General features: G+C 74.4%; 31 protein-coding genes (2 of these 31 running past the window's edge). 21 read left to right on the forward strand and 10 right to left on the reverse strand.

Annotation, left to right across the window (positions count from 1 at the left end; genetic code table 11):
* A protein-coding gene (locus ACIQCJ_RS13880) for a hypothetical protein (RefSeq protein WP_188281614.1) crosses the window boundary here: on the reverse strand, nucleotides 1-58 show its beginning. It extends 137 nt beyond the left edge of the window; only the first 58 of its 195 coding nucleotides appear in the window; the start codon lies at nucleotides 56-58; its stop codon lies beyond the left edge, outside the window.
* A 52-nt stretch (nucleotides 59-110) separates the two neighbouring features.
* On the opposite strand from ACIQCJ_RS13880, the gene ACIQCJ_RS13885 reads away from it, so the two are divergent.
* A complete protein-coding gene (locus ACIQCJ_RS13885) occupies nucleotides 111-719 on the forward strand; it encodes a hydroxyisourate hydrolase (RefSeq protein WP_391045985.1) in 609 nt (202 codons plus the stop codon).
* 10 nt (nucleotides 720-729) lie between these two features.
* Here ACIQCJ_RS13885 and ACIQCJ_RS13890 read toward each other — a convergent pair whose 3' ends face one another.
* Nucleotides 730-2,148, reverse strand: coding sequence for a condensation domain-containing protein (locus ACIQCJ_RS13890; RefSeq protein WP_402711480.1), 1,419 nt, complete (start codon nucleotides 2,146-2,148; stop codon nucleotides 730-732).
* Nucleotides 2,149-2,919: 771 nt separating this feature from the next.
* Between ACIQCJ_RS13890 and ACIQCJ_RS13895 the strand changes: the two genes are divergently transcribed.
* From ACIQCJ_RS13895 to ACIQCJ_RS13940, 10 genes are all read left to right on the forward strand, one after another.
* A complete protein-coding gene (locus ACIQCJ_RS13895) occupies nucleotides 2,920-11,781 on the forward strand; it encodes an SDR family NAD(P)-dependent oxidoreductase (protein WP_402711481.1) in 8,862 nt (2,953 codons plus the stop codon).
* Nucleotides 11,782-11,820: 39 nt separating this feature from the next.
* On the forward strand, nucleotides 11,821-17,370 hold the full coding sequence (locus tag ACIQCJ_RS13900; RefSeq protein ID WP_402711483.1) for a beta-ketoacyl synthase N-terminal-like domain-containing protein: 5,550 nt from the start codon (nucleotides 11,821-11,823) through the stop codon (nucleotides 17,368-17,370).
* A 159-nt stretch (nucleotides 17,371-17,529) separates the two neighbouring features.
* A complete protein-coding gene (locus ACIQCJ_RS13905) occupies nucleotides 17,530-22,416 on the forward strand; it encodes an SDR family NAD(P)-dependent oxidoreductase (RefSeq protein ID WP_402711484.1) in 4,887 nt (1,628 codons plus the stop codon).
* A gap of 12 nt (nucleotides 22,417-22,428) precedes the next feature.
* Nucleotides 22,429-31,530 carry a beta-ketoacyl synthase N-terminal-like domain-containing protein gene (locus ACIQCJ_RS13910; RefSeq protein WP_402711485.1) on the forward strand — a complete coding sequence of 3,034 codons (9,102 nt, stop codon included), beginning with the start codon at nucleotides 22,429-22,431 and terminating at the stop codon, nucleotides 31,528-31,530.
* A gap of 103 nt (nucleotides 31,531-31,633) precedes the next feature.
* Complete coding sequence (locus ACIQCJ_RS13915; RefSeq protein ID WP_355341416.1) at nucleotides 31,634-32,485, forward strand: 3-hydroxyacyl-CoA dehydrogenase NAD-binding domain-containing protein; 852 nt, start codon at nucleotides 31,634-31,636, stop codon at nucleotides 32,483-32,485.
* 5 nt (nucleotides 32,486-32,490) lie between these two features.
* Complete coding sequence (locus ACIQCJ_RS13920; protein WP_188282225.1) at nucleotides 32,491-32,751, forward strand: acyl carrier protein; 261 nt, start codon at nucleotides 32,491-32,493, stop codon at nucleotides 32,749-32,751.
* An 11-nt stretch (nucleotides 32,752-32,762) separates the two neighbouring features.
* The gene (locus tag ACIQCJ_RS13925; RefSeq protein WP_355341413.1) at nucleotides 32,763-33,929 is read left to right on the forward strand and encodes an acyl-CoA dehydrogenase family protein; all 1,167 of its coding nucleotides are present in this window, start codon (nucleotides 32,763-32,765) and stop codon (nucleotides 33,927-33,929) included.
* Nucleotides 33,926-35,035 carry an HAD-IIIC family phosphatase gene (locus ACIQCJ_RS13930; protein WP_355341410.1) on the forward strand — a complete coding sequence of 370 codons (1,110 nt, stop codon included), beginning with the start codon at nucleotides 33,926-33,928 and terminating at the stop codon, nucleotides 35,033-35,035. The genes ACIQCJ_RS13925 and ACIQCJ_RS13930 overlap by 4 nt, the downstream gene beginning before the upstream one ends.
* Entirely contained in the window at nucleotides 35,032-35,874 is an 843-nt protein-coding gene (locus ACIQCJ_RS13935; protein WP_355341408.1) for a thioesterase domain-containing protein, read from the forward strand. Before ACIQCJ_RS13930 ends, ACIQCJ_RS13935 begins: the two co-directional genes overlap by 4 nt.
* On the forward strand, nucleotides 35,861-37,438 hold the full coding sequence (locus ACIQCJ_RS13940; RefSeq protein WP_402711486.1) for an AMP-binding protein: 1,578 nt from the start codon (nucleotides 35,861-35,863) through the stop codon (nucleotides 37,436-37,438). Before ACIQCJ_RS13935 ends, ACIQCJ_RS13940 begins: the two co-directional genes overlap by 14 nt.
* A gap of 134 nt (nucleotides 37,439-37,572) precedes the next feature.
* On the opposite strand, the gene ACIQCJ_RS13945 is transcribed toward ACIQCJ_RS13940, so the two are convergent.
* The 7 genes from ACIQCJ_RS13945 to ACIQCJ_RS13975 form a co-directional block, all read right to left on the reverse strand.
* Nucleotides 37,573-41,400: an SDR family NAD(P)-dependent oxidoreductase gene (locus tag ACIQCJ_RS13945; protein WP_402711487.1), complete on the reverse strand. Its 3,828-nt coding sequence runs from the start codon at nucleotides 41,398-41,400 to the stop codon at nucleotides 37,573-37,575.
* Nucleotides 41,401-41,409: 9 nt separating this feature from the next.
* Nucleotides 41,410-42,165 carry an ABC transporter permease gene (locus ACIQCJ_RS13950; protein WP_355341399.1) on the reverse strand — a complete coding sequence of 252 codons (756 nt, stop codon included), beginning with the start codon at nucleotides 42,163-42,165 and terminating at the stop codon, nucleotides 41,410-41,412.
* A complete protein-coding gene (locus ACIQCJ_RS13955; RefSeq protein WP_355341396.1) occupies nucleotides 42,155-43,093 on the reverse strand; it encodes an ABC transporter ATP-binding protein in 939 nt (312 codons plus the stop codon). Before ACIQCJ_RS13955 ends, ACIQCJ_RS13950 begins: the two co-directional genes overlap by 11 nt.
* A gap of 103 nt (nucleotides 43,094-43,196) precedes the next feature.
* Nucleotides 43,197-45,917: a BTAD domain-containing putative transcriptional regulator gene (locus tag ACIQCJ_RS13960; RefSeq protein WP_402711488.1), complete on the reverse strand. Its 2,721-nt coding sequence runs from the start codon at nucleotides 45,915-45,917 to the stop codon at nucleotides 43,197-43,199.
* Between the two features lie 62 nt (nucleotides 45,918-45,979).
* Complete coding sequence (locus ACIQCJ_RS13965) at nucleotides 45,980-47,251, reverse strand: pyridoxal-dependent decarboxylase, exosortase A system-associated (RefSeq protein WP_355341390.1); 1,272 nt, start codon at nucleotides 47,249-47,251, stop codon at nucleotides 45,980-45,982.
* Nucleotides 47,248-48,978, reverse strand: coding sequence for an acyl-CoA ligase (AMP-forming), exosortase A system-associated (locus ACIQCJ_RS13970; RefSeq protein ID WP_402711489.1), 1,731 nt, complete (start codon nucleotides 48,976-48,978; stop codon nucleotides 47,248-47,250). The genes ACIQCJ_RS13965 and ACIQCJ_RS13970 overlap by 4 nt, the downstream gene beginning before the upstream one ends.
* Entirely contained in the window at nucleotides 48,971-49,249 is a 279-nt protein-coding gene (locus ACIQCJ_RS13975) for a phosphopantetheine-binding protein (protein ID WP_355341384.1), read from the reverse strand. The genes ACIQCJ_RS13970 and ACIQCJ_RS13975 overlap by 8 nt, the downstream gene beginning before the upstream one ends.
* A gap of 350 nt (nucleotides 49,250-49,599) precedes the next feature.
* On the opposite strand from ACIQCJ_RS13975, the gene ACIQCJ_RS13980 reads away from it, so the two are divergent.
* On the forward strand, nucleotides 49,600-50,679 hold the full coding sequence (locus tag ACIQCJ_RS13980; protein ID WP_355341381.1) for a hypothetical protein: 1,080 nt from the start codon (nucleotides 49,600-49,602) through the stop codon (nucleotides 50,677-50,679).
* A 273-nt stretch (nucleotides 50,680-50,952) separates the two neighbouring features.
* On the opposite strand, the gene ACIQCJ_RS13985 is transcribed toward ACIQCJ_RS13980, so the two are convergent.
* A complete protein-coding gene (locus ACIQCJ_RS13985; RefSeq protein ID WP_402711490.1) occupies nucleotides 50,953-52,809 on the reverse strand; it encodes a condensation domain-containing protein in 1,857 nt (618 codons plus the stop codon).
* Between the two features lie 280 nt (nucleotides 52,810-53,089).
* Between ACIQCJ_RS13985 and ACIQCJ_RS13990 the strand changes: the two genes are divergently transcribed.
* The 9 genes from ACIQCJ_RS13990 to ACIQCJ_RS14030 all read left to right on the forward strand — a co-directional run.
* On the forward strand, nucleotides 53,090-53,275 hold the full coding sequence (locus ACIQCJ_RS13990) for a hypothetical protein (RefSeq protein ID WP_355342376.1): 186 nt from the start codon (nucleotides 53,090-53,092) through the stop codon (nucleotides 53,273-53,275).
* Between the two features lie 165 nt (nucleotides 53,276-53,440).
* Nucleotides 53,441-53,707, forward strand: a complete 267-nt coding sequence (locus ACIQCJ_RS13995; RefSeq protein WP_188284224.1) for a phosphopantetheine-binding protein — start codon at nucleotides 53,441-53,443, stop codon at nucleotides 53,705-53,707.
* Nucleotides 53,708-53,738: 31 nt separating this feature from the next.
* A complete protein-coding gene (locus ACIQCJ_RS14000; RefSeq protein WP_355342379.1) occupies nucleotides 53,739-54,362 on the forward strand; it encodes an acyl-CoA dehydrogenase family protein in 624 nt (207 codons plus the stop codon).
* Nucleotides 54,359-55,495, forward strand: coding sequence for an acyl-CoA dehydrogenase family protein (locus ACIQCJ_RS14005; protein ID WP_355342382.1), 1,137 nt, complete (start codon nucleotides 54,359-54,361; stop codon nucleotides 55,493-55,495). The genes ACIQCJ_RS14000 and ACIQCJ_RS14005 overlap by 4 nt, the downstream gene beginning before the upstream one ends.
* Nucleotides 55,492-56,049 carry a hypothetical protein gene (locus tag ACIQCJ_RS14010; protein ID WP_391163053.1) on the forward strand — a complete coding sequence of 186 codons (558 nt, stop codon included), beginning with the start codon at nucleotides 55,492-55,494 and terminating at the stop codon, nucleotides 56,047-56,049. Before ACIQCJ_RS14005 ends, ACIQCJ_RS14010 begins: the two co-directional genes overlap by 4 nt.
* Nucleotides 56,046-56,546, forward strand: a complete 501-nt coding sequence (locus tag ACIQCJ_RS14015; protein WP_355342388.1) for a hypothetical protein — start codon at nucleotides 56,046-56,048, stop codon at nucleotides 56,544-56,546. The genes ACIQCJ_RS14010 and ACIQCJ_RS14015 overlap by 4 nt, the downstream gene beginning before the upstream one ends.
* A complete protein-coding gene (locus ACIQCJ_RS14020; protein WP_355342391.1) occupies nucleotides 56,539-56,976 on the forward strand; it encodes a GNAT family protein in 438 nt (145 codons plus the stop codon). Before ACIQCJ_RS14015 ends, ACIQCJ_RS14020 begins: the two co-directional genes overlap by 8 nt.
* A gap of 3 nt (nucleotides 56,977-56,979) precedes the next feature.
* Nucleotides 56,980-57,564, forward strand: coding sequence for a GNAT family N-acetyltransferase (locus ACIQCJ_RS14025; RefSeq protein ID WP_355342394.1), 585 nt, complete (start codon nucleotides 56,980-56,982; stop codon nucleotides 57,562-57,564).
* On the forward strand, nucleotides 57,561-57,671 hold the start of the coding sequence (locus ACIQCJ_RS14030) for a S41 family peptidase (RefSeq protein ID WP_401718981.1). It continues 3,162 nt past the right edge of the window; only the first 111 of its 3,273 coding nucleotides appear in the window; its start codon is at nucleotides 57,561-57,563; the stop codon falls past the right edge of the window. Before ACIQCJ_RS14025 ends, ACIQCJ_RS14030 begins: the two co-directional genes overlap by 4 nt.

A 57,671-nucleotide genomic window follows, 5' to 3' on the forward strand; every position in this document is an offset into this window, starting at 1 on the left:
TGAGGGTGACGAGCAGGGCGGCGGCGGTGATGCTGCGGCGGAAGGCGCGAACCGTCATGATGCCATCTCCAAGTCTGTGGGGCCGCCGGTTCAGGTGTCCCGGTGGCTCGATGACTTCATGGTTCGGTGGACCGCTTTCGGTCCGTCCTCGCCCGGCTATCACGGTCGCTATCACGGCGCTCTCACCCGACCGCCGCAGGTCGGCGCGGGGCTCGGCGCGGCGGTCCGGCTCTCGCCCCGCCCTCGTTTCGCTATCGTCGGGGGCCGCCGGTCCTATCGTCCCGGGCCGCCGGAGCGATGGCGGAACGATAGGGGCATCCCCCAACGTCGTGGCCACCCAGGCGCGACACCGCAAAAGGCGCGCCCGAACCCGGAGGCGGGACCCCGTGAGTCTTTGCGTGCACATCGTGGACAGTGCGTTCGGCGTACCGGCAGCGGACGTCGACGTCCTGCTGCGCCAGCCCGCCGGAGACGACTGGCGTGAGCTGGTGCGCGGGCGCACCGGTCAGGACGGCCGGCTGGCGATGCTCGGTGACCGGAACATCCAGCCGGGCATCTACCAGGTGGTCTGCGACCTGGACGCGTACTACGCCGTCCTCGGCTCGCTGCCCCTGCATCCCCGGGCCATCGTCGAGTTCCGGGTGACCGAGTCCGACGCGGACATCCACCTGCCGATCGTGGTCTCCACGCACTCCTTCCTGAGCTACCGCGGCGCCTGAGGCACCACGACTACCCCTTGGCGAGGGCCGGTTGACGCGGGAACAGATCGGCTCCCAGCTCCCCCCTCGCCCGTCCGTCGTCCAACAGGGCGCCGACCGTGGCCTCCGGCTCGGTGGCCGCGCGCAGCGCCCCGAGCGCGATGGTCCGCAGGACGGCGGTGACATCCTCCTCACCGAGCACGTCGGGGTCGGACCGCAGCGTCAGCTCCACCTGGTGAGCCCCTTCGGCGTTGACCCGGAGATAGAACGGGTGACCCGCCTCGCGGGCCGGGGGCGTCCAGGTCAGGGACGCGCCGGACGGGACATCGGCCCGGTCCCGCGCCGGTACGGGCGGCGGTGACGATGCCGACGGTACGTCGGCGGACGGCTCCGATTCCGCCACGTAGTTGAACCAGCAGTCGTGGACGAAGAGCGAGCCGTCCGGCCCCGGTGCCTCGGCGGCCAGCCGCGCCGCCGCGTCGACGTCGTAACTGCCGTGGCGGTAGGCCAGCAGCGAGCTGAGATGCGCGCGCTTGAGGAAGCCGGACAGCGGCGCGTCCGGGTCCACCGCGCAGAGCAGCGGCACCAGTTGGTTCATGGTGCTGACGACGGGCTGCCACAGCGGGTCGAAGCGGTTGGCGCACATCAGGCTCAGCATGATCCGGTTCCGGGACAGCACTCCGGAAAGGGCCGCGCCGGTCAGCGCGGTCAGAACGCTCTGCGGCGACACCCGGTGTGCGGAGGCGGCGTCCGCGACCAGCGCGGCGAGCCGCGGGGAGCGCAACGTCGCCTGGATGCGGCGCTCGTCGGAACCGGGCGTCCGGGCGGGCAGATTGCTCAGCGGGCCGCCCGCCAGGATCTTCTTCCAGTACTTCTCGGCGCCGCGGCGGTGGCCCGCCCAGGCGTCGCCGTGCTGGAGGACGGCCAGCTCGCGCGGCGCGGGCCCCGGCCGGCCGTCGGCCGCCGGGTCCCCTCCGCCCCTGGCCGCCAACTCCTTGAGCTGCCTTTCCAGTTCGCGGATCGCCCAGACGTCCACCACCATGTGCGACATCGACACGGCCAGATAGCGGGGGCGGCCCGCGGCGCATATCAGCGTGCCGTGCCAGCCGGGGTCGCCGACGACGGGGAAGGGCCGCGCGTACAGCTCGCGCAGCACCCGCGCGCCGTCCTGCGGGGTCACCGACGGCAGGTCCAACCGGTCCATCCGGAGCGGGACTTCGGGGTGGACGCGCTGGAAGGGCCGGCCGTCGGCATCGGTGTGGAACGTCGTCCGCAGGCTGTCGTGACGGTACGTCAGGACGCGCAGGGCACGGTCGATCGCGGGCGCCTGAAGTCCCTCGACGTCCCACAGGGCGGGGACGTTCACCTCCATCAGCCGGTCGGTGGCGAAGGTTTCTATCGATCGCCAGGTCGACAACTGGCCGAAGGTGAGCGGGGCGTCGACGGGCATGGTCCCTCCGTGGCATGAGGTGGGGCACGAGGCGTGGCGTGAGGCGGTGGCGCGGCGCGAGGTGAGGCGCCGACGGGGTTTCGGGGTGGCGGTCGGACGGCGGTCACGCGGCAGGCGTGCGGCGGTCGTGCGGCGGTCGTGCGCCGAAAAGCGATCGGTGATCGGTGGTCGGCGGGCTGCTGGCTCCGGGCCGCGCTACGGGTTCGCGTACGGCCGTACGGCCCCTCCCCCCGCGCCCGTCGGCGCGGGGAGGAAGGTGACGAGCCGCGCGGCGCGTGGAACGCGACGGCTCAGCGACAGACGGTGCCGCGCGCGTGGCTCACGGCCGTGCAGACGACCCGGGTGCAGACCACCCGCGTACAGACCACCTTGCGCATTTGCTTCACCTCCTCCCGCACCTCGCTCCTGACGGTTTTCCGGCGGCCCTTTCGCCGCATCACACACTTATTCATGGGTCGCTTCTCCTTGTCCATACGCGCGCGTTGGCATCAAGTTCGCGGTATTCCCTGCCACCGCGTTCGGGGCGAAATTCCTTGACCCGCCAGGGCCGTGGAGTCCACGCTTCTGCCATGCCCGGAACAGCCGGGGCCACCGGTGAAGACCACGCCGGCCGCCCCGGTCGTATTTCCCGGTCCTGAGCAGCGGAATGCGTTTACCGAACCGTCAGGGCCCGCGAAGAGAAACACGAAGAAGAAATTCACGGCAATGCGCCGCAGTGCGTGCGATGCCGGGCGATGCGTTCTGGAACAGCCAATCCTCGAAAGGTGGGTCATGTCCGCTCTGACTGAACGGTCCACGGCCGCGGAGCCGGTCGCCGTCATCGGCATGTCCTGCCGGCTGCCCGGCGCGAAGAGCCCCGAGGAGTTCTGGCGGCTGCTGAGCGAAGGCCGCGAAGCGGTCGGCGAGGCCCCGGCGGACCGGCGCCAGACGGACGGTACGGCGGGATCGACGGCGGACGGCGCCGGCCGGGCCAGGCGCGGCGGATACATCGCCGACGTGGACCGTTTCGACGCCGCCTTCTTCGGCCTCTCCCCGGCCGAGGCCGCGGCGATGGACCCGCAGCAGCGGCTCGTCCTGGAGCTGGCGTGGGAGGCGATCGAGCACGCCCGGATCGTCCCCTCGACCCTGCACGGCACGGCGGCCGGAGTCTTCATCGGCGCCATCACCGGCGACTACGCGCTGGTCCACGACCGGCTCGGCGGCCAGGGGATCAGCAGGCACAGCGTCACCGGCACCCACCGCAGCATCATCGCCAACCGGGTCTCGCACCTGCTCGGCCTGCGCGGCCCCAGCCTCACCGTCGACTCCGGCCAGTCCTCCGCCCTGGTCGCCGTGCGGCTGGCCTGCGAGGAGCTGCGTCGCGGCACCGCGCGGACGGCGCTGGCGGGCGGGGTGAACCTGAATCTGCTCGGCGAGAGCGACCGGGCCCTGGAGCGCTTCGGCGCCCTGTCCCCCGACGGCCGCTGCCACACCTTCGACGGCCGGGCCAACGGTTACGTACGCGGCGAGGGCGGCGGTGTGGTGCTCCTCAAGCCGCTGTCGGCCGCGCTCGCCGACGGCGACACCGTGCACTGCGTCATCCTCGGCGGCGCCGTCAACAGCGGCACAGGAGAGCACCTGACCGTTCCCGACCCCGAGGCGCAGCGCGAGGTCGTCCGGCTGGCCTGCCGCGACGCGGGAGTCGCGCCCGCCGAGATCGCCTACGTGGAGCTGCACGGCACCGGTACGGCGGTCGGCGACCCGATCGAGGCGGCCGGTCTCGGGGCCTCGCTGGAGACCGAGTCCCGGGTGGCGCACGGCGCCCCGCCGCTGCTGGTCGGCTCGGCCAAGACCAACGTCGGCCACCTGGAGGGCGCGGCCGGCATCGTCGGTCTGCTGAAGGTGGCGCTCAGCATCGGCCACCGCACGCTCCCGCCCAGCCTGAACTTCACCTCGCTCCACCCGGCCATCGCGGCCGAGCAGCAGGGCATCGAGGTGGTCACCGCCGCCCGTCCGTGGCCCGGCTCCCCCGACAGCCGCCCGACCGCGGGCGTCAGCGCCTTCGGTATGGGCGGCACCAACTGCCACCTGATCCTGGCGGCGGCGCCCGAGACCGCGCCGAACGGGACTGCGGCGCCCCGGACCGTGCCGAACGAGACCACGCCGAACGAGACCGTCGCGGACGACAGCCCCGAGGTCCGCCGCGACTGCGACGCCGACGCGGCCCCGGCCACCCCCTGGCTCCTGTCGGCCCGCTCCCCGCGCGGCCTGACCGCCCAGGCGGACCGGCTCGCCGCCCACCTCGCCACGCGCCCCGACGTACCGGCGCGGGACGTCGCGCTGTCCCTGCTGCGCACCCGCTCGGCCTTCGACCACCGCGCCGTCGTCCTCGGCGCGGGACGCCCCGAACTGGACACACTGCTCGGCGAGTTGGCGGCGGGCCGACCCCACAGCGAGGTCATCACCGGGCACACCGCGACCGGCGGCGTGGGATTCGTCTTCCCGGGCCAGGGCTCCCAGTGGTGGGGCATGGCGCGCGAACTGCTGGAGATCGACGGCCCGTTCGCCGACCGGATCACCGAGTGCGCCCGCGCGCTGGCCCCGTACACCGACTACGACTTGCTGGACGTGGTGCGCGGTGCGCCCGGCGCGCCCGGCTTCGAGCGGCTCGACGTGGTGCAGCCCGCGCTGTGGGCCGTGATGGTCTCGCTCGCCGAGGTGTGGCGCGCGGCCGGGGTCGAACCGGACTTCGTCATCGGCCACTCGCAGGGCGAGATCGCCGCCGCGACCGTCATCGGCGCGCTCTCCCTGGACGACGGGGCCCGTGTGGTGGCCCTGCGCAGCCAGGTGCTGCTCCAGGTCACCGGCGGCCGGATGCTGTCGGTGTCCGCGCCGCTCGCCATGGTCGAGGAACGGCTGGCGGCCTACGGAGCGGCGACCCTCAGCGTGCTCAACAGCCCCACCTCCGCGGTCGTCTCCGGCCCCCTGGACACGCTCACCGAGCTGGCCGCGAGCTTCGACGCCGACGGCTTCCGCACCAAGGTCCTCAAGATCGACTACGCCTCGCACTCCCCCGCCGTGGAAGTCATCCGCGAGCAGGTGCTCGACGTGCTCGCACCGGTCCGGCCGGTCGCCGTCGACACCCCCTTCTACTCCTCGCTGACCGGCGGCCGGGTCGAGGACACCTCGGAGCTCGACGGCGACTTCTGGTACCGCAATCTGCGCCACGCCGTCCGCTTCACCGACGCCACCCGCTCCGCGCTCGCCGACGGCAACGGCCTGTTCGTCGAGTGCAGCCCGCACCCGGTGCTGCGGCACGCGATCGAGGAGACCGCGGAGGAGGCGGGCCACGAGGCCGCCTCCGTGCCCACCCTGCGCCGCGAGGAGGGCGGCCCCGCGCAGGTGCTGCGCGCCCTCGCCGGTGCCTACGTACACGGCGCCGACGTCGACTGGGCGCCCGTCGCGGCCGTACCGGGAGCCCGTACGACGGACCTGCCCACGTACGCCTTCCAGCGCGAGCGGCACTGGCTGGGCGGGGCGCCGATCCTCGGCGCGGCGGCCGGTCCCGGTGCCGCCGGCACCGCGGGACCCTCGGACCAGGCCCCGGCACCCGTGGCGGTCCGCACTCCCGAGGCCGTACGCGATCTGGTCACCGCGAGCACCGCCGCGGTCCTCGGGCACGCGGACGGCAGCGCGATCGACCCGCGCCGCAGCTTCAAGGACCTCGGCCTGGACTCGCAGGGCACCGTCGAGCTGCGCAACCGGCTCAAGGACGCCACCGGTCTGAAGCTGCCGACGACGCTGCTCTTCGAGTTCCCGACGCCGAAGCGGCTGGCCGAGCGACTGGCGGAGCTGACAGCGCAGTTGACGCCGCAGACGCCCGAGGCGGACGGCGCGGGCGTGCGGCCCGCCCCCAACAGCGTGACCAGCGACGGCACTTCCGCCGACACCGCCGCCGACACCGGTACGTCCGCCGGTTCCAGCGTCGACCCCGACGCGCCCGAGCCGATCGCCGTCGTCGCCATGAGCTGCCGCTACCCCGGCGGGGTCAGTACCCCGGAGGAGCTGTGGCAGCTCGTCGCGGACGGCACCGACGCGGTCACCGGGCTGCCCGCCGACCGCGGCTGGGACCTGGACGCACTGCTCGGCGCGGGCCCCGACCGGCCCGGCGCCCTGACCACCGTCGGCGGCGGATTCCTGCACGAGGCACCGGAGTTCGACGCCGCCTTCTTCGGCATCAGCCCCCGCGAGGCGCTCGCGATGGACCCGCAGCAGCGGCTGCTGCTGGAGACGTCGTGGGAGGCCGTCGAGCGGGCGGGCATCGACCCGGCCACGCTCGCCGGGCAGCCGGTCGGCGTCTTCTTCGGCTCGATGGCCTCCGACTACGGCCCCCCGCTGCACCGGCCGAACGGCGGCGGTGACGGCCACCTGCTCACCGGTACGGCGCTCAGCGTCATCTCCGGCCGGGTCGCGTACACCCTCGGCCTGCGCGGCCCCGCGCTGACCGTCGACACGGCCTGCTCGTCCTCCCTGGTCGCCCTGCACCTGGCGGTCCGCGCCCTGCGCGGCGGCGAGTGCCCGATGGCGCTGGCGGGCGGCGTGACGGTGATGTCGACGCCCGGCAATCTGGTGGAGTTCAGCAGGCAGCACGGACTCGCCGCGGACGGCCGGGCCAAGGCGTTCTCGGCCGACGCGGACGGCACGTCCTTCTCCGAGGGCGCGGGGGTGCTGCTGCTGGAGAAGCTCTCCGACGCCCGCCGCAACGGCCACCCGGTGCTCGCCGTCATCCGCGGCACCGCCGTCAATCAGGACGGTGCGAGCAACGGCCTCACCGCACCCGACGGACAGGCCCAACGCGTCCTCGTACGGCAGGCGTTGGCCGACGCGCGCCTCACGGCCGACGACGTCGACGCCATCGAGGCGCACGGCACCGGCACCTCCCTCGGCGACCCCGTCGAGGCCAACGCGCTGATCGACACCTACGGCAGCGCGCCGGGCGGCGGCGACCCCGCCGCCGCGCGACCGGTCTGGCTCGGCTCGGTGAAGGCCAACATCGGTCACACGCAGGCCGCCGCGGGTGTGGCGGGCGTCATCAAGATGGTGCAGGCGCTGCGCCACGAGACGCTGCCGCGCACGCTCCACGCCGACGAGCCCACGCCGCGCGCCGACTGGGACGCCGGACGGATCAGGCTGCTCACCGAGCAGCGGGCCTGGCCGCGCGGGGAGCGGGTCCGCAGGGCCGCCGTCTCCTCCTTCGGCATCAGCGGCACCAACGCCCACGTGGTCGTGGAGGAACCGGCCGCGGCCGACCTTCCCGCCGAACGGACGGACCGTCAGGGAGGTTCCGCACACGGCCTGTTGGCCTGGCCGGTCACCGCCCGCACCCCCGATGCGCTGCGGCACCAGGCCCAGCGGCTGACCGGCGCCGTCGCCGACAGGCGTCCCGAGGACGTCGCCCGCACGCTGGCCGCCCGTACCGTCTTCGAGCAGCGCGCCGTCGTCCTCGGCGCCGGAACCGACGAGCTGATCGCGGGGCTGCGCGCCCTCGCCGACGGCGACCCGGCCGGGCCCGGCACCGTCTCCGGTGCGGCCAGGGGCCGCGCCCGGACGGCGCTGCTCTTCACCGGGCAGGGCGGTCAGCGGCTCGGCATGGGACGCGAACTGCACGCCGCCTTCCCGGTTTTCGCGGCGGCGTACGACGAGATCTGCGCGGCCTTCGACCCCTACCTCGACCGCCCGCTGCGCGAGGTGCTGTGGGCCGAGCCCGACGGACCCGACGCGGTCCTGCTGGACGAGACCCGCTACACCCAGCCCGCGCTCTTCGCCTTCGAGACGGCCGCGTGGCGGCTGCTGCGCTCCCTCGGCGTCGAGGCCGACGTCGTGGCGGGGCACTCGGTCGGCGAGTACGCGGCGGCCTGCGCGGCCGGGGTGTGGCAACCGGCCGACGCCGTACGGCTGGTGGCCGCGCGCGGCCGGCTGATGCAGGAACTCCCGCGCGGCGGAGCGATGTTCGCCGTCGCAGCGAGCGAGGAGGAGATCCGCGGCACGCTGGCGGAGCCGCGGTACGCGGCGCGGGCCGTGGGCCTGGCCGCCGTCAACGGCCCGCTGAGCTGCGTGATCTCCGGCGAGGAGCAGACCTGCGAGGCCATCGCGCGGCAGTGGGCCGACGCGGGCCGCCGTACCAAGCGGCTCACCGTCAGCCACGCCTTCCACTCGCCGCTGATGGACCCGATGCTCGACGCCTTCCGGCGGGAGATCGCCGCGTCCACCCTCGCCGAACCCCAACTCCCCTACGAGGCCGCCCTGGGCGCGGACCGCTCCTGGACCGACCCCGCCTACTGGGTGGACCAGATCCGGGAGACGGTGCTCTTCGCGCCGGTCGTGGACCGGCTGGCCGCCGCCGGTACCGGCGTGCTGTTCGAGGTCGGACCGCAGGCGGTGCTCACCCCGATGGCCCGCGAGAGCGTGGCCGGGCGGCCCGGCAGCGTCGTACCGCTGGTCCGGCGCGGCCGGGACGAACAGGACGCGCTCCTGCGGGGCCTGGCCGAGGCGTTCGCCGCCGGAGCCACCGTCGACTGGGCCGCCACCGCGGCGGACGGCGCCCGTACCGAGCTGCCCACCTACGCCTTCGACCGGCGCCGGTTCTGGCTCACCGACGCGGGGCCCGACGCGGGCTCGACCGCCCGCACCTCGCTGCTGCGCCGCGCGACCACCGTCGCGGCCGACGGCGGCCACCTGCTCGGCGGACGGCTCTCGCTGCGCTCCACGCCGTGGCTGGCCGACCACGCCATCGGCGGCACCGCCGTCGTTCCCGGTACGGCGCTGGTCGAATGCGCCCTCCAGGCGGCGGAGTTGGCCGGGGCCGAGGCGGTCGGCGGACTCACCCTGCTCACCCCGCTGGTCCTGCCGCCACTGGGCGCGGTCGAGGTCCAGGTCGCCGTCGGCGGCGAGGACGCGGACGGGCGGCGCGCGCTGACCGTCCACGCCAGGCCCGCCGACGACACCGACGCGCCGTGGACGGCGCACGCCACCGGCCACCTGACGGCCTCGGCGGACGCCGCCCCCGACGACGGCTGGGCCGCGGTCTGGCCGCCGGCCGGAGCCGAGGCGGTCGACCTCACCGACGTGTACGGGCGGCTCGCCGCCGCGGGTTACGGCTACGGCCCCGCCTTCCAGGGCCTCACCGGCGCCTGGCGTGCGGGTGACGACCTCTACGCGGAGGTCCGGCTGCCCGAGGGCGTACGGTCCGCCGCGGCCGACTTCGCCGTGCACCCGGCCCTGCTCGACGCCGCCCTGCACATCCTCGTCCTGGAGGCCAGGAACGCCTCGTCGGCGGGCCGCCCTGTCCCCTTCTCCTTCACGTCCGTCACCGTCCCCGCGCCCGGAACCGACGCCCTGCGCGTACGGCTCACCGCGAGCGACGCCTCCGGCGACGGCACCCGGATGTCCCTGTGCGACACGGCGGGACGCCCGGTGGGCGAGGTGACGGTGAGCATGCGCAACGCCCCTGAGGGCTTCGGCCTCACGGCGACCTCGGCCCCCAAGGACATCGGCCTGTACGACATCGCCTGGGTCCCGGCCGCCGCGTCCCCGGCCCCGTCCTCCGAGGACTCAGCGCCCTGGGCGGTGCTCGGCTCCGCCGCCGCCGAACCCGTGGCCGCGGCCCTGCGCTCCTCCGGCCGTCCCGCCTCGGTACTCGCCGACCTCGACACCCCCCGTACGGGCGCGGCCCCGGCCGTCCTGGTCATCCCGGCACCCGAGGACCCGACGCCCGAGGACCCGACGCCCGAGGGCCCGACATCCGACGGCCCGACGTCCGAGGAACCGGCAGCGTCCGGCGGCCTCCCCTCGACCGTGCGCCGCGTCCTCGCGGACACCCTCGACCTCGTACGGCGACGCGTCGCCGACCCCGAACTGGCCGGTACCCGGCTGCTCTTCCTCGCCGACCCCGACTCGCTGACCGGCGGCCCGCTCTGGGGCCTGATCAGGTCGGCGCAGACCGAGCACCCTGACGCCTTCGCCCTGGCCGACGCGAGCGGTACGGCGCCGGACGAATGGCCGCTGCTGGCAGCCGCGTTGCACCAGGCGGAGCCGCAGACGGCCGTCCGCGACGGCGCTCTGCTGGTCCCCCGGCTCACCCTCCGCGAGACCGAGACCCACACCCACACCCACACCAGCACCAGCACCAGCACCGGCACCGAGCCGGTCGACGGCGCGCGGACCGTGGACACCCCGGACGCCGGAAGCGCCCTCGGCACCGGCACGGTCCTGGTCACCGGCGGTACCGGCGGACTCGGCGCGCGCCTCGCCGCGCACCTCGTGGCACGGCACGGCGTGCGGGACCTGCTCCTGGTCTCGCGGCGCGGCCCGGCGGCCGAAGGGGCCGACGAGCTGGTCGCCGCGCTCGAAGCGCGCGGCGCGGCCGTACGGGTCGCGGCCTGCGACGTCGCGGACCGGGCGGCGCTGACCGCGGTGCTGGACTCGATCGCGGACGACAAGCCGCTGACCGCGGTGGTGCACACCGCGGGCGTGCTCGACGACGGCGTGGTCGCGCGGCTCGACGGTGAGCGGCTGGGGAACGTGCTGCGGCCCAAGGCGGACGCGGCGTGGCTGTTGCACGAGGCGACGGCGGACCTGCCGCTGGCGGCGTTCGTCCTGTACTCGTCCGTGGCGGGCGTGCTCGGGACGGCGGGGCAGGCGGGTTACGCCGCCGCCAACGGCTTCCTGGACGCGCTGGCCGTCCACCGCAGGGCGGCGGGGCTGCCCGCGACCTCGGTCGCGTGGGGCCTGTGGTCCGCGGAGGCCGGGATGGCCACGGCACTGAGCGCGGTGGACCAGGCGCGGCTGGCACGGATCGGCACGCTGCCGCTCGGCCAGGAGGAGGGTCTGGCGCTCTTCGACGCGGCGCTGGCCGCCGACCTGGCGGGCGGCCGTACGGTGGCGGCCCGTTGGGACCTGACCGGGCTGCGGGCCCGCGCGGCCTCCAGCGGGTCACCCGTACCGCCGCTGCTGCGCGGCCTGGTGCCGGCGCCGCGCCCGGCCCGCCGGACGGCCTCCGTCCGGCCCGCCGCGTCCGGTGCGACGGCACCCGCGCCCGCCGCGGGTCAGGGCGGACTCGCCGGGAAGCTGGCGGGGCTCGACCGGGAGGCGGCGCACGCGGTGCTGCTCGACCTGGTCAGGGAGCGCGCCGCGCTCGTCCTCGGGCACGACAGGGCCGACCGGATCGAGGTCGACCGGCCCTTCACGGAGCTGGGCTTCGACTCGCTGGCCGCGGTGGAACTCCAGGAGGGCCTCGGCCGGATGACCGGCGTGCCGCTCCCGGCGACGCTGACCTTCGACCACCCGACCGTCGCGGACGTGGCGGCCCGGCTCGCCGCGGACTTCGCGCCGGTCGAGCCCGTACCGGTGGGCGACCGGCTGTGGGGCACCCTCGGCGACGCGCTGTCCGCGCTGCTCGACGGCGGCGCCGCGGCCGAGGGCCCGGCCGACCCCGACGAGCGCGACCGCACCGAGGCGCTGCTCCAGGCGGCGCTGAGCCGGCTGCGCGACGGCGGCGAGGGACCGGGGCGGCTCCTGAGCCCGGCACTGCCCGGCGGCGGCCTCGAAACCGTCTCGGACGAGGACCTCTTCGACTTCATCGACAACCAACTCTGACATTCGCGACAACCCGACTTCGTACTGGAGGACACGGCTATGACGAGCGAAGAGCGGCTTCGCGAATATCTGAAGAGGGTGGTCGGCGACCTGACCGACGCCCGGCGCAAGCTGAGCGAGGCCGATGACCGCGAGCACGAGGCGGTGGCCGTGGTCGGCATCGGCTGCCGCTACCCCGGCGGGGTCGAGGCACCTGACGACCTGTGGGAGCTGGTGGACTCCGGCACCGACGCGACCAGCCCGTTCCCGACCGACCGCGGCTGGGACCTGGAGAAGCTGTACGACCCGGACCCCGACACCCCCGGCACCAGCTACACCCGGCGCGGCGCCTTCGTGCACGACGCGGGCGACTTCGACGCCCCCTTCTTCCGGATCAGCCCCCGGCACGCGGTGAGCACCGACCCGCACCACCGGCTCTTCCTCGAAGCGGCCTGGGAGTCCTTCGAGCGGGCCGGCATCGACCCGGCGACGCTGCGCGGCAGCAGCACGGGCGTGTGGGCCGGGATGATGTACGAGTTCTACTCGGCGCGTTTCCTCGGCGCCGTTCCCGAGGACGTCGACGGCACCCTCCTGGTCGCCAGCACCCCGAGCATGCTGTCCGGCCGGGTCTCCTACAGCTTCGGTCTCGAAGGTCCCTCGGTGACCCTCGACACCGCCTGCTCGTCCTCGCTGGTCGCGGTCCACCAGGCCGTACGCTCCCTGCGCAGCGGCGAGTGCACGCTCGCGGTGGCGGGCGGGGTGACCGTCATGGCGGAGCCCGACATGTTCGCGGAGTTCTCGCGGCAGCGCGGTCTGGCCCCCGACGGGCGCTGCAAGCCGTTCTCCGCCGACGCCGACGGCACGGTGTGGGGCGAGGGCTGCGGTGTCCTGCTGCTGGAACGCCTCTCGGACGCTCAGCGCAACGGCCGGCCGATCTACGGCGTGATCCGCGGCACGGCTGTCAACCAGGACGGCGCGAGCAACGGGCAGACCGCGCCCAACGGCAAGGCGCAGGAGCGGGTGATCGCCCAGGCGCTGGCCGACGCCCGCCTGACGCCCCGTGACATCGACGCGGTCGAGGCGCACGGCACGGCCACGCCGCTCGGCGACCCGATCGAGGCCAACGCGATCCTGTCCGCCTACGGCAAGGACCACACGCCGGAGCGGCCGTTGCTGCTCGGCACGATCAAGTCCAACATCGGGCACACGCAGGCCGCCGCGGGCATCGCCGGAATGATCAAGATGATGCAGGCGATGCGGCACGGCAAGCTGCCGCGCACCCTGCACATCGGCACCCCGACCTCGCGGGTCGACTGGTCGGCGGGCACCGTACGGCTGTTGACCGAAGAGGAGCCCTGGGAGTCGCGCGAGGACGCGCCGCGCCGGGCCGCCGTCTCGTCCTTCGGGATCAGCGGCACCAACGCGCACGTGATCCTGGAGGAGCCGCGACCGGCCCCCGCCGCAACGGAGTTGGAGACCGGGACGGGTTCCGAGACCGGGACCGACACCGGCTCCGACACCGGGACCGGCGCCGCGTCCGACATCGCGTCCGACACCGGCAAGGCCCCGCTCGCCTGGGTGCTCAGCGCCCGCAGCGCCGACGCCCTGCGCGGCCAGGCCGACCGGCTCGGCCGCCGCGTCGCCGCTCAACCGGCGCTGCGCCCGGTGGACATCGCCTGGTCGCTGGCCGCCACCCGCGCCCGCTTCGACCACCGCGCGGTCGTCGTCGGCCGCGACCGCGCCGAACTCCTCGACCGGCTCGACGGTTTCGCGCAGGGCAGGGACGGCTCCCCGGTGACCACCGGCGTGGCGTCCGGTACGGCCAGGACCGTCTTCCTGTTCACCGGACAGGGCGGGCAGCAGCCCGGCATGGGGCGTCAACTGCACGCCGCCTTCCCCGTCTTCGCCGCCGCCCTGGACGAGGTGTGCGACGCGCTCGACCCGCATCTCGACCGGCCGCTGCGCGAGGTGATGTGGGCGGAGCCCGGCACGCCCGAGGCCGCGGAGCTGGACCGCACCTACTACACGCAGCCCGCGCTCTTCGCCTACCAGGTCGCCGCCTTCCGGCTGCTCGGCTCGCTCGGTCTGGTCCCCGACAAGGTCGCCGGGCACAGCGTCGGCGAGATCGCCGCCGCCCATGTGGCCGGTGTCTGGGACCTGGCCGACGCGGCCCGGATGATCACCGCCCGCGCCCGGCTGATGCAGCGACTCCCCTCCGGCGGCGCGATGTTCGCGATCTCCGCCACGGCGCGGGAAGTCGCCGTCACGCTGGCGGGCAAGGAGAGCCTGGCGCAGGTCGCCGCCGTCAACAGCCCCGCGGACGTGGTGGTCTCCGGTGACGAGGAGACCTGCGCCGCCGTCGCCGCCCACTGGGCGGAGCAGGGCCGCCGCACCAAGCGCCTCACCGTCAGCCACGCCTTCCACTCGCCGCTGATGGAACCGATGCTCGACGCCTTCGGCGCCGAACTGGCCGCGCTGACCTTCCGTCAGCCGACGCTGGACAGCGCCGTCAACCTCGGCGCCGACCGGAGCTGGACCGACCCCGGCTACTGGGCCGACCAGGTCCGCCAGGCCGTGGGCTTCGCCGACATGACCGCGCGGCTGGACGCGGCGGGCACGGACGTCTATCTGGAGATCGGGCCGCGCCCGGTGCTCTCCGGGATGGTCCGCGCCTGCCTGCCGGACGCCAAGGCCGTCGTGACCGCCGTGTCCCGGCGCACGCTGGCCGAGCCCGAGGGGCTGCTGACCGCGCTCGCCGAGGCGTACGCGGCCGGCGCGTCCGCCGACTGGAGCGCCGCGGCGCCCGGCGGACAGCCCGTCGAACTGCCCACGTACGCCTTCGACCACACGCGCTACTGGCTGCTGCGGACCCCGCCGCGCGGCGACGCCGACGCGCTCGGCCTGACCGAGCTGCGGCACCCGCTGCTGGGCGCGGCGGTCGCCGTCGCCGACGGCGGACTGGTCGCCACCGGCAGGCTGACCGCGGACGACCTGCCCTGGCTGGCCGACCACTCCGTGGGCGGCGCGGCGATCGTGCCCGGCACCGCCCTGCTCGACATGGTCGTCGAGGCGGCGGCGCAGGCCGGTTACGACCGGGTCGAGGAGCTGACGTTCGAGGCGCCGATGCCGCTGCCGGTGACCGGGTCGCTCGACCTCCAGGTCGCCATCGGCGGCGACGGCTCCGTCGGGGTGCACGCCCGGCGCGGCGGCGAGGAGAGCTGGACCCGGCACGCGTCGGGCAGCCTGGCCGCGGGCCCCGCGGAGCCCGACGGCTGCGCGTGGGCCGCCACGTGGCCGCCGCAGGGGGCCGCACCGGTCGACCTGGACGCGGTCTACGAGCGGCTGACGGAGCGCGGCTACGGCTACGGCCCGGCCTTCCGCGGGCTGCGCGGCGCCTGGCGCACCGACGGTGAGCTGTTCGCCGAGGTCGAGGTGCCCGAGGGCGCGGAGAACGACGGCTTCGGGCTCCACCCGGTGCTGCTCGACTCGGCCTTCCACCCGTACGCCGCCGAGGGCGAAGGGGACGAGCTGCGGCTGCCGTTCGTCTTCCGCGGGGTGCGGCTGACCGCGGTCGGCGCGTCCGCCCTGCGGGTCAGGATCGTGACCGAGGGCGCCGACCAGTTGTCGCTGACCGCGGCGGACGAAAACGGCGGACTGGTCCTGGACGCCCGCGACATGCGGGTCAGGGCGGTGCCGGCCGCGGCCATGCGGGCGCTCGCCGGAAGCGCGGCCTCACCCGAGGGCTACTACGGCCTGGAGTGGACCGAGACGACGCTTCCCGCGGTGAGCCCCGGCAGTTGGGCCGCGCTCGGCACCCCGGTCGCCGCGCTCCCCTTCCACACCGGCCCCGACGCGCTCGCCGCGTCCGGCGTCCGGCCCGACTACGTCCTGCTCGACACCGAGGCACTGGACACCGCCGAGGGCGCCGAACTCCCGCAGAGCGTCAGCGAGTTGACCGGCCAGGTGCTCGGCCTGCTCCAGCGGTGGGCCGACGACGCGGCCTTCGCCGCCTCCCGGCTCGTGATCGCCACCGACCCCGACTCGCTCCGCACGGCAGGGGTTTGGGGCCTGGTGCGGGCGGCGCAGGCCGAACACCCCGGCCGGTTCCTGCTGGTGGGCGCCCGCGGCGGCATCAGCGCGGCCCTCGCGGGTCCCGGCAGGGCGGTGGCGCTGCTCGCCGCCGCGGCCGAGGCGGACGAGCCGCAGGTGCTGCTGGAGGACGGCCGTACGCTGCTGCCGCGGGTCGCCCGCCGGGTGCCCGCACCCGCCGTCGAGCCGGCCTTCGGCGACGGCACGGTCCTGGTCACCGGCGGCACCGGGGCGCTCGGCGCGCTGGTCGCCCGGCGGCTGGTCGAACGCTTCGGCGTACGGCACCTGTTGCTGACCTCGCGGCGCGGTCTCGCGGCCCCCGGGGCGCGGGAGCTGGCCGACGAGCTGACCGAGGCCGCCGGACCCGGCGCCACCGTACGGATCGAGGCGTGCGACGCCGCCGACCGCGGCGAGCTGTCGGCGCTGCTGGCCTCGGTGCCGCCGGAGCACCCGCTGACCGGTGTGCTGCACGCCGCCGGTGTCCTGGATGACGGGCTGCTCGCGGGCCAGTCGCCGCAGCGCCTGGCGGACGTGCTGCGGCCGAAGGCGGACGCGGCCTGGCTGCTGCACGAGCTGACCGCGGACCTGCCGCTGGCCGCCTTCGTCCTGTTCTCCTCCGTCGCGGGCGTGCTCGGCAACGCCGGGCAGACCACGTACGGAGCCGCCAACACCTTCCTGGACGCGCTGGCCGTCCACCGCAGGGCGGCGGGTCTGCCCGCGGTCTCGGTGGCCTGGGGCCTGTGGTCGACGGCGGGCATGGGCTCGACGCTGACCGCGGCCGACGAGGCGCGGCTGGCCAGGATCGGGGTCGCGCCGCTCGACGAGCGGCAGGGCCTCGGGCTGCTGGACACGGTGCTGACCGACCCCGACGTCGAGGCCGCGGTCGTGGCCTCCCGCTGGAGCCTGAGCGGCCTGCGCGGCGCGCAGGACAGCGGCGAGCGGATTCCGCAGATCCTGCGCGGCCTGGTCCGCGCGGGGCGGCGGACCGCGGAAGGCGGCGGCGCCCGGCAGTCCGGCGCCAACGCCGCGGGCGGCCTGGCCAAGAAGCTCGAAGGACTCACCGGTGACGCCGCGAAGTCCGCGGTCGACACCGCCGTACGCCACCACGTGGCCGCGGTACTGGCCCATGGAGCGCCCGAAGCGCTCGACCCCGACCTGCCCTTCATCGACCTCGGATTCGACTCGCTGACGGCGGTCGAACTGCGCAATCGGCTCCAGACGGACTCCGGTCTCGACCTGGCCCCGACGCTCGTCTTCGATCACCCGACCATCGGCGCCCTGGCGGAGCACCTGGCCATCGCGCTGGTCCCGGCCCCGAAGGATGACGTGACCACCATGGAAGAAGCCCTCGCCCGGATCACCGGCGAACTCAGCTCGTCCGCACCCGCGCTGCGGGACCGCATGGTCGTGGCCCTGCAGGACGCCCTCAACCGACTCGGAGTCCCGATGGACTCCCCCACCGCGGTGCTCGACGAGGCCTCCGACGAGGAGATCTTCGCCTTCATCGACGCCCAGGCGTAATCCCGCGCCGGGCGCACGGCCCGGCCACCGAGGTACAGCGACTCCCCGGCACTCCCACCGGCACTCCCCCGGCACATCGCCGGCGCACATCACCGGCACCACCGGCTCCCGGCACCGGGCAGTCCGTCACCACACCACGAATCGGCAGAGGGCAGGAAGATGGCAGGCGAGGACAGACTCCGCGAATACCTGAAGAAGGCCACGGTCGACCTGGGTGACGCCAGGCGCAAGCTGGCCGAGGCCCAGGCACAGACGCACGAGCCGATCGCAGTCGTCGGCATGTCGTGCCGCTTCCCCGGCGCCGGTTCCGTCGACGCCTACTGGGACCTGCTCGACCAGGGCAGGTCCGCGGTCCTCGACGAGGTGCCGGGCGGCCGGTTCGACCTCGCCCCGCACGTCGAGAACGACGGGGTCTACACCACCCGCGGCGCCTTCCTCGACGACGTGGCGGGCTGGGACGCCCGGTTCTTCGGCAGCTCCCCGCAGGAGGCGCTGCGGATGGACCCGCAGCAGCGGCTGCTCATGGAGCTGACCTGGGAGGCGCTGGAGGACTCCGGTACGCCGCCGCCGAGCCTGGCGGGCAGCCGTACCGGAGTGATGATCGGCTTCTCCGACGTCCTCCAGTACCTGCGCCTGGAGCAGGCCGAGGAAGGTCTGGGCGTGCTGCACGACCCGTACGGCGGCCAGGGCGGTTCCGCCAGCGTCGTCGCGGGCCGGCTCGCGTACCACTACGACCTGCGCGGCCCCGCGCTGACCCTGGACACCGCCTGCTCGTCCTCGCTGGTGGCCGTCCACCTCGCCGGTACGGCGCTGCGCCGCGGCGAGTGCGACCTCGCGGTGGCGGGCGGCGCCTTCCTGCTGATGCACACCGACATGTACGTCAACGCCTGCTCCACCTCGATGCTGTCCCCCGACGGCCTGTGCAAGACCTTCGACGCCCGCGCCGACGGCTATGTGCTGGGCGAGGGCGCCGGGGTGGTCGTCCTGGAGCGGCTCTCCGACGCGGTACGGCGCGGCCACCGGGTGCACGCGGTCATCCGCGGCACGGCCGTCAACCAGGACGGCCGCAGCAACGGCCTGACCGCGCCCAGCCGCAGCGCCCAGGCCGACGTCATCCGCCGCGCGGTGTCCGCTGCCGGGGCGACCCCCGACGACATCGCGTACGTCGAGGCGCACGGCTCCGGCACCAAGCTCGGCGACGCCATCGAACTGGGCGCGCTCACCGATGTGTTCGGGCGCCGCAGCGAGGAAAGGCCGCTGCACGTGGGCGCGGTGAAGACCAACATCGGCCACACCCAGGCCGCGGCCGGGATGGCCGGTCTCATCAAGGCCGTCCTGGCCGTCAAGCACCGCACGGTGCCGCCGAATCTGAACATGACCGAGCCCTCGGAGACCGCCCTCGCCGCGGGCGCCGTCCGCCCGGCCTCCGAGTCCCGCCCCCTCCCGACCGACGAGGCGTCGCCGCAGCTCGTGGGCGTCAGCTCCTTCGGCTGGTGCGGCACCAACGCCCATGTCGTCCTGGCGGCGCCGTCGCCCGCGGCGGCTGGGACGGGCACGGCGGCGGGCGTCGGCGGCCCGGTCCGCGCCGGTCTCGCCACCACGGGAGGCACCTCGGCCGACGGCGCCGCCGAAGGTTCCGTCGAAGCCGCCCCGGCGCCCGGCAGGGCCGAACTGCTGCCCGTCTCCGCCGCCGACGACGGCGCGCTGACGGCGCGGCTGGACGCGCTGGCCGCGGTCGCCGGACGCACCGGCCTCGACGACCTGGCGTACACGCTGCAAAGCGGCCGCGCGGCGCTGGAGTTCAGGCGCGCGGTGGTGGCCGCCGACCCCGAGGACGCTGCCGCCGCGCTGGCGACCGCGGCGCGGGCCACCGGGGTCCGTACGGTCAAGGGCCTCCCCAAGCTGGCGTATCTGCTGCCGGGCACGGGCGACCACTACCGGGGCATGGCGCGCGATCTGCACCGTACGGAACCGGCGTTCGCCGAGGCCGTCGAGACGTGCCTGGCCGTCGCCGAGGAGCGCTGCGGCATCGACCTGCGGGACACGCTGCTCGGTGAGCCCGCGCAGGCGCCGGCCGACGCGGGGGCGGGCTTTCTGGCCAGGCCCGGCAGCGGGGCTGACCTGGCGGACGACCCGGACAGCCACGCGGAGATCGCGCACCTGTCGCTGTTCACCGTCGAGTACGCGCTGGCCAGGCTGCTGGCCACGCACGGCGTCACGCCCGACCTGCTGATCGGCTACAGCCTCGGCGAGTACGTGGCCGCGACCCTGGCCGGTGTCTTCGAACTGCCCGACGCCCTGTGGCTGGTGGCGCGGCGCGCCCGGCTGATCGAGGCGGCGCCCGAGGGCCGGATGCTGGCGGTCGCCGCCGACGCCGACCGGGTGCGCGCCGAACTGGCCGCGTGCGGCGCGGCGGTGGACATCGCCGCCGTCAACGGCCCGGCCATGACCGTGGTCAGCGGAGCGCCGGACGCCGTGGCGACCGCCGCCGCCCACCTGGCCGAACAGGGCCTGGCGGCACGGCAGTTGCGCTCCGCGCACCCCTTCCACTCGGCGCTGCTCGCCCCGGCCCGCGCGGAGCTGGCCGAGGCCGTGGCCGCGGTGCCCCGGCACGAGCCGCGCATCCCGGTCGTCTCCAACGTCACCGGCGCGCCGCTGACCGCCGAGCAGGCCACCGACCCCGGCTACTGGGCCGACCACCTGACCAGCCCGGTGCGGTTCGCCGACGGTCTGGCGGCCTGCGCGGATCTGGGCGTGGACGGCTATGTGGAGCTGGGCCCCGGCCAGACCCTGGGCGGCCTGCTCCGGCAGAACGACCGCAGCGGCGCCAACCCCACCGTGCTCGGCACCGTCCCCGCGCAGTGGGCGGCGGCCGGCCCCACCGACGGCCGCTCCCGGCTGCTGGAGACCTTCGGCCGGCTCTGGGAACTGGGCGCCGACCTCGACTGGACGTCGCTGCGCGGCGCACGCCCCGGCACGCTCACGGAACTGCCCGCCTACCCCTTCCAGCGGACCCGCTACTGGCCGCGCACGGGCACGGGGACGGCCGCCGCGACCGGCACCGGCTCCACGGGCGGCGCCGTCCAGCCCGACGACTTCTGCTACGCCCCCGCGTGGCAGCAGGACGTCACCCTGCCCGCGCCGACCGCCGTGGAACCGGCCGCGCCCCTGGTGGTGTTCGCCGACGGCGACGGTGTCGGGACCCGGCTGGCCGAGCTGGCCGCGGCCTGCGGCGCACCCGTCACCGAGGTCGTGCCCGGCGGCGCCTGGCGGCGCGACGGACGGCGGGTCGTCATCGACCCCGCCGACCCCGAGCACTACCGCAGGGTCGTCGCGGAAGCGCTGGCCGGGACCGCGGGACCGCTGCGCGTCGCCCACCTGTGGAGCCTGCGCGACCCGGCCCGCACCCCGCTGTTCGCCGAGGACGCCGAGCTGGTCAGGGCGGTCCGGCTGGGCTTCGACAGCCTGCTGCTCACCGTCCAGTCGCTCGCCTCGGCGGCGGCCGAACGCGGCGTGAAGCTGCTGACCGTGACCGCGGGCGCCGCCCAGGTGCACGGCGGCGACTGCACGGCCCCCGACCGGGCGCTGGCCCACGGCTTCGCGCGGATCGCCCACGCCGAGCAGCCGGGTACGGCCTGGCGCGGTGTCGACCTGGACCCGTCGGCGCCCGCTGATACCTGCGCCGCCCACCTCGCGGAGGAGATCGGCCACCGCGCCTGGCAGCACGACGACCCGGCCGCCACCCCCGCGCTGATCGCCTGGCGCGCGGGACGCCGCCTGCTCAAGGACTGGCGCCTGGTGCCGCTCCCCGCGGCCGACGGCGCGACCGGCTTCCCCGTACGCCCCGACGGCGCGTATCTGGTCACCGGCGGCACCCGCGGTCTCGGCCTCGGGCTCGCACGGGAACTCGTACGCTCCGGGGCGCGGCGGCTGGCCCTGGTCGGCAGGACCGATCTGAACGCCGCGGCTGCCGCCGACCCCGAGGGGCGGGCCGCCCAAAGCCTGCGCGACATCGCCGCGTTGGAGGCGTCAGGCGCCGAGGTGCTGCTGCTCACCGCCGACGTCGGCGTACCGGAGGACCTGCGGCGCGCGCTGCGCGACTGCCGGGAGCGGTTCGGAACGCTGACCGGCGTCCTGCACGCGGCGGGCGTCCCCGCGGGCGGCATGGCCGTCCGCCTGACGCCAGGCACGGCCCGTACGGTGCTCGCGCCGAAGGTGCTCGCCATGGGCCCGCTCGCCGAACTCGTCGGCCCCGGCACCCCGGAGGCCGACCGGCCGGAGCTGCTGGTCCTGTACTCCTCGGCGGTCAGCGTCTTCGGCGGCCTGGGCGAGGGCGACTACAGCGCCGCCAACACCGTCCTGGACGCGTACGGCGCGGCGCTGGCCGATGCCGCCGCGGCCACCACCAAGGTGCTGAGCGTGGCCTGGGGCCCGTGGCAGCACGACGACTGGCAGGCCGAGGCGTCCGGCGGCGCGCTGGCCGACCGGGTCCGCGAGCACCGCGCCCGCTACGGCTTCTCCGAGTCCGGCGGCAACGCGCTGCTGGGCAGGCTGGCGGGCGCCGCCCGCGGCAGCCTGCTGGCGGTGCGGATGCCGATGGCCGAGGGGCTGCGCGAGTGGGCGGCGCTGACCGACCTGGACGCGCTCGTCGCGGCCGGCGCCCCCGCCGACAGCGAACGGCCGCGCTTCCCCCGGCCGTTGCTGCGTACCGAATACGCGGCCCCGCGCACCGAGTTGGAGACGGTCATCGCCGACAGCTGGGGCCGGCACCTCGGCATCGACGGCATCGGCGTCCACGACCCGTTCTTCGACCTGGGCGGCAACTCCCTGGTCGGGATGTCCATGGTCGCCGACATCGAGAAGCGGCTCGACCGCAGGATCGCCCCGGCCGTCCTGTTCGAGCACCCGACCGTCGCCGCCTTCGCGGCGGCGCTCGACGGCGGTCCCGCCGGGACCGCCACCACCACAGCACGCGACTCCGGCCTCGCCCGGGGCGAGAGACGGCGCCGCGCCCGCGGTGCCCAGCCTTCCATCACCCGGAACTAGGAGGACGGATTCATGCCGCGCATACCCACCGAGGTGTCACCGATGGACATCGCCATCGTCGGCCTCGCCGGGCGCTTCCCCGGCGCCACCGATGCCACGGAGCTGTGGTCGGCGCTCCGCGACGGCCGCTCGGGCATCACCCGCTTCACCGACGACCAACTGCGCGCCGCGGGCGTGCCCGACGAACTGATCGACGACCCCGCGTATGTGAAGGCGGGCGCGGTGATCGACGGGATCGACCGCTTCGACGCCGACTTCTTCGGGATCAACCCGAAGGAGGCGCAGATCCTCGACCCGCAGCACCGGCTCTTCCTGGAGCACAGTTGGCACGCGCTGGAGGACGCGGGCTGCGACCCGGCGAGCTTCGACGGCTCGATCGGTGTCTTCGCGGGCTGCGCGATCAGCACCTATCTGACGCGTAACGTCGCCCCGTCCGGGATCGGCCGCAGCGTCGGCGAGCTGACCGTGGGCCTGGCCAACGACAAGGACTCGCTGACCCTGCGCGTCGCCCACACGCTGGGCCTGTCAGGGCCCGCGTACGGCATCCAGAGCTACTGCTCGACGTCCCTGGTCGCGGTCTGCGCCGCGGCCACCAGCCTGGCCGGTTTCGAGTGCGACCTGGCCCTCGCGGGCGGCGCCGCCATCGCGGTCCCGGACGACACCGGCTACCTCTACCAGCCGGGCGGCATCAGCTCGCCCGACGGCGAGTGCCGCGCCTTCGACGCCTCCGGCCGGGGCAGCCTGGTCGGCAACGGCGTCGGCGTGGTCGCGCTGCGCCGCCTGGTCGACGCGCTCGCCGACGGCGACCAGGTGTACGCGGTGATCCGCGGCTGGGCCGTCAACAACGACGCGGGCCGCAAGGTCGGCTTCACCGCGCCGGGTGTCAGCGGCCAGGCCGAGGTGATCGCCGAGGCGCTCGCCGCGACCGGTCTCGAGCCCGAGGACATCGACTACATCGAGGCGCACGGTACCGGCACCGCGCTCGGCGACGCCGCCGAACTCGCCGCGCTCCAGCAGGTGTTCGACGGCAAGGAGGTCATGATCGGTTCGGTCAAGACCAACCTCGGCCACCTGGACCGCGCGGCCGGCGTGACCGGTCTGATCAAGACCGCCCTGTCGCTGCACCACGGCGAGATCCCCGCGACCCGCAACTACACCGCGCCCAATCCCCAACTGGAGTCCGGCGACGCCCGGTTGACGGTCCTCACCGAGCGGCACCCGTGGCCGCGCGGCGACCGTCCGCGCCGCGCCGGGGTCAGCGCCTTCGGCATCGGCGGCACCAACGCCCACGTGATCCTGGAGGAGGCCCCGCCGGTCGCCGCCCGCAGCACCGGCTCGGGCCGCCGCAGCGAACTGCTGGTGTGGTCCGCCCGCACCGAGGCCGCCGCCGACGAGGCCACCGCCAATCTCGCCGCGCACCTGGACACCATGGACGACGCGGACACCACGGTCGGCGCGGGCATCTCCGACGTCGCCTACACCCTCCAGAGCGGCCGCCGGCTCTTCAGCCACCGGCGCGCCCTGGTCGCGGACTCGCTGAGCGGCGCGGCGCGCGAGCTGCGCGCCGGGTCCGCCCTCGGCCGCGCCGACGGCACCGCCTCCCGGCCGGTCGCCTTCCTGCTGACCGGCGCCGCGGAGCCGTACCCCGCCGCGGCGGCCGAACTCTACGACGCGGAACCGGCGTTCCGTACCGCGCTCGACGAGTGCCGCGCCGCCGCCCAGGCCGTCGGCGGCGCCCCGCTGGCCGGACTGCTCTCCCCCGACCGCACCAGCGGCCACGACCAGCACGGGCACCGCGCCTTCGCCTTCGGATACGCGCTCGGCACGCTCCTGCGCTCCTGGGGCATCCAGCCGGACGCCCTCCTCGGGCACGGCGTCGGCGAGTACGTCGCCGGGTGCCTGGCCGGGGTCTTCTCCCTCAAGGACGCCTTCGCGCTGCTGCACCGCCGCACGGAGACCGAGGGACAGCCGCTGACCGACTGGGCGGCGGGCCACATCACCTTCGGCGAGCCCGGAACCGTCCTGTACTCCGCCGCGACCGGCGGCCGGCTGACGGCGGCCGAGGCCACCGACCCCGCGCACTGGACCGCGGCCCTCACCGGCCCGCCCGCCGACCCCGGCACCGCGCTCGGCGCGCTGCTGGAGTCCGGGAACCACGCCCTGCTGGAGATCGGCGACGGCGCCCTCGGCGCCCACCGCGCCCTCACCGAAGGGCACGCGGACCTGCTGATCCCCGCGCTGCCCGGCGACGACGACCCGCGCGAGGCGGGCACGGTCCTCACCGAGGCCGTGGGCCGCCTGTGGCTGACCGGCGTCGACATCGACTGGTCCGGCTACCAGCACGGCCGTGACGTCCTGCGCACGAAGCTGCCCGGATACCCCTTCCAGCGCTCCCGCTACTGGATCGACGCGCCCGCCGCCGCCAAGCCCGAACTCCCCTCCGCGGCAACGGAGTCCGCCAACTCCGGCGCCGAGGAGCACGTACAGGTCATGAGCCGGGTGTGGAGCCCGGACGCGAACGGCGGCACGGGTACGGCCACCGGCCGGTTCCTGCTGTACGCCGACGCCTCCGGGGTCGGCGACGCGCTGGCCGAGCGGCTGCGCGGCGCGGGCGCCGAGGCCGTCACCGTACGGCCGACGGACGCGCCCGACACCGCCGAGGTGCCCGGCGACGGGCCGCTGACCGTGGTCGTGCTGTCCGCGCTGGACGCGGACGGGCCCGACGCGGACCCGGCCCAGGCCGTCCTCGACGTCTCCCGCGCCGTGTCGGCGTGGGGCGACCGGGCCGGGACCGGGGGTGTCGTCGTGGTCACCCGCGGCGGCCAGAGCGTCACGGCCGCCGAGCGGAGCCTCCCGGCGCAGGCCGCGGTCGCCGTCCTGCCGGTCGTCGCGGGCCAGGAGTACCCGGGCCTCGACGCCCGCGGCGTCGACCTGGACCCTGCGGCCGACACGGCGGCCTCCGCCGCCCTGCTCGCCGCCGAACTGGCCGCCGCCGAGGGGCCGGTGCTCACCGCCTTCCGCGCGGGCAGCCGCCTCACCCCGCGGTACCGCCCGATCGACGCGCCCAAGGCGCACACCGACGAACTGCCCGTGGTCCTGCCCGGCGAGAGCTACCTCGTCACCGGCGGCCTGGGCGACGTGGGCCTGATGGTCGCGGAGCACCTGATCCGCGGCGGCGCCGGGCGCGTCGTGCTCGCCAGCCGTACCGGACTGCCCGCCGACCCGGCGGACCCGCGCCGCCAGGCGGTCGTCCGGCTGCGCGCGCTCGGCGCGGACGTCGAGGCGCCCGCGCTGGACGTCACCGACGCCGCCGCCGTACGCGCCCTGTTCGGCGCGGAGCGCTTCGACGGCCTGGTGCACGCGGCGGCCGACACCTCGGAGGACACCTTCCTGCCGCTGGGCGCGCTCCAGGAGAGCACCGTCGCACGGCACTTCGCGGCCAAGTACGAGGGCGCTCGCGTGCTGCGCGACGCCGTCGGCGGGCTCGCCGGGGACCAGGCGCCGCGTTGGGGCCTGCTGTTCTCCTCGACCTCCGCGCACCTGGGCGGACTGGCCTTCGGCAGCTACGCGGCGGCCAACGCCGCGCTGGCCGCGCTCGCCGGGGCGGGCCCGGACGACGGCACCGCGCAGACCCGCTGGACCTCGGCCGCCTGGGACACCTGGGCGCCGACGCTGGCCAAGGTCGACGCCAGGACCGGCGCCTCGATGGCCGCGCACGCGATGACCGCCGAGCAGTCGCTGACCGCACTCGACCGCGCGGTGACGCAGCCGCTGCCCGCGGTGGTCGTGGTGGCCGGCGGTCTGGCGGGCCGGCTCCCGAGCCGTCCGCAGGCGGTCCCGGCGGGCGGCGGGAGCACGTCCCCTGTGGCGTCCTTCCCGCGGCCCGACCTGCCGCAGCCGTACACGGCGCCGCTGACCGCCACGGAGCGCGAGCTGTGCGCGCTGTGGACCGACACCCTCGGTGTCGACCCGGTCGGTACCCGTGACAACTTCTTCGACCTGGGCGGCAGTTCGCTCTTCGCCCTCCAGATGCTGGCCACCGTGAAGTCGCGCTTCGGTGTGACGGTGCCGACGGTCACGCTCTTCGAGGCGCCGACCGTGCACCGGCTGGCGGCCGTCCTGGACGAGCAGAAGCCCAAGGCCGCCGGAGGGCCGAGCCCGGCACCGGTCCGCGCCCCGGCGGCGCCCCGTACCCCCGCGGCGACCGTCGTCCCCGCGCCCCGGCCCGCCCCCGCGCCCGTACCCGTCGCCGCTCCGGCGCCGCGTCCGGCCGTGGCCGCGACCCCGGCCGTCAGCGCGGTCACCCAGCACACCGAGCGCGCCGAGAACACCGAACCGGAGAGCACCGAACTCGACCGGCGGATCGCCATCGTCGGCATGGCGGGCCGCTTCCCCGGCGCGGGCGATGTGGCCGGCTTCTGGCGGAATCTGTGCGAGGGCGTGGAGTCGATCCGCTTCTTCACCCCCGAGGAGCTGATCGAGGCGGGCGTCGACCCGGACATGGTCCAGGACCCGGAGTACGTGCCCGCGCGCGCCGTGCTGGACGACATCAGCGGCTTCGACGCCGGATTCTTCGGGATGAGCCCGCGGATGGCGGCGCTCACCGACCCGCAGCAGCGGCTCTTCCTTGAGGTCTGCTGGGAGGGTCTGGAGCACGCGGGGTACGCCAACGAGGCGTACCGCGACCGGATCGGCGTCTTCGGCGGCTCCAACCTGTCCACGTATCTGTTCGGGATGACCTCGCAGCTCGCCGCGGGTGACATCAGCCCGTACGAGATCATCATGAGCAACGACAAGGACGCGCTGACCACGTCCGTCTCCTACCTGTTCGACCTGCGCGGACCGAGCGTCGCGGTGCAGACCTTCTGCTCGACGTCGCTGGTCGGTGTGCACCTGGCGGTGCAGAGCCTGCGCGGCGGCGAGTGCGAGATGGCGCTGGCGGGCGGTGTGTCCATCAGCGTCCCGGACCGGGTCGGCCACCGCCGCCAGCAGGGCGGCATGGAGTCGCACGACGGCCATGTGCGGACCTTCGACGCGCAGGCCAGCGGTTCGATGTTCGGCGACGGCGCGACCGTCGTGGTCCTCAAGCGGCTCTCGGACGCGCTGCGCGACGGCGACACCGTGCACGCGGTCATCCGCGGCTCGGCGATCAACAACGACGGTGCCCTGAAGGTCGGTTACACCGCGCCCAGCGTCGCCGGGCAGGCCCGTGTGGTGCAGGACGCGATGGCCGACGCTCGGGTGAGGCCGGAGGACTTCGGCTACATCGAGGCGCACGGCACGGCCACCCCGATCGGCGACCCGATCGAAGTCACCGCGCTGAGCCGGGCGTTCGGCACGGCGGGCGGTCCCGGCAGCATCCCGATCGGCGCGGTGAAGACCAACATCGGTCACCTCAACCACGCTTCGGGCACCGCGGGCCTGATCAAGACGGTCCTCACCGTCCGCGAGCGGATGGTCCCCGCGACCTTGCACTTCACCGCCCCCAACCCGCAGATCGACTTCGCCGACAGCCCCTTCTACGTCAACACCCGGCTGACCGAGTGGCCGGCCGAGGACGGCAGGCCGCGGATCGCCGGACTCAACTCGCTGGGCATGGGAGGCACCAACGTGCACGTCGTCGTCGAAGAGCCGCCGGCCCGCAGGGCCGGCCCCGACACCCCGCAGGGCGGCAGGCGGCACCACTTCCTGCCGGTCTCGGCCCGAACCTCCGACGCCGCCGACCAGGCCGTGAGCAACCTCGCCGAGCACCTGGCCGCGACTTCGGGGGCGAGCGTCGCCGATGTCGCCTACACCCTCCAGGTCGGCCGCAAGACCTTCGAGCACCGCCGCGCCACCGTGGTCTCCAGCGGTGAGCAGGCCGTGGCCTCGCTGGCCGGTACGGACGAGGACGCGCCGCTGTCGGCGCGGGTGGAGACCGCGCACGGCCGTCCCGTCGCCTTCCTCTTCGCCGGGGTCGGCGAGCAGTATCCGGGTCTGGTCGGCGACCTCTACCGGCACGAGCCGGTCTTCCGCGCCGAACTCGACCACTGCCTGGGCCTGTTGGCCGCGCACCTGCCGGACACCGACCTGACGGGGCTGCTGACCGGGGACCGTCCCGGCGGCGGCATGGACCTGGCGGCGCTGCTGGGCCGGGCGACCGGCGCGGCCGACGACCGGGAGGCGGAGCTGGAGCGCACCGAGATCGTCCAGCCGCTGCTGTTCGCGGTGGACTACGCGCTGGCCTCGACGCTGATGGTGTGGGGCGTGCAGCCGTCGCTGATGCTCGGCTACAGCCTCGGCGAGTACGTCGCGGCCTGCCTGGCCGGGGTGCTGTCGCTGGAGGACGCGCTGGCGCTGGTGGTGCACCGGGCCCGGCTGATCTCCGGGGTCGAGACGGGTTCCATGGCCGCGGTGCCGCTCGGGCCCGACGACCTGCGCGACCGCTACGGACTTCAGGCGCGCGGCCTGGACATCGCCGCGGTCAACGGCCCGCAGACCGTGGTGGTCGCCGGTCCCGCCGACGCGCTGGCCGGCCTCGCCGCCGACCTGGAGCGCGACGGCGTCCCCAGCCGGGGGCTGCGCACCACGCACGCCTTCCACTCCCGGATGCTCGCCCCGCTCGCGGACGAGCTGACCTCGTGGGTCGCGGAGAACATCCGGCTCAACCCGCCGCGGCTGCCGTACCTGTCGAACGTCACCGGCGGTGTCGCCGACGCCCGGCTGGTGCGGGACCCCGCCTACTGGGCGGAGCACATGTGCCGTCCCGTGCAGTTCGCGGCGGCCGTCGAGACGCTGCTGGCCGACCCCGAGCTGGCGATGGTGGAGATCGGTCCCGGACAGTCGCTGGGCACGATGGTGCGCGGCGCGGGCTGCGCTCCGCAGCGCTGGGCGACGATCACCGCGACGCTGCCCGCGCAGAGCGACCCGCGTCCGGCCGACCGAGTCCTGACCGAGGCCCTGTCGCGGCTGTGGCTGACCGGTGTCGACCTGGACTGGGCGGCCTACCACGGCCGCGCCGAGCGGACCGCCGAGCTGCACCGGGGCTTCGCGCCCGGCAGGGTGCCGCTGCCCACGTACCCCTTCCAGCGGCAGCGCTACTGGATCGAGCAGACCCCGCTGATCGGCGCCAAGCCGGCCGCGCCCGCGGCTGCGACGGCGCCGGGCACACCGGGTGTGCCCGCCAGCTTCGAGGACATCGACCGGGTCCCGAAGCTGCCGGAGGAGCAGTGGGTCTGGCAGCCGGTGTGGCGGCAGACCGCGTCCCCGGCGACGGCGGGCGCGCAGCCCGCGAGCTGGCTGGTCTACGCCGACGGGTCGGAGGCCGACGGTGTGCTCGACGAGTTGGTGCGCGCGGCGGCGGCCGACGGCGCGACCGTGACCGCGGTCCGTCCCGGCGGCGGCTGGAGCGCCGACCCGGCGACCGGCTACACCGTACGGCCGGGCCACTCGGGCGACGCCCAGGCGGTCCTGCGCGACTTGCGCAAGCGCGGGCTCGCGCTGGAACGGGTGGTCCATCTGTGGACGCTCGCGGAGCGGCCCGACGACGAGTCGATCGCGTTCGGTCTGCACACCCTGGTGGCACTGGCCCGTGCGGCCGGTGAACTGGGCTCGGGCGACTGGCAGTTGGACATGGTCACCGCGGGCGCCCACCAGGTGCTCGACGGTTCGGAGGTACGGCCCGACGCCGCCACGCTCATCGGCCCGACGCTCGTGGTGCCGCTGGAGTACCCCAACGTCACCACCCGGCTGCTCGACGTCGAGCCGGACACCCCGGCCGCCGCCGTCGCCGCCGAACTGCGCCGACCGCGGACCGACGCGGCCGTCGCCCTGCGCGGCAGCAGGCGCTGGGTGTGCGGTTACGACATGCTCCCGGCGGCGGACGACGAGAGCGCCGCGGCGGTGCTGCGCGAGCACGGGGTCTATCTGATCACCGGCGGTCTGGGCGGCATCGGTCTGGGCATGGCGGAACACCTCGCACGGCAGGTCGGCGCCCGGCTGGTGCTCTTCGGCCGCCGCGGGCTGCCGCCGCGTGAGCGGTGGGAGGGCATCGCCGCGGGCACCGAGGCGGCCGACGAGGCGCTGCGGGCCAGGGTGAGCCGTGTCCTGGGCATCGTGGAGCTGGGCGCGGAGGTCGAGATCGTCACGGGTGACGTGGCGAGCGCGCCCGACGTCCGGCGCGCCATCGACCTGGCGCAGGAGCGTTTCGGCGCCCTGCACGGCATCCTGCACACCGCGGGCGTGCCCGGAACGGGTCTGATCCAGTTCAAGCAGTCCGACGACTCCGAGCTCGTTCTCGCGCCCAAAGTTGCCGGCGTACAGGCCCTGGACAAAGCACTGCGAATCGGCCACGCTGATGAGACCGCGCTGGACTTCCTGGTGCTGTTCTCCTCGATCACCGCGGCCACCGGCGGCGGCCCGGGCCAGGTCGACTACTGCGCGGGCAACGCCTACCTCGACGGCTACGCGGCACGGCAGGCGGCCACCGGCCGCCGGGTCCTGTCGGTCGACTGGGGCGAGTGGACCTGGAACGCCTGGGACTCCGGTCTGTCGGGCTACGACGAGGGCTTGCAGGCCTTCTTCCGCTCGCACCGGGAAGCCTTCGGCATCACCTTCGCGGAGGGCTGGCGCTCGCTGCTGCGGGCCCTGGCCTCCGGCGAGTCGCGGGTCGTGGTCTCCACGCAGGACCTGCCGACGATGGTGAGCTACAGCACCGGCTTCACCGTCGAGGCCGTCATGGCCCCGGCGGGCGGCGGCTCCGGCTCCGCCGACCGGCACCCGCGGCCCGAACTCCTCACCCCCTACCGGGAGCCCTCGGGCCCCGTCGAGGAGCGGCTGGCCGAGGTCTGGGGCGACATGCTCAAGCTCGAACGGGTCGGCGCCCGTGACAACTTCTTCGAACTCGGCGGCAACTCACTGCTCGGCATCGCCCTGCTCGCGGCCCTGCGCCGGGCCTTCCAGGACGCCGAGCTCCCCCCGCACATCCTCTACGAGGCCCCGACCGTCGAGGCCCTCGCCAAGGTCGTGGACGGACCCGCCGCGGACGCGGCGCCCGTCCCGGAGCCCGACGGCCAGGAGCAGGCGCGACTGCGCAGGTCCGGCCTCAAGACCGCCGCCCGGCGGCGCAGGAGCTGATCCCGCGTCAGCGGCACTCCGCACCACGCGACACCCCACGCCCCAGGCGTGGTTCAGCACACCCACAACAGCCAGCACCACCCACCAAGGAATCGGAGAGATCATGACCGTCGTAGGAGTTGTCGGTGCCGGGGTCATGGGCATCGGAGTCGCGCACAATCTGGCCCAGTCCGGTTACGAGACCGTCCTCGTCGACATCGACGAGCGGATTCTCACCGACGCCAAGGCGGCCATCAGCCGCAACTGCCGGCTCAGCCGCCTGATGGGCGGACCGGCCCTGGACCCCGACGAGATCCTGGGCCGGATCACCACCGCTGTCGGCGTCGAGGCCCTCGCCAAGGCCGACTTCGTGATCGAGAACGTCACCGAGAACTGGGAGATCAAGCGCGAGGTGCACGCCGAGCTGGACCGCGTGCTCTCCCCCGAGGCGGTCGTGATCGTCAACACCTCCGCGATCCCGATCACCCGCGTCGCCGCGGTCGGCACGCACCCGGAGCGGGTCGTCGGGGTGCACTTCATGAACCCGGTGCCGGCCAAGCCGGTCGTGGAGCTGATCCCCGGCTTCCACACCGCGCAGGAGACCGTCGAGGTCACCCGCCAGCTCCTCAGCGGCATGGGCAAGAAGGCGGTGGACGTCAAGGACGCCTCCGGCTTCGTCTCCAACCGGGTGCTCATGCTGACCGTCAACGAGGCCGCCTTCCTCGTCCACGAGGGCGTCGCCACCGCGGAGTCGGTGGACGAGGTGTTCCGCGGGTGCTTCGGGCACCCGATGGGTCCGCTGGAGACCGCCGACCTGATCGGCGTCGACACGATCCTCTACAGCGTCGAGGTGCTCTACGAGCACTACGCCGACAGCAAGTACCGGCCCTGCCCGCTGCTCAAGCAGATGACCGACGCCGGACTGCACGGCCGGAAGACCGGCCGTGGCTTCTACACCTACGACAACAAGGGATGACGACCATGTCCGAGAACACCACCGCCCAGACCAGCATCCTCTCCTTCATCGAGGCCCGCTTCCCGCAGGCCAGCATCGCCACCGACCAGGACATCTTCTCGCTCGGCTACATCAACTCGCTCTTCGCGATGGAGCTGGTGATGTTCATCGAGAAGACCTTCGGCCTCACCATCCCCAACGACGAACTGCGCATCGACAACTTCCGCACCGTCGAGGCCATGGCGGACCTCGTCGCCCGCCGGAGCGTCCCCGTCTCCGTCGACTGAGGAGCCAGACCATGACGAGCTTGACCACGGCGCCGCCCCTCGCGGCGGCGCCGGCGGGGGCCCGGATCACCCGGGACTCGGCACGCGCGTTCGTCGACACCCACATCATGCCGGTGGCCGACGTGTACGACCGGCGGGGCGCGGTCCCCGAGGAGTTGCAGGAGCGGATCGGCGAGGCGGGCCTGTGGGCCCCCTTCTACCCGGCCGCGCTGGGCGGCCAGGACCTTGACCTGGTGACGCTCGGTCAGGTGCACGAGGAGGTGGGCCGGGGATGTTCCTCGGTCAGGTCCCTGCTCACCGTGCACACCATGCTGTCGTGGGCGCTGCTCCGCTGGGGCAGCCCCGCCCAGATCGAGCAGTGGGCGCCGTCGCTGGCCACCGGCGCGGTGCGCGGCGCCTTCTGCCTGTCGGAGCCCGCAGGTGGCGGCAGCGACACCGCGGGCATCCGTACCACCGCCGTCCAGGAGAACGGCGGGTGGCGGCTCAACGGCCGCAAGAAGTGGATCACCGGTGGCCAACGGGCGGACCTGTTCCTGGTGTTCGCCCGCACCGAGTCCAGCGTGATCGCCCTGCTCGTACCACGCCGGTCACCCGGCGTGCGGGTGATACCGGTGGAGGACGTGCTCGGCACCCGGGCCTCGCTCATCGCCGAGCTGGAGTTCGACGATGTGCGGCTCGATTCCGACGCGCTGTTGGGGCCCAGTTCGTTCGCCTCCGGCATGGTGCTCAGCGGAACCCTCGACCTGGGCCGGTTCTCGGTCGCCTCCGGTTCCGTCGGAATCGTCCAGGCGTGCCTGGAGGCGTCGGCGTACTACACCGCGCAGCGCACGGTCGGCGGCAGCAAGCTCCGTGAACTCCAGCTCATCCGGGCGAAGTTGTCGGACATGGTCACCGATGTGCGGGCGGCCAGGCTGCTGTGCCACCAGGCCGGTGTGCTCAAGGATGCCGGGGACCCGGCGACCATCATGGCCACCTGGGTGGCGAAGTACTTCGCGTCCACCGCGGCGGCCCGGCACTCCACGGAGGCCGTACAGATCCACGGCGCCAACGGAATGAGCGCCGACTTCCCGGTCGCACGGCTGTACCGGGACGCGAAGGTCATGGAAATCATCGAGGGCAGCAACGAGATCCAGCGGATCACGATCGCTGACGAGGCATACCGGGAGTGGGCACTGTGAGCACGCTGACGCAACCGCCGGCCACCGCGCCGGCCACCGGCCCGGCGTCGCCGCCGGACGGTCCGTACCGCAAGCCCGCGCAGGGCAAGATCAAGTGCGTGGTGTGGGACCTGGACAACACGCTGTGGGACGGGGTGCTGCTGGAGGACGGCGAGGTCACCCTGCGCCCCGGTGTGGTGGAGCACATCCGCCGGCTGGACGCGCTGGGCGTCCTGCACTCCGTGGCGAGCAAGAACGACCACGACACGGCCATGGCGAAGCTGCGCGAACTGGGCCTTGAGGACCTGTTCCTGTACCCGCGGATCGGCTGGAACGCCAAGTCGGAGTCGGTCCGGCAGATCTCCGCCAAGCTCAATCTGGGGCTCGACGCGTTCGCCTTCGTCGACGACCAGGACTTCGAGCTGGCCGAGATGGAGTTCTCCGTCCCCGAGGTCACCCGGGTCAACGCGCTCGACATCGACACCGAGCTGAACCGGATCGAGTTCCGGCCGCGGTTCGTCTCCGACGAGTCGGCGCAGCGCCGGGCGATGTACCACAGCCAGCTCGCGCGGGACGAGATCGAGAGCGATTTCGTCGGCACCAACGAGGAGTTCCTGGCCAGCCTGGGCATGACGTTCACCATCGCCCCGGCGGCCCGCGAGGACCTCCAGCGCGCGGAGGAACTGACCATCCGCACCAACCAGCTCAACTCGACGGGCCGCACGTACTCGTACGACGAGCTGGACGCGCTGCGCGAGTCGCCCGACCACCTGCTGCTGGTGGCCACCCTCACCGACCGGTTCGGCTCGTACGGCAAGATCGGCCTGGCGCTGGTGGAGACCGGCGACCCGAACTGGCAGCTCCACATGATGCTGATGTCGTGCCGGGTGATGTCCCGCGGGGTCGGCTCGGTGCTGCTCAGCCACATCATGGAGCGGGCGCGGGAGGCCGGTGCGGGCCTGCGCGCGGACTTCGTGGAGACCGGCCGCAACCGGATGATGCAGATCACCTACGCCTTCAGCGGCTTCCGCGAGGTGGCCAGGGAGGGCGACCGGCTGGTGCTGGGGGCCGACCTGGACCAGATCCAGCCGCTGCCCGGCTATGTCGAGGTCGAGGTGACGCGATGACGACCGTGCTGGAGGCGGCGCCCGCCGCCTCGTGGCTGCCCTTCGCGGAGCAGCCCGGCTGCGCCGGCGTGCGGCTGTACTGCCTGCCGCACGCCGGGGGTTCGGCCTCGGCGTACCGTTCCTGGTTCGGCAGGCTGGGCCCGGTGTCGGTGCGACCGGTCCAGCCGCCCGGCCGGGAGACCCGGCTGCGCGACACCCCGTACGACCGGATGGACCGGCTGGTGCCGGACCTCGCGGACGCCGTGCTGGCCGACACCTCCCCGGAGGGGGAGACGCGGCCGTACGCGGTGTACGGGCACAGCCTCGGGGCGCTGGTCGGCTTCGAGCTGGTGCGGGAGATCCGGCGCCGCGGCGGGCCCATGCCGGTGCACCTGTTCGTCTCCGGGTGCGCGGCGCCCGGCTCGCCCGACGACGGCGACCCGCCGGTGGCGGGGATGACGCAGGACGAGGTCGTGGCGCTGCTGCGGCGGATCGGCGGCACCCCGGAGTGGATGCTGACCGACCCGACGGTGCTGCGGATGATCCTGCCGCCGTTCCGCGCGGACTTCGGGGTCAGGGACTCCTACGAGTACCGGCCGCAGGCTCCGCTGAGCGTGCCGATCACGGCGCTCGCGGCCACCGACGACCCGCGCGCGGGCATCGCCGACGTGGCGGGGTGGCGCGACCAGACCACCGGGCGCTTCACCTCGCACACCCTGACCGGCGGGCACTTCGCGGTGCTGGAGCAGGCCGCGGTCACCCACCGGTACATCGACCGGGCGCTGCGCGGCACCTGGGGCCCGCAGCTTCCGGGCCTCGCGCCCATCCACCCGCAGGAGGCATCCGTTGTTCACCACTGAACCCGCGCGCCTGCCGTCGCGGCCGGGCGGGCCGCGACGGGAGGCCGGGGACCGGCCGCCGGGGACCGCGGGCGCCGCGGTCCCGGCGGGCCGGACCCTCACCGACTGGTTCCGGCACGGCCTGGCGCTCGACGGCGGGGCCGAGGCGCTGCGCGTCGGCTCCACCGCCGTCGACTACACACGGCTGGACGCCGCCGCGCGGGCGCTCGCCGGGACCGTCGTCGCGGCGGTCCCCGGCGGGCGGCCCCGGCGGGTCGGCCTGCTGGCCTCCCGTACCGTGACCGCCTACGCCGGTCTGCTGGCCGCGCAGTTCGCGGGCGCGGCCGTCGTGCCGCTGCACCCCGGCTTCCCCGCCGACCGCACCGCCCGGATGATCACCGCGGCCGGTCTGGACGCGCTGATCGTGGACGAGCGCGGCGCCGCCGTGCTGCCGGAGCTGGCCGGGGTCCTCGACGGCGTCCCCGTCGTCGGGGAGCCGGTCGGGGAGCCGTTGGAGCAGCCGCTGCCGACGACGCCCGACGACATCGCGTACATCCTGTTCACCTCGGGCTCCACGGGCACGCCCAAGGGGGTGCCCGTGCTGCACCGCAATGTCGACGCCTATCTGCGCTTCGTGCACGGCCGGTACGGCTTCCACAGCGGGGACGTGTTCTCGCAGACCTTCGATCTCACCTTCGACCTGGCGATGTTCGACCTGTTCACCGGCTGGGGCAGCGGCGGCACCGTGGTGAGCGTGCCGCCGACCGCGTACGCCTCGCTGGAGCGGTTCGTCGCCGAGCAGGGCATCACGGTGTGGTTCTCCGCGCCGAGCCTGGTGTCGCTGCTGCGGCGGCGGCCCCGGGGGCTGCCCGCGGGCAGCATGCCGAGCCTGCGCTGGAGCCTGTTCTGCGGGGAGCCGCTGCTGGCCCACGACGCGCGGGAGTGGGGCGCTGCGGCGCCCGGCTCGGTGGTCGAGAATCTCTACGGCCCGACCGAGCTGACCATCTCGTGCAGTGTGCACCGCTGGGACCCGGTCACCTCCCCGTCGTCGTGCGTCAACGACGTGGTGTCGATCGGCCGTCTGCACCCCGGTATGCGGGCGCTGCTGCACGAGCCCACCGAGGACGGCGACGGTGAACTGTGCGTCACCGGCGACCAGATGTTCCCCGGCTATCTCGACCCGGCCGACGACGAGGGCCGGTTCCTGGAGCACGGCGGCGAACGCTGGTACCGCACGGGCGACTTGGTACGGCGGCTGCCCGGCGACGCCTTCGCGTATCTGGGCCGGCGCGACCACCAGGTGAAGATCCACGGGGTGCGCGTCGAACTGGCCGAGGTGGAGTGGGCGTTGCGCCGCGTCGAGGGTGTGAAGGAGGCCGTCGCGGTCGCCGTGGACGGCGAGTTGACAGCATTCCTGCTCGGTGAGCGGCGGCCTCAGGCGGCCCTGGCCGAGGAGCTGGCGGCCTTCCTGCCGCGCGCCCTGGTCCCCCGCCGCTTCGTCCAGGTCGAGGAGTTCCCGCTCAACGCCAACCGCAAGATCGACCGCAAGGCCCTCACGGCGCGCGCCGCGGCGGCCACCCGGTGACGGCGCCCCGCCACCGGGTGGCGGAGCCGGGCGTGCCGCACGGGACCACCGCGCGGACAGCACGCGCGGAGCGGCCGACGCGGAAGGTCCGCGACGGCCGCCCCTGGCGGTACGGGTGCCGGTACGTGCCGGTGTCAGCCCTCCACGAAGGACGCCAGACGGCGGACGGTGAAGTGCTCCAGCAGGTCGGTCGGGGCGAGGTCGCACGAGAGGGCCGCGCGGATGCGCGCCGAGAGCTCGACGGCGACGAGCGAGTGACCGCCCAGTTCGAAGAAGCCGTCATCCGCGCCGATTCCCTCCACCGCCAGGACCTGGCCCCAGATCTCCGCCAGCGCCGCCTCCGTGCCCTCGGCGGGCTCGGCGTACGGGGTGCGCAGCTTCGGCCGCGCGTGGCGCTGCCCGTCGTCGGCGGCCCGCTGCTCCGCCGACGTGCCGTCGCCGGTGACCCACTGGGCGAGCCGCGGGGCGAGCGGCCCGGAGGAGATCACCACGTGGGCGAGCCGGTCGGCCGCCGCCAGCGCGCGCTCCAGCAGGGTCAGGCCCTCCGGCACCGTCATCTCGTAGGCCCCGGCGGCCGGATCGCCGTGCGCCTCACGGCGCTCCGCGTCGGTCGCCCAGGTGTCCCAGTCGACGGTGATCCAGCGGCCCTCGCCGCGCAGCCGGGCCCTGCGGGCGTACGCGTCCAGCGCCGCGTTGGCTGCGGCGTGCGGACCGAACGTGACGCCGCCGAGCACCGCGGACAGCGAGGACACGGTGATCCTGCGGTCCTTGGCGCGGTCCCCGAGGACCGCCTGGAGGGTGTGGAAGCCGGCCACCTTGGGGTGCAGGTGCGCGGCGCGGTTCTCCCGGTCGGACAGGTGGGCGATCTCGAACTGGCTCGGGTCCCGCGTACCGGCCGCGTGCACCACCGCGTCGATGCCGCCGAACCGCTCGTCGGCCGCCCGGACGACGGCCCGCATCGCCTCCTGGTCGCCGACGTCCGCGCCCATGGCGATCACCTCGGCGCCGCGCGCTTCCAGATCCAGCACGTTCCTGATGTGCCGGGCGACCCGGTCGTCACCGGCCGACAGCTCCGGCCAGCGCTCACGCGGCGGGAGTCCGCCGCGCGAGGTCAGCACCAGACGGCAGCCGTGGCTCTCCGCCAGGTGCCGGGCCAGGGCCAGGCCGACGTCGCCGAGACCGCCGGTGATCAGCACCGTCTCGCCGTCGCCGAACACCGGACGAGCGGGGTCGGTCTCCTCCAGCGGGTGCGGCTGATAGGTCCGCGCCCACAGGTCGCCGGCCCGGACGGCCGAAGGCCCTTGGTGCGGGTGGACGATCGCGGCCAGCGTCTGGTCGACCGCCGACGGTGTGCCGGCGCCCTCCGCCGGGTCCAGGTCGAGGTGACGGCACGACAGATGCGCGTTCTCCTGGCCGATGGTGGGGGCCAGCGCGGCGAGCGCAGCGTGCTCCGGATGCCGCAGATCGGTGCCGGTCACGGAGACGGCCCCGGCGGTCAGCAGGGTCAACTCGGCCTGCGCGGGCTCGGATTCGGCGGCCAGCACGCCGACCAGGCCGAGCGCGGAGTGCGTTCCCCGCTCCTGCTCCGCGGTGAAGTGCCCGGCGCCGTCGCCCTCGGGTGAGGCGAGCGAGAAGCCGTGCACGAGCGTGCGGGGCGCGACGAATTGCAGGGCCAGCAACTCTCCCAGATCCTCCGGGTGTTCGACGCGTACGGTGAAGTCCCCCGCCGCGTCCTGCCCGAACTCCCCGCCGGGCCTCGCCGTGACGACCTCGGCGCCGGCCACCGCCAGTCGGCGTACCAGCGCCTCGGCGCGCTCCTCGGCGGCCAGCACCAGCCACGGCCCGGCCGCGCGCAGCCGCTCGTCCAGATCGCGGGTGGGCAGCGGGCGTTGCCGCCACGCGGGCAGATACGACCACTGCGCGAGGTCGTCGACACGGCCCTCGGCCGGCGGCTTCTCACCGCGGGCTCCCGGCCGCGCCTCCACCCAGTGGCGGGTGCGGCGGAAGGGGTAGGTGGGCAGTTCGGCCCGCCGTCCCTCGCCCCTGTGCAGTGCGGCCCAGTCGATCGCGGCGCCCGCCAGCCACAGTCGGCCGATGGTGGTCACGAGCCAGCGCGCCGCCGACCCGGAGGGAGCGTCGGCCTCGGGGGCGACGGTGACGGTCTCGACGTGCCCGGTCCCGGTGTCACCGGCGGCCCTGATCCGCACGCCGATCGCCCGCAGTCCCTGTTCCAGGACGGCGGAGACGGCAGGGGAAGCGCCGCCCTCGGGGGTTCCCGGCAGCAACGAGGCCGCCGCGGCGGCCAGTTGGGACCGCCAGTCGGCCGGTGCCCGCTCCTCCTCGGCCAGCACCACGGCCGGGTCGTGCCGGGTGGTCTCGCCGTCCACCCAGCGGCCGGGGTCGCCGAGCGCGGCGACCGCGTCCTGGAGGTCGTCGCAGACCACGAAGCGGCGCAGTGCGAAGTGCCCGCGCGAGACCTGGAGGGTGTAGGCGACGTCGGCCGGGTCCAGTTCGGGGTGCGCGGCCAGGTGGCCGCGCAGCCGCTCGGTGACCTCGTCGAGCGCGTCCTGGTCGCCCGCGGAGAAGGCCAGCAGGTGCGGTCCGGGGACGGCGGCGCGGGCGGTACGCGGCGGGGCCTGCTCGATGACGACGTGCGCGTTGGTGCCGCCCATGCCGAAGGAGCTGACTCCGGCCCGGCGCGGCTCGGGTCCGGCCGGCCACGGCTGATTGTGCGGCAGTACGGTGAAGCGGTCGGAGGCGGCGGCCAGCGCGGGGTTGGGCTTCTCGAAGCCGGGGATGGCCAGCCGTACGCCGTCGCGGACGCCGAGCGCGGCCCGGATCAGGCCGGTGACGCCGGAGGCCCGGTCCAGGTGGCCGACGGCCGGTTTGGCCGAGCCCAGCACGATCGGTGTCTGCGGTGTCGTCTGGAACACCCGTGACAGCGCGGTCAGTTCGATGCCGTCGCCGAGCGCGGTGCCGGTGGCGTGGCACTCCACGTAGCCGACGGACTCGGGCTTGACGTCGGCGACGTTCAGCGCGGTACGGATCACCGCGGCCTGTCCCTCGACGCCCGGTGCGGAGTAACCGACGCGTTCCTGACCGTCGTTGTTGACCGCGGAGCCCAGGATGACCGCGTGGATCACGTCGCCGTCGGCGAGCGCGTCGGTCATCCTGCGCAGCGCGACCACGCCGACGGCCGCGCCCATCACCGTTCCGTCGGCCGCCGCGTCGAAGCTGCGGACCGTGCCCTGCGGCGAGGTGATGCCGCCCGGGTGGTACATGTACCCGGTCGGCTGCGGCAGCGGCAGGAAGGCGCCGCCGGCCAGGGCCAGATCGCTCTCGAAGGTCAGCAGGCTCTGGCAGGCCAGGTGCACCGCGACCAGCGACGTCGAGCAGAAGGTCTGCACACTCAGGCTCGGACCGCGCAGGCCGAGCTTGTACGCCACCAGGCTGGTGAGCGAGTCCCGTTCGTTGCCGACCGCGACCAACTGGCCGCCGCCGGGTTCGTCCATGACGTGCGCGACGTTGTCGAGCAGGTAGTCGGGGAAGGCGGAACCGCCGAAGACGCCGACCTGTCCCGGCGGGGCCACCGGCGGGTAACCGGCGTTCTCCAGCGCTTCCCAGGAGCACTCCAGGAAGAGCCGGTGCTGCGGGCCCATCGTCTCCGCCTCGCGCGGCGAGAAGCCGAACGCGGCGGCGTCGAAGTCGGCGATGCCGTCGACCGGCCCGCCGACCCGTACGTAGTGGGGGTCGGCGGCGGTCCGCGCGGAGACGCCCGCCGCGGCCAGTTCCTCGTCGGTGATCTCGCGCAGGCCGCTGACACCGGCCAGCGCGTTGCGCCACAGCGTGGCCACGTCCGGGGCGCCGGGGAAGCGGCCGGCCATGCCGACCAGGGCCACCGCGGAATCGTAGGCGTCGTACGCCTCGTCGGTCTCGTCCGTCTCGTCGGGTATGTCAGACACGATGTCTCCTCACAGCAGGTGGCTGCGGCCCCAGCCGCGAGAGAGCCGGTAGGTGGCGAAGGCGCCGCAGGCCACGCCGATCGCCAGGCAGACCAGCGCCGGGCGCAGCATCCGCGAGGCGTCGCCGTCGATGGCGGCGTGCAGCAGGGACATCGCCCAGTAGCCGGGCGAGGCCGGGGCGATGTGCTGGGCCCAGGCGGGCATCAGGCTGACCGGCACCAGGGCGCCGCCGAGCGCGCTGACCAGCATCGCGCCCAGGTCGGAGACCATGCCGAGGTCGCCGCGGCTGCGGACGACCGTGGCGAGCGCCGTGCCGAGGGCGAGCAGGGTGAAGCCCCACACCGCGACGGCCAGCATGATCCAGCCCAGGGTCGGCGGGACCGGCAGCCCGATCACCAGGCAGCCGAAGATCAGCAGCACGCTCTGCTGGAGCAGCAGGATCACGAAGGCCGGTACGGCCTTGCCCAGCAGGAGCTGGGCCCGTGAGGCGCGGGTGACGCGCAGCCGGTCCCAGGTGCGCCACTCGCGCTCGACCATGATCGAGTTGCCCACGATGGAGAGCGCGAAGACCGAGAACATCACCAGCGGCCCGGTGACCGCCTGGAGCGTGCCGGTCTTGAGCGCGGTCACGTACAGCGGTTTGAAGACCAGCATCAGCAGCATCGGCATCGCGATGTAGCTGATGAGCTGTCCGGGGTCGCGCAGCCGCAGCAGGGCGTTGTACTTGGCCATCAGGCCGGACCGGTAGAGGGATTCAGTCGACATCGAGCACCGCCAGGGATCGGTAGAGGTCGTCGAGGTCGGGCTTGCGGACGTCGACGGAGGTGACCGGCTGCCGCGCCTCGTGGAGCAGCCGCACCAGGGCGGCGGTCGGGTCGGTGGTGGACTCGTGGAGTTCGCTGCCGTCGGCCAGGACCACGCGGACCTCGCCGGGCAGGCCCTCCAGGAGCTGCGCGCTGGTGCCGCGGGCGACCACCCGGCCGCGCTTGGCGACGGCGATGGTCGCGGCCAGTTCGGTGAGTTCGGTCAGGTAGTGGGTGGTGTAGACGACGGCGGCGCCGTCGGCGGCGCGGAGCTTGACGGTGTCGAGCAGCGCCTGGCGGGTCTCCGGGTCGGCGCCCGCGGTGGGCTCGTCGAGCAGCAGCAGGTCGGGGCGGTGGATCATGGCGACGGCCGCCTGCGTACGGCGCTGCTGGCCGCCGGAGAGCACACCGGCCGGGCGGTCGAGGAATTCGGTCAGCCGCAGCGCGGCGGACAGTTCGTCGATGGCGGACGTGAGGGCGCGGCGGCGCAGTCCGGACAGGCCGCCGAAGAACTTCATGTGCTCGCGGACGGACAGCGGCGGGTAGAGGGCGATGTTCTGCGGGGAGACGCCGATCCGCCCGCGCGCCTTGGTGGGCTCCTCGCCGCCGATGCGGACGCCGCCGGAGTCGGCCCTGATGAGCCCGGAGACGATCTCGACGAAGGTCGACTTGCCCGCGCCGTTGTGGCCGACCAGTCCGACGATCTCGCCGCGGTGCGCGGTCAGTTCGAAGCCGTCGAGCGCCTGGACCTCGCCGTAGCGCTTGCTGAGTCCGGTCACTTCGAGCATGGCCCGGTCGCTGTCCTCACCGCTCCTGGCGGCCTGCCGGTCCGGCTTCCGCGACGGTTCGTCCCGCACTCCCGCCGGCGGCGAGGGGGTCCTCAAGCTCATTGCTCCTCCTGGGAATCGGTGTGCTGCCAGTGCAGAACGCGGTGGTCAGGACCGGTGGGCGCCGGGGCGGGGCACCCGTACCACACGGGGTGGGGCGCCCGCGTCACTGCTCCTCCACCGATTCGGTACGCCGGCGGGTGGGGAAGGAGGCCGCCGGGCGGTGACGGGGGGCCGTGGAGCGGGGGGCCGGGGTGGTACGGGCCGCGGGGGTGCCGGAGCCGCCGGTGCTGGCGGCCAGGCCGTAGCGGCGCTGGGTGGCCGGGACGCCCCAGGCGGAGGTCTCGACCGGCGTCGCGGGCGCCGAGCCCGCGCCGCCGCGGCCGGGACGCGGGGTCCTGCCGTCGGCCGCTGCCCCGGTCTCGCGGGCCAGCCGCTCCAGCGCCTTGCCCGCCGCCTCGCGCCAGGAGTCGGCGCCGAGCCGTTCGAAGGCGCCGAGCGCGCCCCGCAGCCGGGCGGTGGCCTGCTCGTACCGGCGCTCGCGCAGGTCGAGCGTGCCGAGCGAGAACAAGATGGCGGCCTCGCCGAGGGAGTCCCCGGCGCGCTGCGTGGCGCGCAGCGCGTCGGTGCCCGCGGCCCGCCAGTCGTCGTGGGCCCGCTGGACCGCGGCCAGCGCACCGACCGCGACCGCCAGGTGCCAGCACGCCTCGGTCTCGTGGACGTCGGCCGCCTGCCGTACGGCGGCCAGCAGCGACTCGCGCTCGGTGCCGTACCACTCGCCGGGGTCGCTCAACACGGCCCGGAGCATGGGCAGTTCCATCGGCCAGCGGGTGGGGTGGTGGAGTTCGGCGGCCGGGGTGCCGCCCTGGCGCAGCAGCGCCTCGTCGGCCAGCGTCAGCCACGCGCCGAGCAGCCGCCGCCGCGGGGCCGACTCGTCCTGGTCCTCGGCCAGTTCCGCCAGGCACTCGGCGGCGTGCAGCCGGGTCAGGCCGCGCAGCCGGTAGCGGGCGGTGACGCCGCTGCCGCCGACCGGGTCGACCAGCCGGGCGTCGACCAGCGTCTCCAGCACGTCCACGGCCGACGCGGTCGCCACGTCGAGCAGCGGGGCCGCGGCCCACGCGGGGAACTCCGCCGTGGGCAGTCCGCCGAGCCGGGCGAAGAGCTGCCGTGCGGGCGCGGCCAGTTGCTCGTAGGTGCCGCGCAGCGCGGCCCGTACGTCCAGGCCCTGGTGGAACAGCTCGTCCAGCCGGCGGCGTTCGTCGCGCAGCCGCGCGGTGAGCTGGGCCAGGCTCCAGTGCGGGCGGGCGGACAGCCGGGCGGCGGCGGCGCGCAGTGCCAGCGGCAGCCCGTCGCACAGCTCGGCCAGTTCGATCGCCTCGCTGGGCTCGGCCGCCACCCGCTCGCGGCCGGTCATCGCCGCGAGCAGTTCCACGGCCTCGGGGATCTGCGGCACTTCCAGCTCGACGGTGTACGTGTCGGCGGGCGCCGACAGCCTGGCGCGGCTGGTGACGAGCAGACCGCAGGTGGGGGTGCCGGGCACCAGGGGGCGCAGCAGCGTGACGTCGGCGGCGTCCTCGACGACCACCAGCATCCGGCGCTCGGCCAGCGCGCTGCGGTAGAGCGCGGAGCGGCCGTCCAGGGACTCGGGTACGGCGGCGGCGGTGAAGCCGAGCGCCCGCAGGAAGCGTTCCAGGACGTCGGAGACCTCGCGGGGACCTGCGCCGACCGGCAGCCTCGCGTACAACTGGCCGTCGGCGAAGGCCGGGGCGAGGGCGTGCGCGGCCTCGACGGCGAGCGCGGACTTGCCGACGCCCGCGCAGCCGGTGATCACGGCCATCGGCGCCGAGGGCGCGGACAGCCGGTCGGTCAGTTCCGCCAGGACGTCGGCGTGGCCGGTGAAGTCGGTGATCCGGGCCGGGAGCATCCGCGGCAGCGGCAGCGGCGCGGTCGCGTTGACGGTGGCGGGGGCGGCGGTCTGCGGGAGGTCCAGGTCGCCGGAGCCGTTGAGGATGGCCAGCTCCAGCTTGAGCAGCACCGGCCCCGGCTCGATGCCCAGCTCCTCGATGAAGGTGCGCCGCACCTGGTGGTACGCGGCCAGTGCCTCGGCCTGCCGCCCGCAGCGGTACAGCGCGGTCATGAGCTGCACGGCGGGGCGCTCGCGCAGCGGGAATTCGGCGGCCAGCGCGCTGATCTCGCCCAGCACCTCGTGGTGCAGGCCCAGACGCAGCTCGGCGTCCAGGCACTCCTCCAGCACCTCGAAGCGGCGCTCGGAGATCCGTACCAGCTTCGTCTGCACCACGGGGCTGTCGACCTCGGGCAGCGGGTCGCCGTTCCACAGGTCGAGCGCCTCGCGGAAGGCGGCGCGGGCGGCGGCGGGCCGCCCGTCGGCCGCGGCGGCCCGGCCGCGGGCCGCCAGCTCGTCGAAGACGTGCAGGTCCAGCTCGCCGGGGGCGAGGTCGAGGGTGTAGCCGAGGCCGTGCATGCGGATGCGCTTGCCGAGCCCGGCGCGCTCCATCCGCTGGCGCAGCGCCGACACGGCGGTCTGCACCTGGGAGCGGGCGGTCGCGGGCGGGGCGCCGCCCCAGACCGCGTTCACCATCGTTTCGAGTCCCACACCGCGGCCGGTCTCCAGCAGCAGCAGCGCCAGCACGATCTGCTGCCGCCGCGCCGTGACCGCCACCTGCTGCGAGCCGCGCACCTCGAGGGAGCCGAGTACCCGGAACCGGACCGCGGTGCCCACCGGGGCGGCGGGCGCCTGCCCGTCCACGGTGGGCTCACCCGTCAGGTCCGTTGTCGAGTCCGATGTCGAGTCCGCGGGCGGGTTCGCAGCCGGGTCCGGCGTGGGGTCCGCCGTGGCTCTGGCGGGGAGGGGTGATGCGATCGCCATGTCCGTCAGCCTTCCTTGCAACGTGAGGCTCGCGGGGCCCGGTGCCGCCGCGGCGGGTGGGTTCAGATCAGGACTTCGTGCGGTGCCGGATGGCCGAGGAAGCCGACCGGACTGGCCGTCAGGCCGTAGGCGCCCGCCTGGAACACCGCGATGAGGTCGCCGATCTCCGCGTGGGGCAGTGACACGTCCTTGCCGAGCAGGTCGAGCGGGGTGCAGAGGCAGCCGACCACGTCGACCGTCTCGGTGGCCGGGGCGACGGCGGAACCCACCACCGCGATGGGGTAGTTGCGCCGGATCGCGCGGCCCAGATTGCCGGTGGCCGCGAGCTGGTGGTGCAGACCGCCGTCCACCACGAGGAAGGTGGTGCCGCGGGAGATCTTGCGGTCCACGACCCTGGTCAGATAGACACCGGCCTCGCCGACCAGATAGCGGCCGAGTTCGATGACGGTGCGCGCCTGCGGGAGCGCGGGGCGGATGACGGTGTCGAGGAGCTTGGCGAGGTTCTCGCCGATCGGCCCCAGGTCCAGGGCGCGGTCACGGGCGGCGTAGGGGATGCCGAAGCCGCCGCCGAGGTTGAGGTAGCGCACCGGTCCCGGCGCGTGCTCGGCCAGTTCCGTGACCAGTTCCACGGTGCCGCGCTGGGCGGCGCAGATGCTCTCGGCGTCGAGGTTCTGCGATCCGGCGAAGACGTGGAAGCCCTGGAAGTCCAGCCCGGCCGCGCCGATCCCGGCGAGCAGTTCCGGCGCCTGTTCGGCGTCCACCCCGAACTGCTGCGGTCCGCCGCCCAGCCGCATGCCCGAACCGCGCACCGCGAAGGGCGGGTTGACGCGCAGGGCGACGCGGGCGGTGATGCCGAGCTGTTCGCCCGCGAGCCGGACCCGGGCCAGTTCCGTGGCCGACTCCAGTTCCACGATGACGCCCGCGGCGACGGCCTGCCGGATCTCGATCGAGGTCTTGCCGGGTCCGGCGAAGCCGATCCGCTCGGCCGGGACGGTGGTGTCGAGCGCGGTGAGCATCTCACCGGCCGACGCCACGTCGAGGCCGTCGACCAGCGTGCTCATGTGGTGCAGCAGCGCGGGCATCGGATTGGCCTTGACGGCGTAGTTCAGCTCCACGCCGTCGGGCAGCGCCGCCCGCAGTTCCGCGACGCGGCGGCTGAGCAGGGAACGGTCGTAGGCGAAGAAGGGGGTGGAGCCGACGCGTTCGGCCAGCCGCCCCGCGGGCACCCCGCCGACGGCCAACTCGCCGTCCACGACGGTGAACCGGCCGTGCCGGCCGAAGCCGCCGAAAGCGTCGGCGCCCTCCGCGCCCTGACCCGGTGCCGCGCCGCTCATCGGTTGCCCTCCACGGTCCTGCGCAGCTCGACCCGGTCGAATTTCCCGTTCACCGAACGCGGCAGTTCGTCCAGGACGACCGTGCGGCGCGGCAGCATGTACGGCGGCAGCTCGCGGGCGAGCGCCTGGTGCAGCCGGGCGGTGTCGCAGGCGCCCGCGACGACCAGGACCACGTGCTGGCCGAGCCGTTCGTCGCCGACGCCGAGCGCGACCGCCTCGGTGACCAGGCCGCTGGCGTACACGGCCTCCTCGATCTCGGTGGGGCTGATCCGGTAGCCCGACGACTTGATCATGTCGTCGGTGCGGCCGACGAAGTACAGAAAACCGGCCTCGTCGCTGTAGACGGTGTCGCCCGACCAGACCGCCAACTCGGTGCCGCCGTACGGGACGGCGCCCGGCACCGGGCGGAAGCGTTCGGCGGTGCGCTCGGGGTCGTTCCAGTAGCCGAGGGCCACCAGCGCGCCGCGGTGCACCAGTTCGCCGTGCTCGCCGGGCACGCACGGGGTGCCGTCGGGGCGGAGCACCAGGATCTCGGCGTTGGGGATGGCCTTGCCGATCGAGTCGGGACGGCGGTCGGTCTCGTCCGGGTCGAGGTAGGTGGAGCGGAACGCCTCCGTGAGCCCGTACATCAGATACGGCCGGGCCTGCGGGAAGATCTCGCGGAGCCGGCCCAGGGTGGCGCGGGGCATCCGGCCGCCGGTGTTGGCGAAGTACCGCAGCCGCGCGGTCGCCTCCCGCGGCCACTGCTGGGCGGCCAGTTGCAGCCACAGCGGTGGTACGCAGGTGAGCGCGGTGACGCCGTGGCGGGCGCAGAGCCGTACCACCTCGCGCGGCAGCAGGTAGTTGGTGAGCACCAGGTGGGCCCCGGCGATCAGGGTGGTGGTGAGCTGGCTGAAACCGGCGTCGAAGCTGAACGGCAGCGCGGCCAGCACCACGTCGTCCTCGGTGTGCCCGAGGTAGGAGGCGACGCTCTCGGCCCCGGCGAGCAGATTGCGGTGCGAGAGCACCACGCCCTTGGGGCCGCCGGTGCTGCCCGAGGTGTAGAAGACGGCCGCGACGTCGCCGTCCACGACGGCGTCGGCGCCGGGCACCGGCAGCGGCCCGTGCTCGCGCAGCCGCTCCCACGGCACCGCGGTCCAGCGGTCGTCGGCCGGGAGTACGGTGCCGGTGTCGCCGATCAGCACCAGGTGGCGGACGGTGGTGTCCGGCGGCAGCGCCGCGCGTACGGTCTCCAGCCGCTCGGCGGTGGTGACCAGCGCGGTGACCGCGCAGTCGGTGGTGATACCGGCCAGGTGGCGGCCCTTGAAGAGCGGGTTGACCGGGACGAAGACGGCCCCGGCCGCGGAGACCGCGAGCATCGACACGACGGTCTCGACGCGCTTTTCCGCGTAGACCGCGACGCGGTCGCCGCGCCGCACGCCCAACCGGTGCAGGCCGTAGGCGACTTCGGCGACCTGCTCGGCGAGTTCGCCGTAGCTGACGGTGCGGTCCTTGAAGGTCAGCGCCGGTCGGTGGGTCGCGCCGCGCGCGATCAGCCGGTCCAGGCGGGTCAGCGGCGCGGCGACCCGGCGGGCGGCCACCGCCGCCCCGTGGGGCGCCGTGCCGTTCGTGGACGGCGCACTTGTCGCCGTGCCGTTCGCCGTGCCGTTCGTCGCCGTGCCGTGTGCTGTCGTCCGGCCCGTCGTCGGTTCGCTCACCGCCGACGCGCTCACCGTCGGCTCACTCATGGCCGGCCGCGAGTTCCGGCGTGACGAAGTCGGCGACGGTCGCCCACAGCGAGCCGACCGTGGCGAAGGTCTCCTCGGTCAGCAGCTCGTCGTCCAGCTCCACCCCGAAGTGGTCCTCCAGGTCCGCGAGAAGCTGCACGACGCCCATCGAGTCCAGCCCCAGCGCGGCCAGATCGGCGTCCGCCGTCAGCTCGTCGCCCTCCGCGTACGGCAGGCGGGGCAGCAGGACGTCCTGAAAGGTGCGCGGTATCTCCCGCGTCGTCTCGGCCATGGTGATCGGTCCCCTTGTCTTCGTCCGGTCTTCGTCTTCGTCCGGGGCGCGGGACCCACCCGCGCACAGATGTCACTTGACCGCCGGCCGCTCTCGAACCGCCATCGCAGCGCTCTCGCCCGGCCCCTCGGACGAGGTGACGCGGGTTCCCGGGGCGATGGCGCGGCCCCCGGCGGCGGTCCCCGGACAGTGGGCCGATAGCGGATCGATAGCGCGCCGGGAGCCGGTATCAGGGGGCGGTGAGCGGAACGAGGGCGGCGTGATGGCGGCCCGACGCACCATGGGCGGAGCACGAACGGAACCTGACCCGCCGCGGCACCGCATTGATCCACGAAGGGGAGGCACCCTCCATGCTCACGGGGATATCCGACCTCGCGCCGACACCGGACCGCCCGCCGGAACACCCGCGTCCCGCGGGATACGACCGGCACCCGGCCGGCGGCCACGACAGCGGCGATCTCGTCGCGGTCTACCAGTACGCGACCCGCAGCGGCGCCGTCACCCCCGGCTCGATCGACCTGGTGGCGCTCGAACTCGGCCTGTCCGCGGGGGAGGTGTTCGCCGCCGCCGCACGGCTGGTGGAACTGCGGCTGCTGCGCACCGACGAGACGACCGGCACCGGTCTCGTACCGGTGGACCCGCACTCCGCGGCGACCCAGCTCACCTCGCCGATCGAGCGGGCCATCCTCCAACAGCGCGAGCTGGCCGACCGGTTGCGCGCCAGGATCGACTCCATCGCGGGCGGTCCGGGCGGCGCGGAAGGGCCGCTCGGCGTCATCGACACCGTCGAGGGCGAGGCCGAGATCCGCGGCCTGCTGCGGCTTGCGGCCGGTGACTGCGCCACGGAGGCGATCGTCCTGCGCCCCGGTCACGACGCGCGGATCGCCCCGGACGACCTCTTCGACGCCTGCTACGACACGCTCGGCACGGAGATCGACGTACGGGTGCTCTCGCCGCACCGCGACCGCGCCGACTTCGCCTCCCGCGCCCGCGCCAAGAAGCTGACGGAACGCGGCGCGTCGATCCGCACCATCCGCTCCGTGCCGCAGACGGCGGTGGTCTTCGACCGCGCGCTGGCCGTGGTGGTCACCGCGGGCGAGGCGGGCGGACCGCCCACCGCGCGGCAGGTCCGCGACGAGACGATGATCCGGTGCATGGTCGACATGTTCGACCTGCTGTGGGACGGCGCCGCGCCCTTCGCGATGGAGGAGGCGGGCTACGCGGAGGACATCAACGACGACCTCCAGCGCTCCATCGCCCGGCTGATGGCCCAGGGCCTCACCGACGAGGTCGTGGCCCGCCGCCTGGACATGTCGGTCCGCACCTGCCGCCGCCACATCGCGGCCCTGCTGCGCAGCCTGGGCTCGGTCAGCCGCTTCCAGGCCGGCGTCCAGATCGCCCAGCGCCTGTCCCTGGAGGAGGCCGCCTGAACCCGCCCCCCGCACACCCGTCCCCGACCCGCACGGCGGCGGCCGACCCCCACCGGGGTCGGCCGCCGCCGTGGGTTGCGGGGGCGGCGTGCGCGGGCCGGTCCCGGATGTCACGGGCGCGGTACGGCGGCGCGCGGAACGGCGGTACGGCGGAGCGGTCCCGACATGGCCGCGAGCGGTACGGCGGTACGGTCCCGGCATGGCCGCGCCGCCCTCGCCGCGGGTGGTCCGTGGCGAGGGCGGCGCGGTCGACAGCGGCCGGGCGGAAGGGTGTCAGGCCGGGGTCAACTCCGGGGTCGGCTCCTGGACCGGGGTCAGTCCGTGGGCCAGGCCCGACAGGGGCCGGGTGCCGCCGAGCTGTGTCAGATCGGCGCCCTCCCAGCCGCGGGCGCGCAGCTCGGTCAGGACCCGCGGCGCGCGCAGCATCCGGCCGCCCGCCACCGTGTAGGAGGCGTCGAGGTCCACGGCGGCCAGTCCGTTGACCTCGGCGACGACGGCGGCCAGCGCGTCCGCGGCCACCGCTTCCGTACGCGCCGCGCGGGCACCCTCCCCGGCCGTCACCCGGAAGAGGTCGGGGCGGCGCGCACCGGGCAGCGCGGAGCCGGTGTCCAGGCAGTGCAGCCGCAACTCCCGCTCGTCCAGGGGCCGTTCCGTGGTGACCTCGGCGAGCAGCCGGCCGTCTTCCACGGACACCCGCGCGGACCGTACCGCCGGATGCGCCAGCAGCACGCGCTCGGTCGCGTCCAGGTCCACCGCGTCGGGTCCGAGCCGGGCCAGGCGGCGCGGGGCGGGGGCGGTGAAGTCGAAGAGCGCGGCGGCCTCGTCGAGCCGCAGGTCGACGGCCGCGTCGCGGTGCGCCTCCAGCAGCCGCCCGTACCCGCGCAGGAAGTGCTCGACGGCCGCCGCGTCCATCACGTCCGCCCGCGCGTTGAGGCCGACGGTGACCCCGTCGTCCCACTCCCCGACCCGCAGATAGGTGTCGGTCTCGGACAGCGCCCACGCGGTCGGCTCCGGTGTCCGCAGGAGGCGTTCCTTTCGGGTGCCGCAGCTCTTGGTCCCGTGGTTGAGGAAGTTGACCTCGGAGGAGGTCCTGATCGGCGCGCCGCGCCGGAAGGCGTCCTGGGCGACCAGCTCCACGATCTCGTCGTACGGCGCGTACGCGTGCTCCTGCGCCGTCTCCAGCGCGGCGGCGACCCGCGCGACCACCTCGGCGAATCCGGGGTCGCCGCCGAGGTCGACCGAGACGAGCGCCGGCGAGAACATGCACGTCAGCACGGACATCCGGGGTCCGTCCTGGCGGTGGCTGGTCAGCCAGCGGTGGGTGACCGTCCGCTCGCCGGTGTACGTGGCCATGGCCACCGCGTACGCCGCCAGGTGCACCGCGGAGGGCCACACCCGCAGCCGGGCGGCGATCTTGCGGACGGCGGGGAGCAGCGCGGGCGAGGTGAGCGTCGCCCCGAAGGCGGCGACGCCGTCGGGCACGGCCGGCTCACGGCGCCGTACGAACATGTCGGCGGGCAGCTCGGGCACCGCCCGCCGCCAATAGCGCAGCATCTGCGCCCGCTCCGGCGACGGCCGCGCCTCGATGGCGGCGAGGTCGGCGGGCTGGTACGCGACCGGCCCCAACTGCGCCCGGCGGCCGGTGGCGAGCGTGCCGAGCAGTGCCTCGAAGTCGCGCTGGAAGAGCTGCATGCTCCAGTCGTCGAAGGCCGTGTGGTTGAGGACGAGCGCCAGCGTGCGCGGCACTCCGCCCGTGGTGACCGCGCAGGCCCTGATCGGCCACTCGCGTTCCGGGTCGAACTCGGTGGTGGACATCTCGGCGATGACCGCCGCGGGTCCCGGCGTGCCGTCCTGCTCGGTGGCGGCCACCAGCAGCGGCATCGGCCCCGGCGGCTCGACCCGCTGTCTCGGGCCCGGCCTGGCGTGTGCGTCGAAGACCGTGCGCAGCCCCTCGTGCCTGCGCACCAGATAGGCCAGCGCGGACCGCAGGCCCGTCAGGGAGAGTCCCTGCGGCAGCGGGTAGTTGGTGACGATGTGCGCGTCGTGACGAGCGCCCGCGGGCACCTGCTGGTACCTCAGCCAGTGGTACCGCTGCCCCCAGCAGAGGTCCGCGCTTCTCACCTCGGGCATCCCGCCCTCCTTCCAAACCGTGAGTGGGACCGGCCCGGCCGCATTCGCGCGGGCCCGTGAATCACCTCCCAGCATCGGGCCCGAACGGGAATAACGGCAGCGTTTCACGGTGGCCGCTTGTTGACGGCAAAAAGCTGCCATCGGGATTCGACCCGGTGCAACCCGGCAAGGGTTGACGGGAGTTGCGCCGTCCGGGAATCTCATGGTGTCGGAGAAACCAGATCCGGCATCCGGGGCCCACTCGGGTCCCGAATTTCCTTACATGGAAGGTGTGGTTCCTTTGTCCAAGACCGCCGTGAAGGCCGCCGTCAAGGCCGCGTCCAAGGCCGCCAGCAAGGCTGCCGTCAAGGCCGCTGACAAGTCGGCGACCAAGGCCGCGTCCAAGGCGGCCAGCAAGGCTGCGAGCAAGGCCGCGTCGAAGGCGGCCGTCAAGGCCGCGGTGAAGGCCGCGTCCAAGGCCGCCTGATCTCGGACCTGCAACATGTCTGAGCTCACGGCCGTGTGACGTCCGTCGCCGGCAAGGCGCCGCGTCCGCCATCAGGCGGCCGGCGCCCTGCCGGCGGGCAGCCCTCCCCCAGGGCCGGACGGCCGACCGCTCGGGCCCACTTCTCCCAGGGAAGGGGAAAGTCCGGTGGAACACGCCGAGATTATCGAGCACCTTCAGCATTCCCTCTCCGTGATCCTGGACCGGCCGCTCCCCGAATTCAGCGCGGATACCAGGATTCTCGAAGACCTGGAGATCGACTCCATGCGTTTTGTCGAACTCCTCATGAGCCTTGAGGACACCATCGGCCTCGAAGTCGACCCCGACACTCTCGAACCCGAGGTATTCCAGTCCGCAGGCTCCTTTGCCGACTACATCAAAATCCGGCTGGACCTCACGCGGGTCGCCGGTTAGCCGAACACGGCACGGCCCAACGGAGGATTCGATGAGGGACACGCTCGTGGCGTGTGAAGCGGCGGCCCATGACGGCGGGTTCACGCCCGGCCTGGAGCTGGCGCTGCGCACGGTGGAGGTCGGCGCTCCCGCGGGACGCGTCGCCGCTTTCCCGGCGGGCCGGGTGCCCACGGGCGCCGAGGTCGTGCCGCACCGCCTCGCGGAAATGGAGGGCGTCGCCTTCGTGGCGTGGCCCCACCGGCCCGCAGAATCCGCCGCACCGGCCTCGTACGACGGGCCCGACGACCGCCGCACCGTATTCGCCGCGCTGCTCGGCGCGGTACGGGTGGGCGTGTCCCGCAGGCTCCTCGACGACGCGGTCGCCCACCTGTCCGGACGGGTGGGCGGCGGCGAGCCCCTGATCCGCAAACAACTCGTGCTCGGCACCGTCGCCGACGTCATGACCGCACTCGACGCCGTACGCCAACTCCTGCTCGTCGCCCACCGCGTCCCCGCGGCCGTGGCCGACGCGCACGACCGGATCACCGCGCTCGACTGGGACACCGCCAAGCTCTTCGGGGCCTCCGGTTACCTCGCCGACGGACCGGTGCGCGCCGCGTACGTCGGCCGGCTCGCGGCGGACTGCTGGACCGACCGGGAGGACGTACAGCCATGATCCCCCTCGACACCCCGCTGCGGGAGCTGCGCGAACAGTGCCGGGAAGCGGGCCGGGAACTGCGCGCCCACGCCCTGGCCGTCGACGCCGACCCGGCCGGCACGGCCCACCTCGACCTGCCCGTCATGGCGCTGGTCAGGTCCGCCTCCACCCCCAAGGACTACCGCACCGGCTCCGCCGTGGACGACGGCGGCTACTCCGACACCTGCCTGTCCCGCGTGGTCGCCAGCGTCGAACTGGCGCGCGGCGACGCGGGGGTGCTCAGCGCCAACACCGGTCCCTCCCTGGCCGGCGTCGCTGTCGACACCCTGGGCAACGAGGCACAGCGCGAACTGTTCTACGACACCATCGCCGACGGTCGCGCCTGGACCTTCTTCGGCATGACGGAACCGGAGCACGGCACCGACGCCACGGCGATGGAGAGCAGGTTCGACGCGGCGGGCGACCCCGCCGACGGTTACCTGCTCTCCGGCTCCAAGCGCTATGTCGGCAACGCCTCCCGGGGCGCGATCGGCGTGGTCTTCGCCAGGACCGGCCGCAGCCCGCTCTCCATCCGCGGCGCGCTGATCCGGCAGCCCGCGCCCGGCTTCCACGGCGAGCCGCTGGACATGATCGGTCTGCGCGGCGCGCGGATCTGCCGGCTGGACCTCGACGAGGTGCCCGTGCCGCGCGAGATGCTGCTCGGCGCCCACCTGCCCGCCTCCCGGCGCGGTCTGTGGGGGATCAGCAGGACCTTCAACGCGATGCGGCTCCAGATCGCCGCGCTGGCCCTGGGCACCGCTCTCGGCACCCGCGACTACGTGACCGAGCAGCGTCCCGGCTGGTCGGGGCACGAGGTGGTCTCCGCCCGGCTCGACGCGGCCACGGCGCTGCTGTACGAGTCCGCGGCGGCCGTCGACCTCCAGCCCGACGTCGTACGGCCGCCGTCCATGGCGAAGCTGCACACCACCGATCTGGCGGTGCGCACCACGCACTGGGCGGCCCGGGCGCTCGGCCCCGGCGCGCTGATCGAGCACCCGCTGCTGGAGAAGTGGAGCCGGGACGTGCTCGCCTTCGAGTTCATGGAGGGCACCAGCAACATCCAGCGGCTGCACATCACCCACGACCTGGCTGCGCGGAAGGGACGGACATGACCGCCACGGACCTGACGGCGCGCCCGGCCACGGCGTCCGTCCCCGCCCCCGCGACAGCTCCCGCGCCCGCGTCCTTCGCGTGGTCCGCCCGGCCGGTCACGGAGGCCGACCACGACGCCGTACTCGACCTCTTCACCGAGTCCGACTTCTACTTCCGCACCGCCCGCCCCGCCACCCGCCCGCAGTGGGAGATCCTCGCGCTGCTGGACGAGGACACCCGGCTGCTGAGCGCCGACGGACGGCCCGTGGGCCTGTACGCCCTGGAGGCGATGGGCGCCGAGCACGCCTGCCACTACGTGCTGCACCTGCGGCTGACCTCACGGCTGCGCACGGACGCCTGGGCGTCGGCGTACCGCGAGCTGGTCCGGGCGCTGCGCTGGCAGCGCGAGGTGGTCCGACTGGCCGTCGTCGTGCACGAGTTCGACGACCGGGGCCTGACCGCCGCCCGCCTGGCGGGCTTCACCGAGGAAGGCGTCCTGACCGGACACGTCGTCCACGACGGACACCGCCGCGGTTCCGTCTTCCTCTCCCGGATCTGGGAGCCCACGTCATGATGCTGCGCGGATACCGGGGCGCCGACCTGCCCCTGCTCACCGGCCACTGGCTGCCGGGCGAGCTGCTCGGCCTGTCCGTGCCCGGCAGGCCCGTCCTGGCGGAACCGGCCCGGGTGCCGGCGCCGGAAGGTCCCGGCGAGGACGGAGCGCCGGGCCAGGACGACGAGTTGTGCGTCGTGCCCGGCACCGGCTTCGTCCGGCTCGCCGCCCTGGACTGGGTGCACCGCAGGGCGCGGCTGGAGATCGGTCTGCGCTCCGGCGCGGAGACCAGCGCGGAGCCGCTGCTGAAGGCCGCCCTCGACCACGCCTTCCGGGTGCTCGGCCTGAGCCGGGTCTTCGGCTGGGTCACCCCGGCCGTGCCGCTGCCCGACGGGCTCCCGCGCGACGCCCTGCTGCGTGACGCGGGGCTGAGCCCGGAGGCCGACATCCCGCGGGCGCTGTGGCTGGACGGCCGCCCGGTGGCCCGACAGATCTGGGGAGCGACCCGCCATGGCTGACCTGACCCTGCTCGGCACCGCCGAGGCCGCCGCGCGGCTGAGCGCCGCGCCGCAGGCCGCCCGCGGCTTCCTCGGCCTCGACCCGGTCACCCAGAACGGCCCGCTGCTCGCCCGCGAGCTGGCCCGTACCGGAGCGCAGGTGCTCCAGGCCGGGGACGTGCTGCTGGGATACGTGCCCAACCCCGCGCAGCCGCGCCAGGGTTGGGTCGCGACCACGTCCGCCGACCCGGAGCCGCTGGCCGCCCTGCTCGCCTTCCTGCGCACCTACCGCCGGTGCACGTCGTATGTCGCCGAGGTCCCCGACGGCTCACCGGCCGTGCCCGCGCTCGAAGCCTGCGGCTTCACCGGCGCCGGCCGGCTGCCCGGCCATGTCTTCCACACCGGCGGCTACCACGACGTGCTGGTCTACTGCGCCACCGAGGAGGGCTGACCCATGCCGTTCGTGACCGTCCGGCATTTCACCGAGGACGACATCCCCACGCGTACCGCCCTGTTGCGCGAGTCGCGCTTCCAGGCGAATCTCACCGACTTCGCGGTCGTCAGCGACGACGACGCCCTCACCGCCAACCAGCGCCGCACCCTCACGCGTGAGCACGACGTCAAGCGGATGTTCACCATGTGCGACTCCCGCGGCGCGACCGTCGGCTTCGCCTGGATCACCTCGATCGACTGGCCCGGCCAGACCTGTGAGCTGTCCTTCGGCGTGCTGCCGGAGTGCCGGGGCCCGTACGGCGCGACCGCCGTGACCGCCGCGCACGCGTACATCCGCGCGGAGTTGAACATGCGGGTGGTCGTCAACCAGGTCCTGGAGCACAACACGATGCTGGTGTCGTCCGGTGAACTCACCGAGCAGCGCCGGGTGCGCTGCGCGTACGACTCCTACACCGTCGGCGAGTGGCGCACCGCCTGCTACTGGACCGAGAGCGAGCAGGACGTGCACCGCCGGCGCGAGCAGGTCGCCGACCGGCGCCGTGCGATCGCCGCCCGTATCCGCTCCACGTCGTCCCAGCCGTCATGAGCGCCCGCGCCGCGGAAGGCGGCTATCTGCACCACGCGACGATCGTGGGCGACACCGTGGTCTTCGTGTGCGAGGACGACCTGTGGACGGTGTCCGCCGAAGGCGGC

The sequence above is a fragment of the Streptomyces sp. NPDC093221 genome (genome assembly GCF_044753885.1).
Classification (GTDB): Bacteria; Actinomycetota; Actinomycetes; order Streptomycetales; family Streptomycetaceae; genus Actinacidiphila.

Coding starts and splice junctions, on each gene's coding strand:
- ACIQCJ_RS13885 (WP_391045985.1), top strand. CDS start 111: ATGACTTCATGGTTCGGTGGACCGCTTTCGGTCCGTCCTCGCCCGGCT.
- ACIQCJ_RS13890 (WP_402711480.1), bottom strand. CDS start 2,148: ATGCCCGTCGACGCCCCGCTCACCTTCGGCCAGTTGTCGACCTGGCGA.
- ACIQCJ_RS13895 (WP_402711481.1), top strand. CDS start 2,920: ATGTCCGCTCTGACTGAACGGTCCACGGCCGCGGAGCCGGTCGCCGTC.
- ACIQCJ_RS13900 (WP_402711483.1), top strand. CDS start 11,821: ATGACGAGCGAAGAGCGGCTTCGCGAATATCTGAAGAGGGTGGTCGGC.
- ACIQCJ_RS13905 (WP_402711484.1), top strand. CDS start 17,530: ATGGCAGGCGAGGACAGACTCCGCGAATACCTGAAGAAGGCCACGGTC.
- ACIQCJ_RS13910 (WP_402711485.1), top strand. CDS start 22,429: ATGCCGCGCATACCCACCGAGGTGTCACCGATGGACATCGCCATCGTC.
- ACIQCJ_RS13915 (WP_355341416.1), top strand. CDS start 31,634: ATGACCGTCGTAGGAGTTGTCGGTGCCGGGGTCATGGGCATCGGAGTC.
- ACIQCJ_RS13920 (WP_188282225.1), top strand. CDS start 32,491: ATGTCCGAGAACACCACCGCCCAGACCAGCATCCTCTCCTTCATCGAG.
- ACIQCJ_RS13925 (WP_355341413.1), top strand. CDS start 32,763: ATGACGAGCTTGACCACGGCGCCGCCCCTCGCGGCGGCGCCGGCGGGG.
- ACIQCJ_RS13935 (WP_355341408.1), top strand. CDS start 35,032: ATGACGACCGTGCTGGAGGCGGCGCCCGCCGCCTCGTGGCTGCCCTTC.
- ACIQCJ_RS13950 (WP_355341399.1), bottom strand. CDS start 42,165: ATGTCGACTGAATCCCTCTACCGGTCCGGCCTGATGGCCAAGTACAAC.
- ACIQCJ_RS13955 (WP_355341396.1), bottom strand. CDS start 43,093: ATGAGCTTGAGGACCCCCTCGCCGCCGGCGGGAGTGCGGGACGAACCG.
- ACIQCJ_RS13960 (WP_402711488.1), bottom strand. CDS start 45,917: ATGGCGATCGCATCACCCCTCCCCGCCAGAGCCACGGCGGACCCCACG.
- ACIQCJ_RS13965 (WP_355341390.1), bottom strand. CDS start 47,251: ATGAGCGGCGCGGCACCGGGTCAGGGCGCGGAGGGCGCCGACGCTTTC.
- ACIQCJ_RS13970 (WP_402711489.1), bottom strand. CDS start 48,978: ATGAGTGAGCCGACGGTGAGCGCGTCGGCGGTGAGCGAACCGACGACG.
- ACIQCJ_RS13975 (WP_355341384.1), bottom strand. CDS start 49,249: ATGGCCGAGACGACGCGGGAGATACCGCGCACCTTTCAGGACGTCCTG.
- ACIQCJ_RS13980 (WP_355341381.1), top strand. CDS start 49,600: ATGCTCACGGGGATATCCGACCTCGCGCCGACACCGGACCGCCCGCCG.
- ACIQCJ_RS13985 (WP_402711490.1), bottom strand. CDS start 52,809: ATGCCCGAGGTGAGAAGCGCGGACCTCTGCTGGGGGCAGCGGTACCAC.
- ACIQCJ_RS14000 (WP_355342379.1), top strand. CDS start 53,739: ATGAGGGACACGCTCGTGGCGTGTGAAGCGGCGGCCCATGACGGCGGG.
- ACIQCJ_RS14005 (WP_355342382.1), top strand. CDS start 54,359: ATGATCCCCCTCGACACCCCGCTGCGGGAGCTGCGCGAACAGTGCCGG.
- ACIQCJ_RS14010 (WP_391163053.1), top strand. CDS start 55,492: ATGACCGCCACGGACCTGACGGCGCGCCCGGCCACGGCGTCCGTCCCC.
- ACIQCJ_RS14015 (WP_355342388.1), top strand. CDS start 56,046: ATGATGCTGCGCGGATACCGGGGCGCCGACCTGCCCCTGCTCACCGGC.
- ACIQCJ_RS14020 (WP_355342391.1), top strand. CDS start 56,539: ATGGCTGACCTGACCCTGCTCGGCACCGCCGAGGCCGCCGCGCGGCTG.
- ACIQCJ_RS14025 (WP_355342394.1), top strand. CDS start 56,980: ATGCCGTTCGTGACCGTCCGGCATTTCACCGAGGACGACATCCCCACG.